This is a genomic window from Actinokineospora terrae, from assembly GCF_900111175.1.
Lineage (GTDB): Bacteria > Actinomycetota > Actinomycetes > Mycobacteriales > Pseudonocardiaceae > Actinokineospora > Actinokineospora terrae.
Genome location: NZ_FOGI01000016.1, coordinates 57,672 through 114,328, shown reverse-complemented (window position 1 = coordinate 114,328; position 56,657 = coordinate 57,672). Strand labels below are relative to the sequence as shown.

General features: G+C 70.6%; 51 protein-coding genes and 4 tRNA genes (2 of these 55 cut by a window edge). 20 read left to right on the top strand and 35 right to left on the bottom strand.

Annotated features, from left to right (window positions below):
• From BMY07_RS30230 to BMY07_RS30175, 12 genes are all read right to left on the bottom strand, one after another.
• On the bottom strand, positions 1–980 hold the 5' portion of the coding sequence (locus BMY07_RS30230) for an aminopeptidase P family protein (protein ID WP_092786241.1). 436 nt of this gene lie to the left of the window's left edge; 980 of the gene's 1,416 nt are visible here — the first part of the coding sequence; the start codon lies at positions 978–980; the stop codon falls past the left edge of the window.
• A 29-nt stretch (positions 981–1,009) separates the two neighbouring features.
• A complete protein-coding gene (locus BMY07_RS30225) occupies positions 1,010–2,296 on the bottom strand; it encodes an aldehyde dehydrogenase family protein (protein WP_092786118.1) in 1,287 nt (428 codons plus the stop codon).
• The gene (locus tag BMY07_RS30220; RefSeq protein ID WP_092786116.1) at positions 2,293–3,291 is read right to left on the bottom strand and encodes a proline racemase family protein; all 999 of its coding nucleotides are present in this window, start codon (positions 3,289–3,291) and stop codon (positions 2,293–2,295) included. The genes BMY07_RS30225 and BMY07_RS30220 overlap by 4 nt, the downstream gene beginning before the upstream one ends.
• A 1-nt stretch (position 3,292) precedes the next feature.
• Positions 3,293–4,201 carry a dihydrodipicolinate synthase family protein gene (locus tag BMY07_RS30215; RefSeq protein WP_092786114.1) on the bottom strand — a complete coding sequence of 303 codons (909 nt, stop codon included), beginning with the start codon at positions 4,199–4,201 and terminating at the stop codon, positions 3,293–3,295.
• Positions 4,198–5,478 carry an NAD(P)/FAD-dependent oxidoreductase gene (locus tag BMY07_RS30210; protein WP_092786112.1) on the bottom strand — a complete coding sequence of 427 codons (1,281 nt, stop codon included), beginning with the start codon at positions 5,476–5,478 and terminating at the stop codon, positions 4,198–4,200. The genes BMY07_RS30215 and BMY07_RS30210 overlap by 4 nt, the downstream gene beginning before the upstream one ends.
• The gene (locus tag BMY07_RS30205) at positions 5,475–5,717 is read right to left on the bottom strand and encodes a (2Fe-2S)-binding protein (protein ID WP_092786110.1); all 243 of its coding nucleotides are present in this window, start codon (positions 5,715–5,717) and stop codon (positions 5,475–5,477) included. Before BMY07_RS30205 ends, BMY07_RS30210 begins: the two co-directional genes overlap by 4 nt.
• Positions 5,708–6,838, bottom strand: a complete 1,131-nt coding sequence (locus BMY07_RS30200) for an NAD(P)/FAD-dependent oxidoreductase (protein WP_092786108.1) — start codon at positions 6,836–6,838, stop codon at positions 5,708–5,710. The genes BMY07_RS30205 and BMY07_RS30200 overlap by 10 nt, the downstream gene beginning before the upstream one ends.
• 48 nt (positions 6,839–6,886) lie before the next feature.
• On the bottom strand, positions 6,887–7,474 hold the full coding sequence (locus BMY07_RS30195; RefSeq protein WP_092786106.1) for a helix-turn-helix domain-containing protein: 588 nt from the start codon (positions 7,472–7,474) through the stop codon (positions 6,887–6,889).
• A gap of 71 nt (positions 7,475–7,545) precedes the next feature.
• A tRNA-Ser gene (locus BMY07_RS30190) sits at positions 7,546–7,635 on the bottom strand.
• 104 nt (positions 7,636–7,739) lie between these two features.
• On the bottom strand, positions 7,740–7,955 hold the full coding sequence (locus tag BMY07_RS30185; protein ID WP_092786104.1) for a CsbD family protein: 216 nt from the start codon (positions 7,953–7,955) through the stop codon (positions 7,740–7,742).
• Between the two features lie 74 nt (positions 7,956–8,029).
• The gene (locus BMY07_RS30180; RefSeq protein WP_092786102.1) at positions 8,030–8,500 is read right to left on the bottom strand and encodes a nucleoside deaminase; all 471 of its coding nucleotides are present in this window, start codon (positions 8,498–8,500) and stop codon (positions 8,030–8,032) included.
• Positions 8,497–8,982, bottom strand: a complete 486-nt coding sequence (locus tag BMY07_RS30175) for a tRNA adenosine deaminase-associated protein (protein ID WP_092786239.1) — start codon at positions 8,980–8,982, stop codon at positions 8,497–8,499. The genes BMY07_RS30180 and BMY07_RS30175 overlap by 4 nt, the downstream gene beginning before the upstream one ends.
• Positions 8,983–9,059: 77 nt before the next feature.
• On the opposite strand from BMY07_RS30175, the gene BMY07_RS30170 reads away from it, so the two are divergent.
• The 3 genes from BMY07_RS30170 to BMY07_RS30160 all read left to right on the top strand — a co-directional run bounded on the left by BMY07_RS30170 (position 9,060) and on the right by BMY07_RS30160 (position 13,344).
• On the top strand, positions 9,060–10,283 hold the full coding sequence (locus BMY07_RS30170) for a M20 metallopeptidase family protein (RefSeq protein WP_092786100.1): 1,224 nt from the start codon (positions 9,060–9,062) through the stop codon (positions 10,281–10,283).
• 30 nt (positions 10,284–10,313) lie between these two features.
• The gene (locus tag BMY07_RS30165; protein ID WP_092786098.1) at positions 10,314–11,291 is read left to right on the top strand and encodes a prephenate dehydrogenase; all 978 of its coding nucleotides are present in this window, start codon (positions 10,314–10,316) and stop codon (positions 11,289–11,291) included.
• A gap of 112 nt (positions 11,292–11,403) precedes the next feature.
• Positions 11,404–13,344, top strand: a complete 1,941-nt coding sequence (locus BMY07_RS30160) for a fibronectin type III domain-containing protein (RefSeq protein WP_143073717.1) — start codon at positions 11,404–11,406, stop codon at positions 13,342–13,344.
• Here the strand turns inward: BMY07_RS30160 and BMY07_RS30155 are convergent.
• From BMY07_RS30155 to BMY07_RS30140, 4 genes are all read right to left on the bottom strand, one after another.
• Positions 13,341–13,970 carry a putative glycolipid-binding domain-containing protein gene (locus tag BMY07_RS30155; protein ID WP_092786094.1) on the bottom strand — a complete coding sequence of 210 codons (630 nt, stop codon included), beginning with the start codon at positions 13,968–13,970 and terminating at the stop codon, positions 13,341–13,343. The two genes, BMY07_RS30160 and BMY07_RS30155, sit on opposite strands and share 4 nt — an antisense overlap.
• On the bottom strand, positions 13,967–14,167 hold the full coding sequence (locus BMY07_RS30150; protein ID WP_092786092.1) for an antitoxin: 201 nt from the start codon (positions 14,165–14,167) through the stop codon (positions 13,967–13,969). The genes BMY07_RS30155 and BMY07_RS30150 overlap by 4 nt, the downstream gene beginning before the upstream one ends.
• 72 nt (positions 14,168–14,239) lie before the next feature.
• Entirely contained in the window at positions 14,240–16,126 is a 1,887-nt protein-coding gene (locus BMY07_RS30145) for an FUSC family protein (RefSeq protein WP_092786090.1), read from the bottom strand.
• Positions 16,127–16,193: 67 nt separating this feature from the next.
• The gene (locus tag BMY07_RS30140) at positions 16,194–17,405 is read right to left on the bottom strand and encodes a thioester domain-containing protein (protein WP_177215884.1); all 1,212 of its coding nucleotides are present in this window, start codon (positions 17,403–17,405) and stop codon (positions 16,194–16,196) included.
• 284 nt (positions 17,406–17,689) lie between these two features.
• Here BMY07_RS30140 and BMY07_RS30135 point away from each other — a divergent pair, with 284 nt between their 5' ends.
• Complete coding sequence (locus BMY07_RS30135) at positions 17,690–18,490, top strand: DUF8017 domain-containing protein (RefSeq protein ID WP_143073716.1); 801 nt, start codon at positions 17,690–17,692, stop codon at positions 18,488–18,490.
• Here BMY07_RS30135 and BMY07_RS30130 read toward each other — a convergent pair.
• Positions 18,487–20,139, bottom strand: coding sequence for a DUF885 domain-containing protein (locus tag BMY07_RS30130; protein WP_092786084.1), 1,653 nt, complete (start codon positions 20,137–20,139; stop codon positions 18,487–18,489). The genes BMY07_RS30135 and BMY07_RS30130 overlap by 4 nt on opposite strands.
• 119 nt (positions 20,140–20,258) lie before the next feature.
• Here BMY07_RS30130 and BMY07_RS30125 point away from each other — a divergent pair, with 119 nt between their 5' ends.
• Complete coding sequence (locus tag BMY07_RS30125; protein WP_092786082.1) at positions 20,259–20,711, top strand: SRPBCC family protein; 453 nt, start codon at positions 20,259–20,261, stop codon at positions 20,709–20,711.
• On the opposite strand, the gene BMY07_RS30120 is transcribed toward BMY07_RS30125, so the two are convergent.
• Entirely contained in the window at positions 20,708–21,181 is a 474-nt protein-coding gene (locus tag BMY07_RS30120) for a GbsR/MarR family transcriptional regulator (RefSeq protein WP_245782740.1), read from the bottom strand. The two genes, BMY07_RS30125 and BMY07_RS30120, sit on opposite strands and share 4 nt — an antisense overlap.
• A gap of 62 nt (positions 21,182–21,243) precedes the next feature.
• Here BMY07_RS30120 and BMY07_RS30115 point away from each other — a divergent pair, with 62 nt between their 5' ends.
• Entirely contained in the window at positions 21,244–22,143 is a 900-nt protein-coding gene (locus BMY07_RS30115; RefSeq protein ID WP_092786080.1) for an ABC transporter ATP-binding protein, read from the top strand.
• The gene (locus tag BMY07_RS30110) at positions 22,140–23,732 is read left to right on the top strand and encodes an ABC transporter permease (RefSeq protein WP_092786078.1); all 1,593 of its coding nucleotides are present in this window, start codon (positions 22,140–22,142) and stop codon (positions 23,730–23,732) included. Before BMY07_RS30115 ends, BMY07_RS30110 begins: the two co-directional genes overlap by 4 nt.
• Before the next feature lie 43 nt (positions 23,733–23,775).
• On the opposite strand, the gene BMY07_RS30105 is transcribed toward BMY07_RS30110, so the two are convergent.
• Positions 23,776–23,967, bottom strand: a complete 192-nt coding sequence (locus BMY07_RS30105) for a hypothetical protein (RefSeq protein ID WP_092786076.1) — start codon at positions 23,965–23,967, stop codon at positions 23,776–23,778.
• A gap of 134 nt (positions 23,968–24,101) precedes the next feature.
• Here BMY07_RS30105 and BMY07_RS30100 point away from each other — a divergent pair, with 134 nt between their 5' ends.
• The 4 genes from BMY07_RS30100 (at position 24,102) to BMY07_RS30085 (ending at position 30,316) form a co-directional block, all read left to right on the top strand.
• Complete coding sequence (locus tag BMY07_RS30100; RefSeq protein WP_177215883.1) at positions 24,102–25,346, top strand: MFS transporter; 1,245 nt, start codon at positions 24,102–24,104, stop codon at positions 25,344–25,346.
• A 174-nt stretch (positions 25,347–25,520) separates the two neighbouring features.
• The gene (locus tag BMY07_RS30095; RefSeq protein ID WP_143073715.1) at positions 25,521–25,721 is read left to right on the top strand and encodes a hypothetical protein; all 201 of its coding nucleotides are present in this window, start codon (positions 25,521–25,523) and stop codon (positions 25,719–25,721) included.
• Between the two features lie 69 nt (positions 25,722–25,790).
• On the top strand, positions 25,791–26,267 hold the full coding sequence (locus tag BMY07_RS33945; protein ID WP_143073714.1) for a hypothetical protein: 477 nt from the start codon (positions 25,791–25,793) through the stop codon (positions 26,265–26,267).
• Positions 26,268–28,393: 2,126 nt separating this feature from the next.
• Positions 28,394–30,316 carry a family 20 glycosylhydrolase gene (locus BMY07_RS30085; protein ID WP_092786070.1) on the top strand — a complete coding sequence of 641 codons (1,923 nt, stop codon included), beginning with the start codon at positions 28,394–28,396 and terminating at the stop codon, positions 30,314–30,316.
• A 152-nt stretch (positions 30,317–30,468) separates the two neighbouring features.
• Here the strand turns inward: BMY07_RS30085 and lepB are convergent, their stop codons facing one another.
• The 4 genes from lepB to BMY07_RS30065 form a co-directional block, all read right to left on the bottom strand.
• Positions 30,469–31,182 carry a signal peptidase I gene (gene lepB, locus BMY07_RS30080; RefSeq protein WP_092786068.1) on the bottom strand — a complete coding sequence of 238 codons (714 nt, stop codon included), beginning with the start codon at positions 31,180–31,182 and terminating at the stop codon, positions 30,469–30,471.
• Positions 31,183–31,247: 65 nt separating this feature from the next.
• Positions 31,248–31,320, bottom strand: a tRNA-Arg gene (locus BMY07_RS30075).
• 35 nt (positions 31,321–31,355) lie between these two features.
• Positions 31,356–31,445, bottom strand: a tRNA-Ser gene (locus BMY07_RS30070).
• Between the two features lie 70 nt (positions 31,446–31,515).
• On the bottom strand, positions 31,516–33,234 hold the full coding sequence (locus tag BMY07_RS30065; RefSeq protein WP_092786235.1) for a phosphatidylglycerol lysyltransferase domain-containing protein: 1,719 nt from the start codon (positions 33,232–33,234) through the stop codon (positions 31,516–31,518).
• A 142-nt stretch (positions 33,235–33,376) separates the two neighbouring features.
• Here BMY07_RS30065 and BMY07_RS30060 point away from each other — a divergent pair, with 142 nt between their 5' ends.
• Positions 33,377–34,141, top strand: coding sequence for a CoA transferase subunit A (locus tag BMY07_RS30060; protein WP_092786066.1), 765 nt, complete (start codon positions 33,377–33,379; stop codon positions 34,139–34,141).
• Position 34,142: 1 nt separating this feature from the next.
• On the top strand, positions 34,143–34,796 hold the full coding sequence (locus tag BMY07_RS30055) for a CoA transferase subunit B (RefSeq protein WP_092786064.1): 654 nt from the start codon (positions 34,143–34,145) through the stop codon (positions 34,794–34,796).
• A gap of 33 nt (positions 34,797–34,829) precedes the next feature.
• Here BMY07_RS30055 and BMY07_RS30050 read toward each other — a convergent pair whose 3' ends face one another.
• A complete protein-coding gene (locus BMY07_RS30050) occupies positions 34,830–35,600 on the bottom strand; it encodes an ESX secretion-associated protein EspG (RefSeq protein ID WP_177215882.1) in 771 nt (256 codons plus the stop codon).
• Complete coding sequence (locus BMY07_RS30045; protein WP_092786060.1) at positions 35,597–36,268, bottom strand: dienelactone hydrolase family protein; 672 nt, start codon at positions 36,266–36,268, stop codon at positions 35,597–35,599. Before BMY07_RS30045 ends, BMY07_RS30050 begins: the two co-directional genes overlap by 4 nt.
• 182 nt (positions 36,269–36,450) lie before the next feature.
• On the opposite strand from BMY07_RS30045, the gene hisC reads away from it, so the two are divergent.
• Entirely contained in the window at positions 36,451–37,518 is a 1,068-nt protein-coding gene (gene hisC, locus BMY07_RS30040) for a histidinol-phosphate transaminase (protein ID WP_092786058.1), read from the top strand.
• A 3-nt stretch (positions 37,519–37,521) separates the two neighbouring features.
• On the opposite strand, the gene BMY07_RS30035 is transcribed toward hisC, so the two are convergent.
• Positions 37,522–38,277, bottom strand: a complete 756-nt coding sequence (locus BMY07_RS30035; protein WP_092786232.1) for a sulfite exporter TauE/SafE family protein — start codon at positions 38,275–38,277, stop codon at positions 37,522–37,524.
• Between the two features lie 52 nt (positions 38,278–38,329).
• Positions 38,330–39,019, bottom strand: a complete 690-nt coding sequence (locus BMY07_RS30030) for a GntR family transcriptional regulator (RefSeq protein WP_245782739.1) — start codon at positions 39,017–39,019, stop codon at positions 38,330–38,332.
• A 154-nt stretch (positions 39,020–39,173) separates the two neighbouring features.
• Between BMY07_RS30030 and BMY07_RS30025 the strand changes: the two genes are divergently transcribed.
• Together BMY07_RS30025 and BMY07_RS34665 are read left to right on the top strand one after the other, a co-directional pair.
• Positions 39,174–40,418: an MFS transporter gene (locus BMY07_RS30025; RefSeq protein WP_092786056.1), complete on the top strand. Its 1,245-nt coding sequence runs from the start codon at positions 39,174–39,176 to the stop codon at positions 40,416–40,418.
• A 75-nt stretch (positions 40,419–40,493) separates the two neighbouring features.
• Positions 40,494–40,649: a hypothetical protein gene (locus BMY07_RS34665; protein WP_177215881.1), complete on the top strand. Its 156-nt coding sequence runs from the start codon at positions 40,494–40,496 to the stop codon at positions 40,647–40,649.
• 52 nt (positions 40,650–40,701) lie between these two features.
• Here BMY07_RS34665 and BMY07_RS30020 read toward each other — a convergent pair whose 3' ends face one another.
• The 3 genes from BMY07_RS30020 to BMY07_RS30010 all read right to left on the bottom strand — a co-directional run bounded on the left by BMY07_RS30020 (position 40,702) and on the right by BMY07_RS30010 (position 46,959).
• Positions 40,702–43,605 carry an SdrD B-like domain-containing protein gene (locus tag BMY07_RS30020; protein ID WP_143073713.1) on the bottom strand — a complete coding sequence of 968 codons (2,904 nt, stop codon included), beginning with the start codon at positions 43,603–43,605 and terminating at the stop codon, positions 40,702–40,704.
• A 145-nt stretch (positions 43,606–43,750) separates the two neighbouring features.
• Positions 43,751–44,650 carry a KPN_02809 family neutral zinc metallopeptidase gene (gene ypfJ, locus BMY07_RS30015; protein ID WP_092786228.1) on the bottom strand — a complete coding sequence of 300 codons (900 nt, stop codon included), beginning with the start codon at positions 44,648–44,650 and terminating at the stop codon, positions 43,751–43,753.
• Between the two features lie 608 nt (positions 44,651–45,258).
• Complete coding sequence (locus BMY07_RS30010; protein ID WP_092786052.1) at positions 45,259–46,959, bottom strand: bifunctional metallophosphatase/5'-nucleotidase; 1,701 nt, start codon at positions 46,957–46,959, stop codon at positions 45,259–45,261.
• 109 nt (positions 46,960–47,068) lie between these two features.
• On the opposite strand from BMY07_RS30010, the gene BMY07_RS30005 reads away from it, so the two are divergent.
• Both BMY07_RS30005 and BMY07_RS30000 read left to right on the top strand, forming a co-directional pair.
• Positions 47,069–47,539: a MarR family winged helix-turn-helix transcriptional regulator gene (locus BMY07_RS30005; protein WP_092786050.1), complete on the top strand. Its 471-nt coding sequence runs from the start codon at positions 47,069–47,071 to the stop codon at positions 47,537–47,539.
• A gap of 42 nt (positions 47,540–47,581) precedes the next feature.
• Positions 47,582–47,666, top strand: a tRNA-Ser gene (locus tag BMY07_RS30000).
• 55 nt (positions 47,667–47,721) lie between these two features.
• On the opposite strand, the gene BMY07_RS29995 is transcribed toward BMY07_RS30000, so the two are convergent.
• Together BMY07_RS29995 and BMY07_RS29990 are read right to left on the bottom strand one after the other, a co-directional pair.
• Positions 47,722–48,255 (bottom strand): LPXTG cell wall anchor domain-containing protein, encoded by a 534-nt coding sequence (locus BMY07_RS29995; RefSeq protein ID WP_092786048.1) that lies wholly within the window; start codon positions 48,253–48,255, stop codon positions 47,722–47,724.
• Positions 48,150–49,175 (bottom strand): SdrD B-like domain-containing protein, encoded by a 1,026-nt coding sequence (locus BMY07_RS29990; protein ID WP_092786046.1) that lies wholly within the window; start codon positions 49,173–49,175, stop codon positions 48,150–48,152. The genes BMY07_RS29995 and BMY07_RS29990 overlap by 106 nt, the downstream gene beginning before the upstream one ends.
• Positions 49,176–49,231: 56 nt before the next feature.
• Between BMY07_RS29990 and wsfD the strand changes: the two genes are divergently transcribed.
• Positions 49,232–51,304 carry a glycan biosynthesis hexose transferase WsfD gene (gene wsfD, locus BMY07_RS29985; protein WP_342741567.1) on the top strand — a complete coding sequence of 691 codons (2,073 nt, stop codon included), beginning with the start codon at positions 49,232–49,234 and terminating at the stop codon, positions 51,302–51,304.
• A gap of 63 nt (positions 51,305–51,367) precedes the next feature.
• On the opposite strand, the gene BMY07_RS29980 is transcribed toward wsfD, so the two are convergent.
• Positions 51,368–52,942 (bottom strand): M28 family metallopeptidase, encoded by a 1,575-nt coding sequence (locus BMY07_RS29980; protein WP_092786224.1) that lies wholly within the window; start codon positions 52,940–52,942, stop codon positions 51,368–51,370.
• A 237-nt stretch (positions 52,943–53,179) separates the two neighbouring features.
• Positions 53,180–54,724 carry a M28 family metallopeptidase gene (locus BMY07_RS29975; RefSeq protein WP_092786044.1) on the bottom strand — a complete coding sequence of 515 codons (1,545 nt, stop codon included), beginning with the start codon at positions 54,722–54,724 and terminating at the stop codon, positions 53,180–53,182.
• Positions 54,725–54,882: 158 nt separating this feature from the next.
• Between BMY07_RS29975 and BMY07_RS29970 the strand changes: the two genes are divergently transcribed.
• Positions 54,883–55,851: an NAD(P)H-quinone oxidoreductase gene (locus tag BMY07_RS29970; RefSeq protein ID WP_092786042.1), complete on the top strand. Its 969-nt coding sequence runs from the start codon at positions 54,883–54,885 to the stop codon at positions 55,849–55,851.
• Positions 55,852–55,856: 5 nt separating this feature from the next.
• On the opposite strand, the gene BMY07_RS29965 is transcribed toward BMY07_RS29970, so the two are convergent.
• Positions 55,857–56,657, bottom strand: partial view of a cysteine desulfurase-like protein gene (locus BMY07_RS29965; protein ID WP_092786040.1) — the 3' portion only. It continues 402 nt past the right edge of the window; only the last 801 of its 1,203 coding nucleotides appear in the window; its start codon lies off the right edge, out of view; its stop codon occupies positions 55,857–55,859.

Here is a 56,657-nt window from a genome sequence, read left to right as displayed (position 1 = left end):
CCGGCCAGGTGGGCGTCGTACACCAGGTCGTACACGCGGCGCTCGGCGTCGGTGAACTCGCCCGCGACCGGGAAGGTGCGGGTGACGTCGGCGGTGTAGAGGGTGCTGACCTCGACACCGGCGTCGAGCAGCAGCAGGCCGTCCTCGGCGACCGGGCCGTCGCACCTGGTCCAGTGCAGGACCGGGGCGTGCGGACCGGCGGCCACGATGGAGGTGTAGCCGGGGCCGTTGCCCAGGGTGCGGGCGCGCCGGTCGAAGGTGCCCTGCAACCAGCGCTCGCCGCCGCCGCGCACCGCCGTGTCCAGCTCGCGGGCGACGTCCTCGAACCCGAGGTAGGTCGCGTCGACCGCCGCGCGCAGCTGGCCGATCTCCCAGTCGTCCTTGATCCGCTTGAGCTCGGCGAGGACGGTGCGCAGCTCGGGGCTGTGCGCGCCGACCAGGGCGTCGAGCAGCGGGTCGACCCCCTTGGCGGCGAGCACCTCCGGCAGCTGGCCGCGCAGCGCGCGGGGCAGCTCCTCCAGCGGGCGGCACTCGATGCGCAACGCGTCGGACCACTCGGCCAGACCGGGGACGGCGCCGATCCACAGCTCGCCGTCGCGGGCGCTGGCGAAGAAGTCCGGCTCGCTCGGGCCTGCGGGTTCGCGCAGGTAGAGCACCGCGTCGTGGCCCGCGCCGTTCGGGTTCATGACCAGGACGGCGGCCTCGGCGTGGCAGTTGGTGAGCCAGGCGAAGTCGCTGTCGACGCGCAGCTGGTAGTCGGTGTCGTTGGACCTGGTCGGGGCGATGCCCGCGGCGAGGGCGATGCGCTTGCCGGGGAACGCCGCGGACAGCCGCGCGCGGTGCGCCTGCGCTGCCTCGGCCGCACCGGCGACGGTGTGCACCGTGCGGTCGGCCGGGCCCCAGTCGTCGCGGACGAACTCGCGGAAGCCCTCGGCCTCCACCAACTTCGACGGATCGCGCCGGGCCGGGCGGTCGTTCATCTGGAACACCTCTTTCACCTGGTCAGGGACTATCGGGACAGCTGGACGGTGCGGCTGAGGGTGTAGAACGCGGCGGCGGCCTTGCCCTGCTCCTTGCCGCCGTAGCCGGAGCCGCGCTCACCGCCGAACGGCAGGTGGAAGTCCACACCGGCGGTCGGCATGTTGACCTTCACCAGCCCGGACTCGCACCGCTCCACATAGGACACCACGGCGGTCAGGTCGGCGGTGTAGAGCGAGGTGACCAGGCCGTAGTCGGTGGCGTTGGCCAGCGCGATCGCGGCGTCGACGTCGGCGACCTCGGTGATGGTGGCGATGGGGCCGAACACCTCCTCGCGGTCGAGCCTGCTGCCGGGGCCGACCAGCGTCGGCCGGACGAACCAGCCGTCGGCGTCGAGCACCGCGCCACCGGCCTCGACCACCCGGTCCCTGGCGGCGGCGCTGATCACCGGCCCGACGGCGGTCGTCGGGTCGGTCGGGTCTCCCACCCGCAAGGCGTCCACGGCGGAGACGAGCGCCTCGCGGGTACCCGATCCCACAACTATCACCCGTTTGGTGGCGGTGCACTTCTGACCGGCGAAGCCCATGGCGGCGTACGCGATGTCGGTGGCCGCGCGGTCGAGGTCGGCGTCGGGGAGCACGATGGCCGCCGAGAGGCCGCCCATCTCGCACTGCGCCGGGATACCCCGCTCGGCGGCGGCGAGGGCCACCTGGCGACCGACGCCGCCTGATCCGGTGAACGACACGACGTCCGCCGAGTCGACCAGGGCGGTCCCGACCTGGGGACCACCGGGGACGACGGCGAACAGGCCGTCCGGCAGGTGTCCCTCGACGAGTTCGGCGAGCCGCAGTGCGCACGCCGTGGCGTCCGGGGACGGCTTGATCACCGCGGCGTTGCCGAAGGCGAGCGCGGGGGCCGCTTTCCAGACCGGGATGGCGAGGGGGAAGTTCCAGGGCGTGATCAGCCCCGCGACCCCGCGCGGCCTGCGCACGGTGAACGCCAACCCGCCGGGGTAGGTCTCACCGATCGGGTCGTACGCCTGCTGCGCGTAGTAGCGGAAGATCGCGACAGCGCGGGCGACCTCACCCTTGGCCTCGGTGATGGGTTTGCCCACCTCCCGCACGATCAGCTGGGCCAGGTCGGACCCGGCAATCGCGTCCGCGATCGCGTCGAGAGCAGCCGCACGGACGGCGGGGCCGGTAGTCGCCCACTCCCGTTGAGCGGTACGAGCGCGTGCGACAGCGCCAACGATGTCCCCCTCCGGAACGTCGATGACGACGTCGTCGGGCGACTGCGGCGAGGTGGACACGATCCTCACAGGACGAACCCCCTAGGGAACGGGTCGGTGGGGTCGAGCATGTACTGGGCTGTACCGGTGATCCAGGCGCGCCCGGTAACGGTAGGCACAACAGCTGTCGTCTCGCCCACCTTCGTCGACCGCACCAACCGGCCGACGAAGTGGGTACCGAGGAGCGACTCGTTGACGTAGTCCTGATCGAGGTCGAGTTCGCCGCGGGCGTGGAGTTGGGCCAACCGCGCGGAGGTACCCGTACCGCAGGGAGAGCGGTCGAACCAGCCAGGGTGGATCACCATGGCGTTGCGGGAACCGCCGTCCGTGCGCGGTGCGACGAGCTGCACGTGCTTGCACCCGCCGAACGCCGGGTTCTCCGGGTGCACGGGCCGGTTGGTGGCGTTGATCGCGTCCATGATGGACAGACCGGCGGCGAGCATCCGGTCCTTCTCGGCGCGGTCGAAGGGGATGCCAAGCTCGGCGATGGGCAGGATCGCGTAGAAGTTGCCGCCGAAGGCCATGTCGTAGCGGACCCGGCCGAGTCCGGGGACCTCGACGGTCGCGTCCAGCTCGACCGCGAACGACGGCACGTTCTCGATGGTCACCGACTGCGCGCGGCCGTCGCGCACGGCGACCCTGGCCTCGACCAGGCCCGCGGGGGTGTCGAGCTTGATGATCGTCTCCGGCTCGGTGACCTCGACCATCCCGGTCTCCACCAGGACCGTGGCCACGCCGATGGTGCCGTGCCCGCACATCGGCAGGCAGCCGGACACCTCGATGTAGAGCACGCCCCAGTCGGCGTCCGGCCTGGTCGGCGGCTGGAGGATGGCGCCGCTCATCGCGGGGTGGCCGCGCGGTTCGTTGACCAGGAACTCGCGCAGGTGGTCGAGCTCGGCCATGAAGTGCTCGCGGCGCTCGGCCATGGTGTCGCCGGGGATGACGCCGACACCGCCGGTGATCACCCGGGTCGGCATGCCCTCGGTGTGCGAGTCGACCGCGTGCAGGACGCGGGTGGAGCGCATGTCAGGCCGCCTGCACGGCGTCGACCGCGCGGCGCATGTCGGCCTCTAGCGCCGACAGCTGCTCCGGGGAGAGCGGCCCGCGCGGCGGTCGGCACTGACCGCCGAACCGGCCGACCATGTCCATGCTGTGCTTGATGGCCTGCACGAACTCGGTTCGCGAGTCCCAGCGGAACGCGGCGACCATCGGCTCGTAGAGCGCCCGCGCCTCGGCCACCTTGCCCTGGAGCGCGAGCTCGTAGAGGCGGACGGACTCGACGGGGAAGACGTTCGGGAACCCGGCGAACCAGCCGGTAGCACCCATCAGCAGCGATTCGAGGACAACGTCATCCGCTCCCGCGACCACTGTCAGCTCCGGTGCCGCCTCGCGGATCTCCAGCACCCGCCGGACATCGCCGGAGAACTCCTTGATCGCGACGACGTTGTCGATCTGGGCGATCTCGGCCACAAGAGCGGGCGTGAGGTCGACCTTGGTGTCGATCGGGTTGTTGTAGACCATGACAGGTAGGCCTACCGACGCCACGGCCGCGAAGTGCTCGACAACCTCGCCGGGGTTTGCCCGGTACATGGTCGGCGGAAGGCACAAGACACCGTGAGCGCCGTCCTCGGCCGCGATCTCAGCCCAGTGCTTTGCCTGGTGCGCACCGACTCCGTGCACGCCGACGACCACGATGCCGTTGTCGCCCACGGCCTCGATCGCGGTCCGGGCCACCTCACGGCGCTCGGCGTCGGTGAGCGAGGAGTACTCGCCGAGGGAGCCGTTGGGGCCGACGCCCCGGCAGCCGCTCTCGACCAGCCACCGGCAGTGCTCGGCGTAGCGGTCCAGGTCGGGGCGCAGCCCGGCGGGCGCGGCGTCGTCGGGGGTGTAGGGCAGGGCGGTGGCCACGATGACGCCGTCGAGACGCTCGGTCACAGGTCCTCCTCTGGCAGGGATGCGAGTTCGGCCAGCCGCAGCGGCGTGGCGATGGGGCGGCGTTGCAGGTCGGCTGGGGTGAAGAAGGTCCGCCGGTCGCCCGAGAGGGCGGTGGCGATGTCCACGGCGGCACGCGCACACGTCCGGCCCTGGCACAGGCCAAGGCCGATCCGGCTGGTCAGCTTGAAGGTGCGCGTACCGGAGGCTTCGAGGTCCACGGCCGCGCGGAGGTCCTTGTACGTGACCTCTTCGCAGCGGCAGATCAGGGTGTTGTCGGTCAGCCAGGTGTGCCAACCAGGGCGGATCGGGTGGGCATCGGCTAGAGCAGCGGCGAACCTCCGACCGCTGCGCACTTTCGCCAACGCCTTCGTGGGGCAGGCACCTCTTGCGGCTGCTGCCCCGGCTACTTCACCTTCGGCAGCAGCAAGGTCGGCCCCACCGATACCGGTCACCTCACCTGCCGCGTACCAACCAGGAACCGAGGTAGCGCCGGTGTGGTCTACCTGAACGAATCCGTCGGTGAGGACGCAACCGGCGGCGACAGCCAGTTCGAGGCGCGGCGTGAATCCGTGGCCGACGCAGACAGCGTCAACCGCGACTCGCTCTTGGCTTCGGATGGTCCAATCGGGATTCAGCTTGGCCACTGTCACGGCGTTGACCCTGTCTTCACCGTGTGCGGCAACGACTGCTGTTCGGGGACGCCATGCTGCGCCTAGACGAACGGCGTAGCCGAGCAGTTCGGCGAGCTTGGCCGGGCTGGCGGCGCGCGGGCGTCCGAGCCAACCCAGACCCGTGTTCGCGTCGCAGATCCGCAGCACTTCAGCACCAACGGCTTTGAGCGACTCCGCGACCGGTAGCAGGAACGGGCCGGTGCCGGACACCACGACTCGGTGACCAATGGCGATCTTCTGCCCCTTGGCGAGCGCTTGTGCTGCTCCGGCGGTGTAGACCCCTGGAAGGTCCCAGCCCGGGAACGGCACTACGCGGTCGTGCGCTCCGGTAGCGAGTACCACGGCATCAGCGTTCAGAGTCTCGCCGGTGCGGCTAGGGCTATCCGCCGGGCCGGTGCGTACGTGCAACCGCATGCCCTCTACGGCCCAGACCGTGCTGTTGGCGAGGTGGCGAACCCTCGGATCAACCCGCTGCGGGTCACCTCGGTGGAACTGGCCTCCCAGCGTCGGTTCGCTGTCGACCAGCACCGTGTCCGCGCCAGCACCGGCCGCTGCACGCGCCGCTGCCAGGCCTGCGGGACCGCCTCCGATCACGACGACCTTCACGGCCCCTCCGTGCGGATGTCATCGCCATCGACGAGGAGTCGCTGGCAGGCGCGCACATCAGCGACGCCGTTGACCGTCACGAGGCAGTCGAAGCACACACCGATCCCGCAGAAGACGCCGCGCGGCCTGCTCTTGACGCGGGTTGTCCGCCACGACGTGCGACCGGCGGCCAGCAACGCGCCCGCCACGGTCTGGCCCGGAGTTGCCTGGCTGGGCACACCGTCGATAGTCACGCGCATTCGAGCACCCCCGGTCGGTCCACTCGGAACGGTGTCGGGTCCAGGTGCGGAGTCGCGCCGGTGAGCAGTTCGGCGAGCAGGGCACCGGTGGCGGCGGCCAAGCCGATGCCAGCGCCCTCGTGTCCGGTGGCGTGCCAGAGGCCAGGGACGCGCGGATCGGCTCCGATGACCGGTAGATGGTCCGGTGCGTAAGGGCGAAAACCGCCGTAAGCACGCATGACAGGGACATCCGCGAGCGAGGGGAACAACGCGACGGCTTTGCGCGCCAGCTCCCGTAGGACCCGGATGCGGATGGACTCGTCGAACCCGACCCGCTCCCGGCTGGACCCGATGAGGATCGTGCCCGCCGCCGTCGACTCGACGACCGTTGAGGTCTGGAGGTCAGCGTCACCGCTGGCGACAGCACCTACGTAGTCGGCGTCGTAAACCTTGTGGTGCACGGTGGGCGGCAACGGCGCCGTCACGAGAACCATCCCGCGCCGCGGGGCGATCGCTATAGGCGCACCGAGTGCGCGCGAGACCTCCCCGGACCACGGGCCACATGCGTTGACGACGTGGTCGCACGCGATGACGCCCTCGGATGTGTGCACGCCTCTTGCGTCCAGACCTACAACAGTGACACCGGGGCGCAGGACGCCACCGCGGCGACGAACGTTCGATAGAAGTGCCTGCGCCGCGAGGACTGGCTGGACTTGAGCGTCCTGCGGGTAGTGGACGGCGGCGGTCACCCGCGTCGTCAGGTGCGGTTCGCGTTCCAGCGCCTCGGCCGGGGTGATCCACCGAGCATCGACACCCGCTTCCCGCTGCACAGCGGCGAAGTGCGCCAACGGTGCCGGGTCTCCGGTGGCGACCACTAGCCCGCCCTTGGGATCCCACTCGATGTCGGTGTCCCCGACAAGTGCAGGCCAGCGGCTTAGGGAGGACAGAGCGAGGTCTAGCTCCGGGCCGGGTTCCTTGTCGGAGACCAGGATGTTGCCCTCACCCGCGGCACTGGTCCCGGAGGCGAGCGGTCCGCGGTCGAGCACGGTGACGCGAAGGCCCGCGGCCGACAGCGCGTCGGCGCACGCGGCGCCGATCACCCCGGCGCCCACCACGACCACATCCACGACCCGCACTCCCATCGTTCATTGAAGTGAACGACCTGAGCGTAAGCAGCGCGGGCGGAGCGGTCAATCCCCGTGTACCCCGATGGCGGGCCGATCCCCGGTCGCGGGGTACTCGAGCAGCAGGATCGAGGTGACCGGACCGTCGAGGGCCGAGTACACGTGCGGGCCCGCCGCCGGGAAGCACACGTAGTCGCCCGGCCCCACCTCGTAGGGCTCCGTCGGCGGCCCCACGCGCAGCACACCCTCGGTAACCAGCACGTGTTCCCGCCCGGTGTGCCCGGGCGAGTACTGGGTCTCCCCCGGTCGGATCCGCTGGTCGTAGACCTCGACCACGGTGTCGGCCAGGTCGAGCCTGCGCACCATCCTCAGATCGACGGCGGTCCCGGAGAGCACCTCGACCTCGGCGCCGCGCACCAGCACGACCTCCGACTCGGCCGGGGCGGTCAGCAGGCCGGACACCGGCACCCCGAGGGCGTTCGACAAACTGAACACCGTCTCGATGGTGGGGTTCCCGGTCCCGGACTCCAGTTGCGACAGCGTCCCCTTGGCGATCCCGGACCGCCGGGCCAATTCGGACAACGACAAGCCGCTCAGTTCACGCAGTGCGCGCAGGTTGTCCGCCAGCACCTGCCCCGCCTGCCTGCTCACCACGCGACCTCCTGGACCACCTGTGCTGAGAAACGACAAGAGGACCGGTCAGTGTTGACCGGCCCTCTTAGTCTTGGCGGTGGCGGTGGGATTTGAACCCACGGACGGAGTGAACCGTCACGCGCTTTCGAGGCGCGCTCCTTCGGCCGCTCGGACACGCCACCGCGCGTGAGAGTACTAGACCCCTCGCCCGCGGTGAGAACGGGATCCCCGAAAAAGAACAGGCCCGCCTCCCGGGGGATAGGAGGCGGGCCCGTGACCTCGGGTGTTACCGGCGATCGCCGTTCAGGCGCTCCTTGGCGTCGTGCACGGCACCGGCCACCTTGTCGCGCGCCGTGTGACCCGCTTCCTTCGCATGACCGCTGACCTGGTCGGCCTTGCCGGAGTTCTCCAGGTCGCGGTTGTCGGTGGCCTGGCCGAGCTTCTCCTTGACCTCGCCGATCACCTGTTCGGCCTTGTCCTTGGCCTTGTCGAACACGCTCATCGCCATTCCTCCGTTTCGCTCGCACCAGTGGGGTGTCCGTTCCCGGCGCGAACCCAACGACAATGTGACGCAAGTCACTGCTTGCGCTTGGCGGCGAAGAACCCGGCGACCAACTCGGCGCACTCGGCCTCGAGCACACCCCCGACGACCTCCGGCCGGTGACCGAGGCGCCGGTCCCGGACCACGTCCCACAATGAGCCAACAGCGCCGGTCTTGGGCTCCCAGGCGCCGAACACCACCCTGGCCACCCTGGCCAGCACGGCCGCCCCGGCGCACATCGTGCACGGCTCGACCGTGACCGCGAGCGTGCAGCCGGTCAGCCGCCAGCCGTCGCCGCGGACGGCGGCCGCGGCGCGCAGCGCGATCACCTCGGCGTGCGCGGTCGGGTCGCCGAGCGCCTCCCTGGCGTTGCACGCGGCCGCCAGCGCCGAGCCGTCCGGCCCGAACACGACCGCGCCGATCGGGACGTCACCGGTCGCCGGGGCCGCGCGGGCGGCGTCGATCGCGGCGCGGACGAGTCTGTCCAGGTCAGCGCCGGTGCTCACTGCAGGATGGTGTCCAGGTGCTTGGTCAGCTCCGCCGCGAACCCGCACCGCTGGGCGATCATCTGCAGCTGCTCGTCCGGGTAGAGGTCGACCTCGTCGATGATCACCTGCAGCTCGGGGGCGGGCAGCCCGAGATCGGCGAGGATGTCGAGCGAGCCCTCCGGCCACACCTCGTCCTCGTCCTCCGGCGGGTCGACCCGCAGCAGGTCGAGCGCGTCGGCGGCGATGTCGTAGTCCAGCGCGGCCGCGGCGTCCGACAGCAGCAGCGCGACCCCGCCCGGGCTGGGCCGCAGGACGACGAAGAACTCGTCGTCGACGGCCAACAATCCGAATACCGCCCCGGTGGAGCGGGTCTTGCGCAGCTCGGTGATCGCGGCATCGAGTTCGCGCAGGGCGATGTTGTCCATCTGATCGCACCGCCACTTGCCGTCCTCGCGGATGACAGCGACCCCGAAGCCCGGTACCGGCTCCTCTCCCGACATGCACACACCGTATTCCGCTAGGAGGTCACCCGGAAGAAGCAGTCCCCCATACCGGCGCGCGATGACACTATCGAGAAATGACGAACCAGTCTCCGTTGGCGGGCGACCCCCGCTTCAGCGGGTTGCTCGACGCCGCCCACGCGCTCCAGCCGAACACGGTCGCGCTGCGCAGACAGCTCCACCAGCACCCGGAGCAGGGTCTTGCGCTACCGCACACCCAGGCCGCCGTCCTGGCCGCCTTGGACGGCCTTGACCTGCGGGTGCACACCGGCAACGAGCTCGGTTCGGTCATCGGCGTGCTCGACGGCGCGCGCCCGGGTCCCACGGTGCTGCTGCGCGGGGACATGGACGCGCTGCCGCTGCAAGAGGACACGGGGCTCCCCTTCTCCTCGCAGGTCGACGGGTCCATGCACGCGTGCGGTCACGACACCCACGTGGCCATGCTGGCCTCCGCGGCCCGGTTGCTCGCCGACCGCCGCGACGAGTTGGCGGGCACGGTCGTATTCATGTTCCAGCCGGGCGAGGAAGGCCACTACGGCGCGAAGTTCATGCTCGACGAGGGCGTGCTCGACGTCGCCGACCGGCCGGTGGACCGGGCGCTGGCACTGCACATCACCTCGAAGGAGGCCTCCGGGGTGCTGCGGTGCAGGCCGGGGCCGATCATGGCGAGCGCCAACTCGTTCACCATCCGGATCACCGGCAAGGGCGGCCACGCGTCCAACCCGTCCGACGCGGTCGACCCGGTGCCCGCCGCCGCGGCCATGGTCGGCGCCCTGCAGACGGTCGTGACCAGGCGGATCAGCGTCTTCGAGCCGACCGTGCTGACCATCGCGCGGATCACCGCGGGCACCACGTCGAACATCATCCCGGAGACCGCGGAGCTGGAGGGCACGCTGCGCACGCTGTCCGAGGCGTCGCGGGCGACGATGCTGGCCGAGATCCCACGTGTGTGCGCGCAGATCGCTGCGGCGCACGGGTGCACTACGACCTTCGAGGTCGACGCGGGCTACCCGGTGACCATTAACGACGACGAGGTCGCCGCGCGCGTGCACGACATCGCGGGCGCCACTTTGGGGGCCAGGCACGTGAACCCCATGACGAACCCGCTCATGGGCGCGGAGGACTGGTCTTACGTACTGCAGCGCGTTCCTGGCGCGATGGCGTTCCTCGGCGCGTGCCCACCCGGGGTGGATCCGGGCGACGCCGCGCCGAACCACTCCAACCGTGTCCACTTCGACGAGTCAGCGCTACCGCACGGAGTCAGCACTTACGCAGCGTTCGCTCTGGACATGCTGCGCTGACAGGTGATCTATACGGCACAATCCGGCTACATGCGATCCGTGTGCGTGGTCGGGTTGGGGCTCATCGGCGGTTCCGTCCTGCGGGCGGCTGTGGCGGCTGGGCGGGACGTGTGGGGGACAGCGGGCTCGTCGGCGGACGCGCAGGGCGCGATCGCCGAGGGGTTCACCGTCCTCGACGTGGACGCGGCGCTGCGCCGGGCCGCGGAGCAGGACGCGCTGGTGGTGGTCGCCGTGCCGCTGCCCGCGGTCGACGCCGTGCTGCGCAAGGTCGGTGACCTGGCCCCGGAGAACCTGCTCACCGACGTGGTGAGCGTGAAGGGCCCGGTGGCCGACGCGGTCGCCAAGTACGCGCCGTCGACCCGGTTCGCGGGCGGGCACCCGATGGCGGGCAAGTCGGAGTCGGGGTGGCAGGCGAGCACGTCGACCCTGTTCACCGACGCGGCGTGGGTGGTGACCGCCGACGAGGAGACCGCGCTGCCCGCGTGGCGCGAGGCCGCCCAGCTCGCGCTGGACTGCGGCGCGGGTGTGGTGCCGACGACCACGCTGGAGCACGACGCAGCGGTGGCCAGGATCTCGCACCTGCCGCATGTGCTGGCGGCCGTGCTGGGCGCTGTGGGCGCCGATGGCGGGCCACTGGCCCTGGCCCTGGCCGCCGGGTCGTTCAGCGACGGGACGCGGGTGGCGGGCAGCAGGCCGGAGCTGGTGCTGGCGATGTGCGAGGGCAACCGCGCCGCGCTGCTGGACGCGGTCGACGAGGCGCTGGGCAGGCTCGGCGCCGCCCGGGGCGCGCTGGCCTCCACCGGCGCGCTCGGCGCCACCGTGCAGGCCGGGCACGCGGGCAGGGTCACCTTCGACGCTTACCGGTCAGCAGGGCGCGCTCAGGCGATGGTCGACCTGACGGGCCCGGACCCGATGGAGGAGCTGCGGCTGGTCGGGGCCCGCGGTGGGCGGGTCGTCGGGTTCGACGGTGACTTGGCGGCGGTAGCGCTACCCGTACTGGCCGACTGAGGTATCGGCTCGGCAACGAATCGGCAAGGGGCCGCTGAACGACGCCTACGTTGGGCCGGTGGATCTCCCGGGACCATTACCAACGCCGGTTCGACCGAACCGGGTGCGCCGGTTGGCGGCCATCGCAGCGGGCTTGGCCGTGCTGGTCGGGGCGGTCCTTGTCCTGCGCACGCCGCCGGAGGAGAAGGCAGCACCAACGACGGTGCAGGTCCCACCGGCGCAGACGACCGTCAAGCCGTTCGCCGCCGAGGGCGTCGTCGTGCCGCGTCCGGCGGAGAAGCCCAAGCCGCCAGCGGCCATCAAGGTCACTCCTGGCCCACAGCGCCTCCAGTTGCGGTGGGGGCCGGATGAGCCGAAGGACGCAGCGGGCTACGACGTGCGTTGGGGTCGTATGGGGACGATGGAGTTCACGCGCTTCGTTGCCTACACCGGCGCGCAGTTGGACGCCCTCGACAACAACACCGCCTACGACATCGAGGTCCGCACGGTCGACGCTTACGGTCAGCGGTCCGAACCGACCAAGACCAACGCGACGCCCCTAGAGGTAGCGGACGACCCACCCTGGTCGTTCAACGACCGGTTCACCTCTCGCGTCATCCCCGACCCGGTCAAGTGGACGTTGGCCAGCAGCAACGGCTGCGGTAAGGCCACCAGCGGGGAGGGCGAGGACGGTCGACGGCTCGTGATCAGCGCGAAGTGCGGGACCGACCCGGTCGCGCTGCAGGCCCGGCCGCCGTTCCGGCTCCGGGACACGCCGGTGAACGGCGAGTACGGGCGTCTGGTGGTCGAGACCGACCAGGTCGGGCTGGGCGGCGTGCTGCACCTCGACCTGGTCCCCGGCCCGGCGGACCTGATCGACGGTTCCCCGAACGGCCCCACCATCACCCCGCAACCGGCGGGCAGGGCCACCGACGACCCCACGCTGCCGCCGGGGACGATCAGGGTGTGGATCGCGGGTCAGAGCGCGTCGACCGACGTGGGTGTTCTCGTCGCCCCCGGGACTCCGCGCACCACGCGAGGCGGCGGGGTCACCGCGCCCAAGCCGCCGGAGATCGGGTTCACGGTCCGCTGGGAGGTGGTCTTCAGTGAGTCCGGTGTTCAGGTGCTCCAAGACGGCGTTGTCGTCGGTGGGAGCGATGTGGTCCCGACATGGCGGGAAGCAACGGCACTGGTGGGGTTCACTGGCCCGGCCAATGTCTACGCGGCGGTCAACCTTGTCGGGTTCATCGGCGCACCTACGACCGTCCCTGTGCTCGTAGTGCCGCCGCCGATCGACGCTGGTCGCGTCGTCGTGAGCCCTGACGCGCCGCTGTCGACATCTGCCTCCGGCGCTCAGGTCAAGGGAACCCGTGGAGGGCAGGTGCGCGCGGTGCTGGTCCCCCAGAACCGCCCGGGTGACGCGACTACGGACACGTTCAGCATCGAGATCGGTGGCGCCACCTTCCCTGCCAGACCTGCCGTCGCCGGGCAGCCCATGTCCAGGGGTGTGCGCTATCCGATCGTCGCCGACGTACCGGCGGAGGCACTCGTGCTGGCGGCTGACGGCAAGACACTGCCTCTGCGGGTGCGAGGGCCACTCCACCAAGGACAGGCAGCGACGAATGTCATCAACGTCGCGTTGGAGCTAACCGCGCCCGAGGGAGCTGTCTCACCTGCGGCAGGTAGCGGTACCGACCTGCCTCTGCCCCGGCCCAGGCCTGCGTTGGCCGAGCCGAGCGGGACGTTCCTGGACGCGGCGGGCAAGGCGATCCCCGAGGGCGGCGAGGTCCGGGGCGGGCGCGTGGTGCTGGAGGTGCGCACCGATGGGCTCGACGGCCAACGGGTCGCCGGGCGGCTGGCGGGCCTGGCCGGGATCGAGGTGCGGCTGGACGGCAGGCGGATCGCGGGCATCCCCACCATCGTGGACGGACCCGGTGTCGGCGGCCGGTGGACGCTCGCGCTGCCTACCGGCGGGCTGAACGCCGGTAGGCACACCGTCGAGGTGAAGGCCATCGGGGTCGACGAGAAGGCGATCCCCGGGTTGGCCTACGCGTCGTTCCAGCTGGCCGGCTAGACGCGGGTCGCGACACCCGGGTAGTCCAGGACCACGCCCTCGGGGTCCACCGTCAACTCGGTGCTGAACTCGCCCTGGGTGAACGCGATGACCGCGCCGCGCTCGTCCACCGAGACCGTGCGGAAGGTCTGGTCGACCAGCCTGACCTGCAGGTCGGGTAGCGACACGTGCACGACCGGGATCTCGAACTCGCCGGGGGTGCGGTGCAGCCCGAGCCGCCGGATCGGCAGCGTGGCGAAGGTGACCGCGCCCGCGACGTGCACGGTGACCGACCCGCCGAAGTTGTCCCTGGCCGAGGTGTGGCCGTGGTCGACGAGCCAGGTGCCGTCCTCGGCGCGGCTCAGCGAGATCTGCCGCTCCTGCTCGGCGGTGGTCGTGCGGAGCAAGAGCCTGCCCGCCTCCTCGCCGCGGTCGAGGGAGGCCTCGTAAGAGGCGCTGTACGCCTCTACACCCGCCGAACGGTCGGCGGCGACGATGAGCCTCCCGGACGCGCGGAGCCTGCCGTCCGCGAGCAGCAACCGCACCGACTCGAGTGAGGTCGGCTCGGTGCCCTGCCAGGTGACCACCGCGGGGTTGCGCAGCCGGGCCGCGGTCTCCGCCCGCTCGGTCGAGGTGGGTGAGCTCACGCCTGGTCGCCCTGGGTCTGCGGCTTGTCCGGGATCAGGTCCTGGACCTTGTCGACGACGGCGTCGACCTGCGCCTCGTGGCCGAACTTGCCCTTGACGAACTCGCCCGCCTTCTCGACGCCCTGCTCGATCTTGTCCCCGTGCTGCTCGACCAGGTTCTCCGCCTGCTGCTTCAGCTGGTTGAAGTCGATGCCCATGTTGCTCCTCACGCCAAGCTGGAAGGTTACCCAACCGATCCAGCAGTGCCCACTGCCAAACAATCAAGATACCTACTCCGGCACCCGCGTTCGACGCCCTCTGGCAAGTACCGGTCCGCGCAGGGTGGCGTTCACCGAGGTCAGCTCGCCGACCACCCGGTCGAGCCGGTCGTCGTCGGGCAGCGCCGCCCGCTTGGGCGCCCGCTCGCCGCGCACGGCCTTCCCGGCTTCCCTGACCGCCGCGGCGACGGCCTTGGTGTCGGCGTCGGCGACCGGGTCGGCGCCCCGGTCGATCGCGACGGCGACGCCGGTGACCGCGTCGGTGAGGCGCTCGAGGCCGATGATCACCGGCCACCACGCGGCGGCTTGGCGGCCCGCGGCGGAGGGCTCGACGATCGACTGCTGGAAGGCGGTCCTAAGGTCGGAGAGCGCTCGGTAGGCCTGCCTGCGCAAGGTGGACTTCTCATCTGTCCTGCCTGAGAGGGCGTGTTCGAGGTAGTCGGCGATGGTGTCAAGGGTCGCCGCCAGGTCCTCACCGACTCGGGGGCGTCTAGCGCCTGGCCACAGCAAGTAGCCCACTACGAGCACGATGGCGCAACCGATGGCGGTGTCCAGCAGGCGCGCACCGACCAGACTCCACTGGCCTGCCTGGGCGATGTCCAACTGGACCAGCACCAAGGGGGTCACGAACGTGCTGAACATCCCGTAGTTGCGAACCTGCCCGATGGGCAGTGCCGCCGCCGCGACCGCCATCAACCCCACTAGGACCCAGCTGGGTGGGGCTAGGGCGAGCACGCCCGCGCCGAGCAGCACGCCGATCGCGGTGCCGATGCCGCGCAGGACGGCCCTACCGAACACCGACCCGAAGTCGGGCTTCAGCACGATCGCCACGGTCAACGTCACCCAGTACGCGTGCTCTAGCTCCAAGAGCCGTCCAACGGCGACCGCAAGCCCCACGCACAGCATCAGGCGCAGCACGACCAGCCAGGTACGCCTACCGAGGAGAACCCGCAGGTCCAGCCGCTCGCCCTCTTGGCGCCGGTCGGTGTCGTGGTCGCCACGGCGGAACTCGGCGACCGCACGCAGCCCGGCGTGGAGTTGGGCGACGGCGCGGCCCTCGTCGGGCGGGCTCGGTGGCTCGGCCAGGGGCTCTCGGACGCGGATCCGGTAGGCGGCATCGAGCAGGTAGGTGGCGTACTCCGGCGGCGCCTGCTTCTTGGCGTTGACCAGCGCTACAGCTGCCTCGATGACCGGGGTGGTCTCGGTGAGCAGAACAAACAGGCGTCGGTAGGACCGATCGCGACCGGCCAGGTGAGAGCGGACGTTGAACAGGGCGTCGTAGGCGGTGTTGAGCGTGTCCGTCAGGTCCCTACGGGCTTGTCGTGCGGCAGAGGTACCGGAGGCGGCCAGCATCACCGCGATCTGGTCGTAGACCGCGGCCACTGCGGCTCGCTCGTGCGCCGCACCCCGGACAGGCCAAGCGGCCAGCGACAGCACCAACGCGAACGCTGCGCCCAAGCCGAAGCACCGGACCGCCAGCCACGGCTCGGCGATCTGCCCGGTCCCCAGGACGGCGAACACCAACAGCTGGAGCCCAGCCATAGATGCCGTGCTGCCTATAGCGCTGACGAGAGCCGACACGCCTGCGACCAGGACGAGCACCCACACCGCTGAGCTGGCCAGATGCGCGCCTACGAGGTACCCGACGACGCCAGCGAAGGCAGCCCAACCCGTGCGCTGGAACCTATAGGGATAAGGGCCGTCTATGTCCGCGAACACGACGCACAGCGCGCCGAGTGACACGAGGACCCCCAGGTCGATCCGACCCGCGGCCAAACCGACCGCGACCGGGCCCGCGATCGAAGCGGCGGCCCGCAGGCCGCGCTTCCAGGGCACCGGCGCGGGCTTCTGGCTCAACAGGCCCCGCAGCCAGTGCGGTGCCGCCACGTCGTCGCTCACCCCGTGACGGTAAGACGCCGATGCCCTCCCCGGCGGACCAGGGAGGGCATCGGTTCAGATCAGCTGGTTACGCGGCGCGGCGGCGGTGCCGCACGTAGAGCAGCGCGCCCGCGCCGCCACCGAGCAGGCCGAGGCCCACCAGGACGGGCAGCAGGATGGAGGCACCGGTGTCCGGCAGGCCCGGGCTGGGCTGCGGGATCGGGGCGACCGTGGTGGTCGTGGTCGGCGGGACCGTGGTCGACGACGGCGGCGTGGTGGCCGTGGTCGAGGAGGACGGCGGCGTGGTCGGCTTGACCTTCCAGTCGACCTTGGCCTGGACGTTCAGGTCCTTGGTCTCCGAGTCCGCGACGATCAGCGGCTGGGCCTGCCTGCCGTCGGGGTGCGTGCCGGTGAAGAGGCGGCCGAGCTCGATGACCGGGGACTTGCCGGAGAGCTTCACCGTGCCGTTGCCCGCGGCGGCGCCTGCCGGGACCTCGATGTAGAACTCGGTGTCGTTCTTGATGTCGGCGGCGGTGAGGACCTTGCCCTTGTCGTCGGTGATCTTCACACCGGCGGGGAGCTGGCTCTCGAGCGCGGTGACGGTGCCGTTGGTGGTCACCTTGAACGGGCCGACGCGGTCACCGGCGGTGCCGGAGAGGGAGCCCGGGTTGACCTTGAGCTCACCGGCGGTCCACGGGCCGATGCCGACGTTGGCGTCGCCGATCAGGTAGTCGTACAGCGCGCGGATGTCCTTCTCGGCGTCATCGGCCGAGTTGCCCTCATCCGAGACCGGGTTGTTCGTGTCGAGGTCGTATCCGTCGCTGAGGTGCCAGAGCGCGGCCTGCGTGGCCGAGACCGCCTCCTCGAGCTCGATGCCGTCGGCGTTGGTGTTGAGGCCGAGCTTGTTGAGGTCCGCGAGCGAGGCGTTCGGGTAGCCGTGGTGCAGCACCCAGTTGATCTTGTCGGCGTTGGCCTTGAACGAGGCGTTCTCGTCGGGGTAGTCGCCCCACGGCACCTCGGTCATCGCGTTGGTCGCGAAGGACCACTCGATGTCGATGCCCACGCAGTAGACGCCGAGCTTCTCGCCGCCTGCGAGCTTGAAGGCGAGCAGGTACGGCTTCACGTCCTTGGTGTGCTGGCCCTTGACCATGTTCACCGAGTAGCCCTGCGCGACCGCGTCTTCCAGCGGCAGGAGCGTGCCCTTGGCGGACTCAGCCGCCGCTGCGGGGATGGCGGCGAGCGACACCGATACCGCGGCGAACGACAAGGCGGCCGTGGCCACCTTCCAACGACTCCGCATTGACTCTCCTCTGCGCACGTGAACGTCGATCCGTGAACCTGGCGCGGCACCGGCCCGACACAGCCCGCCGCCACTGACCTGCATAAAGATCGACTCACTCGATTGAGGTCGAACTGACACGTCAGCGTGGGCGGACTCTACTAAGCGCTCATTTAAACCCCACGATGGGGGTGGATCTGAGTCCAAAGTGTTGTCATACGTTCACTTGAGACGGTGACATCTACGCGGAGAGTAACCATCTGAAATGGCAATTCCCGGCTCGCCGTCCGGCTATCGTTCGCCGCGTGACCGGCTGGCAGGACGACAACAGACCCCGGCGGGCGTCCCGGGTCCCCATGGCGCTCAGCGTCGTCGCGATCGTCGGCGTGGTCGTGACGGTCGTCGTGTTGGCGCTGGTCAACCGCTCATCGGGGGACGCACCGGATGAAGCGGCGGTGACGTCGACCACAGGGGTCCGGCCGTCCACACCCACGTCGCGGCCACCGACCACGACCTCGCGGCCACGCCGCACGTCGACCACCGCACCACCGCCACTACCCGGTCGCGTGATCGACAATCCCGCAGCGCACCTGTCCTATCGCGTTCCCACCAACTGGCAGGTGGACGCGACAGCAAAGCCGAACGTGGCCGGGGTGGACTTCAGCGGTACGGCTGCCTATGGCCCCTATACCTGTGGCGGCACGGGCTACAGCCGAGCGTTCGCCACTAGTGCGACCGCGCAAAACCCAGCGGACAAGGACGTCACGGCCGAGAAAACCGCCACAACCTTCACGTCCGCGTTTGGCCGGGTCTACTTCCCCGGCGCGACAGTTGCGTCACCCAACATCCGACCGCTCCAGGTCGACGGCAAGAAGGCCGTTGTCGCTACCGCCGCGGTCACGTCGACACCGGCAGACCCGAAGTGCGCGTCGACCAAGGGCGAGGTGGCTGTCTTGGCCATCGACCTGGACAACGCCACCGACACCCGTGCCCGCGGCATCGCGCTGCTGGTCGTGGCGGCAGACCTGGCAGGTGGGCCTGACAAGCCCGCGCCGCTGACCGAGGCCACCGTCGAGGCGATCCTGTCCGGGGCGAGCCTGCGCTAGACCCCCGGCCAGGCGGTCACGACCTCGTCGAGCACCTTCAACGGCAGCGGACCACCGCACAGCACCAGGTCGTGGAAGGCGCGGATGTCGAACCGGTCGCCCAGCCGCTTCTCCGCCTCGGCCCGCACGCGCTGGATCTCCAGCCGACCGACCATGTACGACAGCGCCTGCCCCGGGTAGGCGATGTAGCGGTCGACCTCGTTGCCGATCTCCAGGGCGGACAGCGGCGTGTTGGCCCGCAGGTAGTCCACGGCCTGCGCGCGGCTCCAGCCCTTGGCGTGCAGCCCGGTGTCGACGACGAGCCTGCCCGCGCGCATCGAGTCCATCGCGAGCATGCCGAAGCGGGCCACGTCGTCGGAGTACAGGCCCATCTCCTCCGCGAGGCGCTCGGTGTAGAGGCCCCAGCCCTCGGCGTAGGCGTTGACGTCGGCGAGCCTGCGCAGCAGCGGCAGCTCGGTCAGCTCCATCGCGATGGTCAGCTGGAAGTGGTGGCCGGGGACGGCTTCGTGGAACGCGGTGACCTCGGCGAGGAACTTGTCGCGCTCGTGCGCGCGGTCGGTGTTGGCGTAGTAGACGCCGGGGCGTAGGCCGTCGAGAGAGGGCGGCATGTAGTACGCGGCAGGGCCACCGGGCGCCTCAGCCGCGGGAACCGGCTCGACCTGGCAGCGCTGTCCGGGCAGCCTGCCGAACCAGCGCGGCGCGGCCTCCTCGGCCCGTTCGATCGCGGCCCTGGCGTGGCCGAGCAGCTCGTCGGCGTCGCGCCAGCGCAGCTCGGGGTCGGTGATCAGCCGGTGGAAGATCTCGGCCTGGTCGGAGGTGCCGAAGACGCGGGACCCGAGCTCGGCGTACTCCGCGCGCAGGCTCGCGATCACGTCCAGGCCGGTCTGGTGCAACTCGTCCGGGGTGAGATCGGTGGTGGTGTGCACACGCGAGAGAGCCGCGTAGGCCTCGTCGCCACCAGGCAGGGCACACAGGCCGGGCTTCTCGTCGGGCCTGCCGTGCTGGGCGATCTCGTCGGCCAAGAGCGCGCGGTACGCGGCGAACGCCGGTCGGACCACTTCGGCTACTAGGCGCTCCCGCTCAGCCGCGAAGCCGTTGTCGTCACCCGCCAGCGTTTGGGCCAGCAGCGGATCGGCCTGGAGGTCGACGCCCAGGTACCGGTCGAGGTGCGCGATGGCGGAGTCGACCAGCTTGCGCACCGGAACCCGTCCGGCCGCCACACCAGCGCGGTGTCGCTCACCGACCTGCGCGAGGTGCTTGGGGACATCGCGCAACCGGCTCAGGTAGGCCTGTCCGCGCTCGGCGTCCGGTAGGACGACCATCGGCAGGAAGGTCAGCAGCGAGGCGGCGGGGCCGACGAAGATGTCGGAGATCGTGTACTCGACCATCCGCGCGTCGACCCGGTCGACGATGGCCTCGGCCTGCTGCTTGACGACCTTGGCGGTGAGGTCGTCCGGGTACTCGCTCGCGCGGGCCGCGATGTCCACGGCGGCGGCCCGCTGGCGCAGCCCGGCCTCCTCGGAGGCGTCGGCCAGCCGGTCGTCGTAGCCGGGGACCCCGAGCAGCGTGGCGCCCAGCGGCTCGGCGGCCAGCTGCAGCTCCAGCAGTTCGTCGGCGAGCGCGAGCACCCGGTCGTCGGCAGTCGTCATGCCTGGCCCCTCATCCGGTCCGAGTCGGCGAGCGCGGCTATTCGCCCGGTGGGCAGGCTACGCCGGATCCGGGGTGGAACGATTGCGGTGTCCACAGCCCCGGCACCGGGAGACCGCCCATGGTCGAGCGCCAACGCACCTTCGCCTTCGAGATCAACACGAGCAGCAGCGCCGACGCGGCCGCGCTGTTCACCCTGGTCTCAGACGGCAGGCGGTGGTCCGAGTGGGCGCGGCCAGTGGTGGCTGAGTCGTACCTGGAACGCGAGGGCGATCCTTCACCTGGTGGTGTTGGCGCTATCCGCGTGTTGGGCCGCAAGCCGGTCCTAGTGCGCGAGGAGACGGTCGAGTACGAACAGGACCGTCGGCACGTCTATGTGCTCCGCTCCTCGGCGCCCGTCAAGGACTACCGGGGCGAGGTCACGTTCATCCCGCGCGACGGCGGTGGGACTGACCTGGTGTGGCGGATCAGCTTCGTGGAGCGCATCCCGGGGACCGGGTCCGTCGTGCGCGCGGGCTTGCGCACGTTCATCCAGGACCTGGCCAAGCGGCTCGTGCAGGCGGCCGAGCGCTAGCGCTGGGCGCGCCACCGCTCGGTCAGCTCGTCCATCTCCCGGCGCAGGAAGTCGAAGAACCGCTGGCTGGTGGCCATCCGCTTGCCCGCGGGCGAGTCGGCGCCGAGCAATTCGGCGCCATCGGCCATCGCGGCGGCCCAGGCGGCGAGCACCTTGTCCCGGTTCATGATCGCCTCGAACCAGGCGTCGTCGGGGACGGCGTAGTGGTCGCGGCGCTGACCGGGGTCACGACCGCGCTTGATCATGCCGACGTGTTCGAGGTAGCGCACTGCGCCCGAGATCGCCGCCGGGCTTACCTGCAGCGCTTGGGCCAACTCGGTCGCGGTGGCCTTACCGGAGTCCGTGACCAGCAGCCGCGTGAACACCCGCGAAGGCATCCTGGGCATGCCCGCGTCCGACAGGAGCAACGCGAACCGCTCCACGTAGTGCGCCAACGGGTCTTCCGCCACTGCCTCACCCTTCCGGTCCACTTCACAACGTTAGCCTGTTTCGAACATTCACAAAGTTGTGAACGAAGAGTACGTTCTGAACCATGACAACCGCAATCTCGGTGTCCGGCCTGGTCAAGACCTTCGGCCGGACCCGCGCGCTGGACGGTCTCGACCTGACGGTGCGGACCGGGGAGGTCCACGGCTTCCTCGGCCCGAACGGGGCGGGCAAGTCCACCACCATCCGCGTGCTGCTCGGCCTGCTGCGGGCCGACTCGGGCAGCGCCACCCTGCTCGGCGGCGACCCGTGGCACGACGCCACCGAGCTGCACCGCCGGCTCGCCTACGTGCCCGGCGACGTGTCCCTGTGGCCCAACCTGTCCGGCGGCGAGGTCATCGACCTGCTGGGCAGGCTGCGCGGCGGCCTCGACCAGCGCCGCCGCGCCGAGCTGCTGGAGCGGTTCGACCTGGACCCGCGCAAGAAGGGCCGCACGTACTCCAAGGGCAACCGGCAGAAGGTGGCTCTAGTGGCCGCTCTTGCCTCCGACGTCGAGCTGCTCGTCTTGGACGAGCCCACGTCCGGTCTTGACCCGCTGATGGAGTCGGTCTTCCAGGACTGCGTGCGCGAGGAGCGCGACCGGGGGCGCACGGTTCTCCTATCGAGCCACATCCTGGCCGAGGTGGAGACCCTGTGCGATCGCGTGAGCATCATCCGCGCCGGTAAGACGGTCGAGACAGGCACTCTTACCGACCTGCGGCACCTGACCCGCACGAGCATCAGCGCGGAACTGGCAGCCCCACCCAACGGCATCGCCACGCTGCCCGGAGTGCACGACCTGGTCGTCGAGGGCAATCGGGTCAAGTTCGACGTCGACACCCGCGAGCTCGACGGGGCGCTGCGGGCGCTCGTCGAATCCGGTGTGCGCTCGCTGACCAGCCAGCCGCCCACGCTCGAAGAGCTGTTCTTGCGCCACTACCAGGACGAACAGGCGGGCGTCCGATGACGGGCACGTGGTCGCTCATCCGGCTGGCCCTGCGCCGCGACCGGGTCATCCTCCCGATCTGGATCGTGGTCCTGAGCGTGATCCCCGGGTCGACCGTGTCGGCCTACGAGAAGCTCTACCCGACCGTCGCCGCCAGGGCCTCCCTCAACGCGGGCACCGGCAGCAACCCCTCAGTCGCAGTGCTCTACGGACCCGCGTTCGACCTGTCCACCCCCGGCGGCTGGAGCGCGTGGCGGTACGGCTCGTTCCTCGCGCTGTTCATCGCCCTATTCGCGATCTTCACCGTCACCCGGCACACGCGCGCGGAAGAGGACTCGGGGCGGCTAGAGCTGCTGGGTTCCGCCGTAGTGGGTCGGTATGCCGCTCTTACCGCCAGCGTGATTGTCGCCGGCGCCTCCAGCTTGCTGATCGGCGTGCTCATCGCCGCCGGTATGGCCAGTGCTGGTCTCCCCGTGGCGGGCGCTCTCACCCTCGGGTTGACGCTCGCGGGCACTGGCCTGGTGTTCACCGCGATCGCCGCTGTCACCGCGCAGCTCACCGAGTACTCCCGTTCGGCCAACGGCCTGGCGACGACGGTCCTGGGCGCGGCGTTCCTGCTACGCGCGCTGGGTGACTCGACCCCGTCGGCGAGCTGGGTGTCGTGGCTGTCGCCGTTGGCGTGGCCGCAGTGGTCGAAGCCGTTCGTGAACAACGACTGGTGGGTGTTCCTGCTGGCAATCGGCGTTGCCGCTGTCGTCGCCTCTATCGCGTATCAACTGGTTCCGCGTAGAGACATCGGCGCCGGTCTGTTCCCCTCTAGGCCTGGTCCGGCCACGGCCGCGAAGTCACTGTCCAGCCCGCTGGGGCTCGCGTGGCGGTTGCAGCGCGGGTCGCTGTTCGGGTGGACGGCCGCCGTTGTGGTCATGGGGGTGATCTTCGGTGCAATCGCTGATGGCATCGGTGGCCTCGTGGGCGACAGCGAGCAGGTCAAACAGATCATGGAGCGCATGGGCGGGACGCAGGGTCTGGTCGACGCCTACCTGTCCGCGATCGTCGGGCTGTTCGGGATGCTCAGCGCCGTCTACGCAGTACAAGCCGGGTTGCGGACCCGGTCCGAGGAGACCGCTACCCACGCGGAGTCGGTGCTCGCGACCGGGGTCAGCCGTATCCGGTGGGCAGGCAGCCACCTCGTGTTCGCGATCGTGGGCCCGGCCGTGCTGCTCGCCGCCTCGGGTCTTGCAGCAGGTCTCGCGCACGGGCTGCGCTCGGGAGACCTAGGGCACCAGCTCTCGCACACGCTCGGGGCCGCTATGGCTCAACTCCCCGCGGTATGGGTCGTCGCAGGTATCGCCGCCCTGCTCTACGGCGCGTGGCCCGCGCTGGCCGTCTCCGGGTCATGGGCCGTGGTTGCCGTGTCCGTGCTGCTCGCGCTGTACGGGCCGGTGATCGGTCTGGCCCAAGCGGTGTTGGACGTGTCGCCGTTTGTGCACGTGCCCAAGCTGCAACCGGGCACCACGTTCACCGCGACCCCTCTGATCTGGCTGACCGGTGTTGCTCTAGTCGCGGTCGTGGCTGGTCTGGCTACCTTCCGGCGCCGCGATATCGGGTAAGGGCGACCGGGGCCGGGTACTCACCCGGCCCCGTTCTGCCACATCACACCCGATCGGAGTCGGCCTCCACCGGCAGGTTTGCCTGCTCGCGGACGATGCGTTGGGCGAGGGCGAGCCCGGCGGCCTGGCCATCGCGGTAGGACTCGTCGGCGGTCAGCTCGCGCGCGTCCCGTTCGGCCTCGGCGAGCTTGGCGAGCAGGGCGACGACCTCGACGGTGTCGAACGGTTCGGACATCGGCGTTCCTTAGCTAGTGCGGGTGACCACACCCACGTACCCCGTCCAGACCCATCCCGGACAGGGAGTACCCCGATTGGTTCGACCCGCCTATAGTTCGCAGGGCTAAGCAATGCGCGAGAGGAGTGCCGACGGTGGCAGCGACAGGACAGCGGCCATCGGCGCTCCCCCGCGAGGTGTGGGTCATCGTGGTGGCGAACTTCATCATCGCGGTCGGGTTCGGCCTGGTGGCACCGGCGTTGCCCAGCTTCGCCCGCAGCTTCGACGTGAGCGTGACCGCCGCGTCCATCGTGGTCAGCGCGTTCGCGTTCACCCGCTTGGCGTTCGCACCGGTCAGCGGCAGGTTGGTGACACGGCTCGGTGAGCGCAAGGTGTACCTGACAGGGCTGACCATCGTCGCTGTCACCACCGGCTCCTGCGCGTTCGCGACGCACTACTGGCAGTTGGTCGCCCTGCGCGGGATCGGCGGCATCGGGTCGACCATGTTCACCGTCTCGGGCATCGCGTTGCTGATCCACCTGACGCCCCCGGACGTGCGCGGCAAGGCTTCCGGGCTCTGGGGAACCAGTTTCCTGCTCGGCAACGTGGCCGGTCCACTTGTCGGAGGTGGACTGATCGGGATCTCGCTGCGCGCGCCATTCCTCGTTTACGCCACCGCGCTCATGGTGGCCGTGGGCACGGTGTGGCTGTTCTTAAGGAAGTCGACGCTGATCACGCCCGCGGGTCAGCACACCGGAGATGTCATGCCGCTACGCAAGGCACTGCGCGACAGCGGCTACATCGCTTCACTTACCTCTAGCTTTGCCGGCGGCTGGGCGGTTTTCGGAGTTCGGGTCTCACTGGTTCCTTTGTTCATCACCGAGGTCTTGCACCGTGACGGCGCGTTCGCGGGAACGGCGCTCTCGGTGTTCGCCGCCAGCAACGTGGTGATGCTGATGGTGTCCGGTCGGTTGTCGGACCGGTGGGGCCGCAAGCCGCTGATCCTGTTCGGGCTGGTCGTTTCCGCGGGTGGGACCATCTGGTTCGGTTTCACCGAGACGGTCACCGAGTTCCTCATCGCCACCGTGGTCGCGGGTCTCGGCACCGGCACGTTGACCCCGCCGCAGCAGGCAGCCGTGGCCGACGTGATCGGCAAATCCCGCGGCGGGCAAGTGCTCGCCACCTATCAGATGGCAGCGGATGTCGGCGCGATCCTCGGTCCGATCATCGCCGGGATGCTCGCCGACCGGCTCTCGTTCGGCTGGGCTTTCCTGGTCACAGGCGGTTTGACCGTCGTCGCGGCGCTGGTGTGGCTGCCCGCGCGCGAGACGCTGGACCGGTCGGCGAACGCGGTCGCGGAAGTCGTCGACGCCGAGCGACCGCGGGAGTCCGCGCAGTAGCCGTTCGGGCGAGCGATTCGTCGGTTTGCGGCCGATCACTGCTCCGTTGGGGCGGATTCCGTGCTACCTGGTGGGTAATGTGGGGTGCCCCGCTGCGCTCTGATGCGTGAGGTGGGAGCCTTTGGGGTACCCCATCCAGCGGGTTGGCAACGGCTGATGCGGAAGTGGTGACCGATGGCTACCGCACTGTGGATAGTGGCGGCGGTGGTCGCCGTGGCGATCATCGTCTGGCGACTGCGAAAGGCCGACACCACACTTGAGACGATCCTGCGCGAGGAACGCGCGCGCGTCGAACCGGTGGACGACGATCCGGACGAGATCGAGGAACCCATCGACGAGCCGCACTCGGTCGGCAGGAGTCGTCGGCGCCGCTAGGCAAGTCCCCCGATCGGGGCTGTGGATAACTTTCTCCGCCTCCGCCGCGGAATCCCTACTGTTGCGGACATGGCATTCAACCTGGAATACACCAGCAAACGACAGGACCTCAGCTACGCGTTGACCGTGGCCGCCGATGACGACGGCGAGCTCGGCATCGACGTCATCGCCAAGGACGACCGCGGCGAGGTGGTCGCCGAGGGCGCGGTGCGGCTGCCCCCCGGCGGCGCGGCGGAAACGGCGAAGCTCCTGCGGGAGGCGCTCGTCGCGATCACCGCGCTGGAGGGCAAACGGCGCACGGTCGGCAACGCGAACCAACCCTGGTCGGCCGAACAGGACTCCACCCTGCGCGAGTCCTGGCTCAGCCACCCCCCGACCCGCTCGGCGACCGAGGTGATCCGCGAACTGGCCACCCTGCGCCAACGCTCCCCCGCCGCGATCCGCGCCCGGCTCCCCCGAGTCGGCTGCGACCCCGATGTCAGCGGCCGCCTCCTCACCGAAACCACAGCCGCCATCGTCGGCCGAGACGCGGTGATCGCCTCCTGACCCCAGCCCCTCCCCCGGGCGCCTTTCCGTCCCCCGGTCCCCCCGGTTCCACACGGACCACCCCGACCCACGCCACCACAGGAGAAGACACCCACGACCGCACCGCCGCTCCCGCGTTGCCTGCACCGCCGCTCCGGAGTTGGCTGCACGGCCGAACTCGCGTCAAGTGCCCGGCCAACGCCGCAACACCGGACAACACCTGACGCCACGGCTGGCCACCGGCGGACCCGCACTGGTTCCACCCAGACCCTGCCAACCTGTGGCTGGTGCAGGAGAAGCCAGCCATGACCGCAACGCTGTCCTCGCGGCGGTTGCACAGCCACACCGAACCTCATGGCAGTCACGACCACACCGCAGTACCGGGCAACACCTGACGCCACGGCCCGAGTGGGCACCAACAGCAGGGCCCGCACCGGTTCCACACGAACCACGTTGACCTACGGCCGGTTCAGGAGAAACGAACCATGACCGCCCCGCCGCCCTCGCCGTGGTTGCACAACCACACCGAACCTCGCGGCAGCCCCGACCTACGCCGCGATACCAGCCAACACCTGACGATGCAGCCAACCAACACCCACACGGCAGACCTGAGCCAGCTCCACACGCGCTACCCCAACCTGCGCCGGGACCACGAGCAACCGACCACGACCACACCACCAGTCCCGCGGCGGCCGCGCGATTGGGTCGAACTGCGATGCCCGATCAATGCCGCAACACCAAGCGATGACCGGCACCGCGGCCAACCAGCACCACCGGCACGCCTAAGCCCGCTCCACACGCACCACCCCGACCTGCATCGGGAGCACGAGCAACCGACCACAGCCACACCACCAGTCCCGCGGCAGCCGCACGGTTGGATCGACCTCGCGGCCATGCCCGATCAACGCCGCAACACCAGGCGACGACCGGCACTGCGACCATTCAGCACCACCGGCGGGCCTAAGTCGGTTCTATACGCACCACCCCGACCTGCGGCGGGGCACGAGGACCCGACCACGGCCAGGCCGCCAGTCACGCAGCAGCCGCGCGATTGGATCGACCTCGCGGCGATGCCCGATCGACGCCGCAACACCAGGCGATGACTGGCACTGCGGCCAACCAGCACCACCGGCAGGCCTAAGTCGGTTCCACACCCCCGACCTGCGGCGGGACCACGAGCAACCCTACGGCCACGCCACCAGTGTCACGGCGGCCGCGCGGTTGGGTCGAACTTGCGATGCCCGACCAACGCCGCAACACCAGCCGATGACCGGCACCGCGACCAACCAGCACCACCGACACGCCTAAGCCCGCTCCACACGCACCACCCGACCTGCGGCGGGAGCACGAGCAACCAACCACGACCACACCACCAGTTCCGCAGCGGCCACGCGATTGAATCGACCTCGCGGCCACGCCCGAGCAACGCCGCAACACCAGGCGATGGCTGGCACAGCACCACCGGCGGGCCTGAATCGGTCCCACACGCGCCGCCCCGACCTGCGGCGTGGCACGAGGACCCGACCACGGCCAGGCCGGCTTCGCAGCCGCCGCCGTGGGCGCCGGGCGGGCTCGCGGCGGGGGAGCCGGTCACCGCCGACCTGGACCGGGTCGTGTTGTGGTGGGTGGTGTCCAACCTGGTCGCGAAAGCGGTCCGTGCGGGTGGCGAGGTGGCCGTGGCGGTCGTCGGGAGCAAGTCCTGGCCTATGTCACAGCGTGCCGTTCTTGGCGAGTGCGAGGCCGAACTTGCAGCCATCTCGACCAAACTCCAACAGCGGCCTGCGCGGGCTCAACACGCGCTGGGCGGGTAGGTGTTGGCGATCCCGTAGCTAGAGGCTTGGGGCGCTCGGCCCAGACTGTCTGCTGACCCTGCGGTGGTTGCCCCTGGTCGACTTCCTGGTGGGCAACAAGAAGTCGCCTGTGCCATTCCACTCGGTATTGGTTGTCCGGGTATTTGGGTTTGGTGCCAGCGCATCGCGAGGTCGGCGTGGCGGGGTGGGTGCTGGTGGGGTGTCGATTGTCCAATCAGGACAAGGGGATTGGCGGCCGGTCGGGGTGGGTGGCTAGGCCGACCGAGTGATTGACGGGCGCGCAGGGGAGTTTCTATGGTCTAGACCATATGTCCGACTTGGCCCTGGGAGGGTTCGATGCGGAGGACTTGGCGCACGGTTGTGGTTGCCGCGGTGGCGTTGGTGGCGATGCCTGCCGCGGCGGCGCCTGCGATGCCGGTCGCGAGCGTCGAGCCCGGGGTGCAGCGGCTGTTGCCCCGGCCGGTCGAGGCGGTGGCTACTGGTCGGGCTCCGTTCGCCCTCGGGGAGGGCAGCCACATCGTTGCCAGGGGTGCGGCCAGGCAGGTCGGTGACTACCTCGGTGACCTGCTGCGACCGGCCACCGGGTACCGGCTGCCGGTGACCGCGCGCAGCCCGCGCCGGGGTGACATCGTGCTCGACCTCGGGCCGGGCAAGGCGCCGGAGGGGCATGCGGCCGAGGGCTACCGGCTGGTGACCGACGAGCGGTCGGCGACCATCTCCGCCGACACCCCCGCCGGTCTGTTCCTCGGCGTGCAGACCTTCCGGCAGCTGCTGCCCGCGTGGGCGGAGAGCCGGACCAGGGTCAGCGCGGTGTGGCAGGCGCAGGCGGCGCGGATCAGCGACTACCCGCGGTTCGCGTACCGGGGGGTCATGCTCGACGTCGCGCGCAGCTACCTCACCGTGGCGGAGATCAAGCGCTACATCGACACCGCGGTGCTGTTCAAGGTCAACACGCTGCACCTGCACCTGACCGACGACCAGGCCTGGCGGATCGCGGTCACGACGCCAGGGGACAACCCCTCCGGGCTCGACTACGACGCGCTCACCCGGGTCGGGTCGCTGGGCGGCGCCGACGTCTACGGCAACGGGAACCCGCTCGGCACCGGTCCGGCCATCCGCGGGTACTACACGCAGCGCGACTACGCGGAGGTCGTCGCACACGCCAAGGCCAGGTTCGTCACCGTCGTGCCCGAGATCGACGGGCCGGGGCACACCAACGCCGCGCTGGCGTCGATCCCGAGGCTCAACCCCGACGGCGTCGCCAAGCCGATGAACACCACCGCGGACGTCGGCTACTCAACGCTGGACGCCAACTCGCCGGTCACCTACGAGTTCCTGCGGACCGTGTTCAGCCAGCTCGCCGCGCTCACCCCCGGCCCGTACCTGCACATCGGCGGCGACGAGGCGCTGGTGACCGGGCACGACAACTACCTCACCTACCTGCGCCAACTCCTGCCGGAGGTGGCCAGGCTCGGCAAGCTGCCGATGGGCTGGAACGAGTACGCCGCGGTCGACCTGCCGCCCGGCGCGGTGATCCAGTTCTGGCGCGGCTCGACGCTGGCCGATGTCCTCAAGCAGGTCTCGCGCGGCGCGAAGGTCGTCATGTCCCCGGCGGGCACCACGTACATCGACCAGAAGTACGACCCGAGCAGCCCCATCGGGCTGAGTTGGGCCTGCCGCAACGCTTGCGACTTCGACCGCTACTACGACTGGCAGCCGGTCCGCGACGGGCTCACCGAGTCCGACGTGATCGGGGTGACCGCGCCGCTGTGGTCGGAGACGGTGCGCGGGTTGGCGCAGGCCCAGTGGTTGAGCTACCCGCGCCTGGTCTCCATCGCCGAGGTCGGCTGGACCCCGCAGGCCGGCCGGAACCTCCCCGACTTCACCGCCCGCCTGTCCTCCCTCGGCAGCAGGCTCACCATCGCGGGCGTCAACTTCCGCCCCAGCCCCGCGGTCCCCTGGACCACCGACATCACCGCCCCCACCCAACACACCCGAACCCTGCGCGGCGAGGTGGCCCGCTTCACCGCCCCCTCGGCGACAACCCCCCTAGCCACCCTCACCTACGGCGACGGCACCACCGCCGACGTCCCCGTTACCCCCACCACCCCCGCGGGCCCGCTAGCCGCCCCCGGCCTGTGGAAGGTGACCACCCCGGACCACCGCTACCCCCACCTAGGCACCTACAAGGCCACCCTCACCATCACCACCCCCACCGGCGTGGCCACCACCCACTTCACCATCCACGCCCACCACTGACCACGCGTCGGGGAGCCGCCCGCACCCGGCTCCCCGACGCCTTCCCTTGACCAAGAAGGAAAACCAACGAGTCTGACCCCACGCAGCGGCACCCCACCCGGGCGAGCAGCGATGCCCATGGGAGAACCCGGCCCAGCTTCCGACCGCGACGCTCAGGCCACTGTGGACTGCGCGGTCGAGTGCCGATTCCGGCGCTTGTCCCTGACCAAGGCGAAGGTGAGCCAGGCTGAGCCTGCGAGGAAGACAAGACCAGCACCGATCAGAATCGAGCCGGACCAGTCCGGCTCATCGCTGTTCGGGGAGCCTTCCAGGCCTGCTGAGGTGAATGCCGCGGTGGGGATCAGGGGTTTGTCGTCCACTCTGACCACGACCGCGGTGATGGCGCTGAGGGGAACGCCGCCGTGGTGCGGGGTTGTGGCATAGACGCGGGAGTCGCGGGAGTTGGCGCGGTTGTCCCCGGCGACGAAGACTTCGTCATGGCCGAGCTGGACGGTGAATGGGCTGAACATCGGGTCGGGTTTGGCGTACTCCTCGACCACCCGCTTGCCGTTCACCGAGATGACCCCGGTGGCGTCCGCGGACACCGTGTCGCCGCCGACGGCGATGACCCGCTTGATCATCGAGCGGTCGGCGTCGCCCGGCCGGGCGTCCGGCCACACCCCGAGCGAGAACACCGCGATGTCCCCGCGTCGGACCTGGTCACCGGCGATCTCCCTGGCCACCGGCCAACTGCCCACCGGCAGCGTCGGCACCATCGACTCGGTCGGCATCGGGTGCCGCTGCAAGCTCGGCGCGACGTACACCGCCACCGCCCCGGCGACCAGCCCGAGCCCCATCACCACGGCGGGCAGCAACCACCTGCGCATCCATCCCCCAGCCCCCTGACGACGAAGAAACCGCGGCGAAGTCTCTCGCCGCGGTTTCCCGGAAGTGCACCCGAAGGGATTCGAACCCCTAACCTTCTGATCCGTAGTCAGATGCTCTATCCGTTGAGCTACGGGTGCTTGTTCAGTTGTCACCCAGCGAGCTGGGTGTACAGCGGAGGCTCCGGGATTTGAACCCGGGAGGGGCGTTGAACCCCAACCGCATTAGCAGTGCGGCGCCATAGACCAGACTAGGCGAAGCCTCCCGGGGCCCCAGTGGCCGCTCGGGAGGTAAGACTACACAGGTGCCTGACCGGAGGGCAAAACGCCCCCCGGTCAGCGCCGGAGGGCGCGCAAAAGTGCTGGTGGGCGGCCTCCGAAGCCCTCTGCCTCGATGGCGGCGATGGCGACTCTCGGCAGGTCGCGGACGGCGGGGAAGACCAGGAATCGGGGGGTCCAGGTGGGGGCGAACTTGGCGTTGAAGCGGTAGAGGGTCTCGATCTGCCACCAGCGGCTGCCCAGGCGCAGGGCCCTGGCCCAGAGGCGGGCGACGGGGCCGGCGCCGATGCGGCCGCCGCGTTCGAGGGCGGCGCGGAAGACGGCGAAGTTGAGCGAGACGCGGGTGACGCCCAGGTCGGGGCAGGCGGCGAGCATGTCGGCGATCATCAGCTCGTTGAGGCCGTTGTCGCCGACCGCGCGGTCGCGGCGCATCAGGTCCAGGGAGAGGCCGTCGCTGCCCCAGGGGACGAACTGGAGCAGGCCGGTGACCTCGCCCTTGCGGGAGGCGGTGACCAGGACGCAGTCCGGGTCGTCCGGGCCTGCCAGGCGGGACAGGGCCATGGAGAAGCCGCGTTCGGTCTCGGTGCCGCGCCAGCGTTCGGCCAAGGTGGACAGTTCGGCGCGCTCGCCCTCCGCCAGCGCGGCCGAGCGGCGGACCTCGACGGTGTACCCGGCGCGGCGGAGCTTGGCGACCGCTTGGCGGACGCCGCGCATGGAGCGGCCGTCGAGGGTGAAGGTGGCGGCGTCGACGATGGCCTCGTCGCCCAGTTCGATCGCGTCGAGGCCGTAGCGGACCCACACCGTGGCGCCGCGCTCGGAGCAGCCGATGACCGCGGGCACCCAGCCGTTGTCGCGGCACCCGGCGAGGAACACCTCGATCGCGCCCGGCCACGCCTCGAGGTCGCCGAGCGGGTCGCCCGAGGCGAGCGCCACCCCGGCGAGCACCCGGAACGGCACCGCGGCCTTGCCGGACGGGGAGAACACGACGGACTTGTCCCGGCGCAGCGCGAAGTACCCCAGCGAGTCCTCGGCCCCGCGCGCGGCGAGCAGTTCCCGCAGCCGGAACTCCTCGGCAGGCGCCAGGCCCGGCTTGGGTTCGGCTGAGCGGAGCAGGAAGTAGCCGCCGATCAGCAGCGCGCCGACGCCGAAGGACAGGCCGACGGCGGCGGAGAGGTCGTCGAGCCACGGCACCGGCTGGACCGGGCCGGACACGCCGATCAGCGCGAGCAGGGCGTGCAGCGCGCGGTCGGTGAGCGGGGCGTTGTCGGTGTAGCGCGACGGCGTGGAGCTCAGCAGCACCAGGTTGGCCAGGAACCCGGCCAGCAGGATCTGCGCGGTGACCCGCAGCGCGCGCCACTTGCCGTGCACCGGGTCGGCCTTGGCGGTGAAGTGGCTCCTGGTGGCGACCAGCGCGACGCACAGCACGAGCGCGGTGACCCCGGAGCCGATGCCGTGCCGCCAGCCGAGGTGGGCCAGCGCGATGAGGCCGGTGACCCCGACCGCCACCTGCCAGGCCCTGCGCTTGCGCCTGCGCAGCGCCGTGGCGAGCATCATCAGCATGACGCCGCTGGCCAGGACCGCCACGCCGGAGGCGACGGTGGCCTCGGTCGGCAGGTCGAGCCAGCCGCCCACGGTGTCGCGCAGCCTGCGCCGCCCGACCGGGAACACCACCGAGACGACCGCGAGCAGACCGACCAGTCGCGCCGACCAGGTCAGCAGCCGCAACGTCAGTTCGTCACTCGGCCGCCACCGGCGACCGTCAGCACTGGGCCGCACCGGGCGGCCCTCTTCCTCGACACCCACCAGCACAGTGTCCTCGTCCACCGGGCCACGGCGATTTATGGCGATTTCGAACACATCGGCAACGGCGTCGGCCCCGCTAGAGTCGCCGGTGCCACACCCAGAAGGAGGGGCACACATGGACAAAGTCGTCCCCAGCGCCGCCGCGGCGGTGGCCGACATCCCGGACGGCGCGAGCCTCGCCGTCGGCGGGTTCGGCCTCTGCGGCATCCCGAGCGCCCTCATCCAGGCGCTGCTCGAGAAGGGCGTCTCCGGGCTCCAGGTCACGTCGAACAACTGCGGCGTCGACGACTGGGGCCTCGGCCTGCTGCTGCGCGAGAAGCGGATCAGCAGGATGACCAGTTCCTACGTCGGTGAGAACAAGGAGTTCGCCCGGCAGTACCTCTCCGGTGAGCTGGAGGTGGAGCTGACCCCTCAGGGCACGCTGGCCGAGCGGTTGCGCGCGGGTGGGTCCGGCATCCCCGCCTTCTTCACCCGTACGGGGGTCGGTACGCAGGTCGCCGACGGGGGCGTGCCGTGGCGCTACGACGACGCAGGCAACGTCTCGGTGTCCTCCCCGGCCAAGGAGGTGCGCGACTTCGACGGGCACGACTACGTGCTGGAGCGGGCGATCACGACCGACTTCGGCTTGGTGCGCGCCTGGAAGGGCGACCGGCACGGCAACCTGGTGTTCCGCGACTCCGCGCAGAACTTCAACCCGCTGTGCGCGATGGCCGGTCGGGTCAGCATCGCCGAGGTGGAGGAGCTGGTCGAGCCGGGTGAGCTGGCCCCGGGTGAGGTGCACCTGCCGGGCATCTTCGTGCAGCGGGTCGTGCTGCTGTCCCCGGACGAGGCCGCCGAGAAGCGCATCGAGCGCCGGACCGTGCGCACCAAGGAGGCGTGAGATGGGACTGACCCGAGAGCAGATGGCCGCCCGTGCGGCGGCGGAGCTGTCCGACGGCTCTTACGTGAACCTGGGCATCGGCCTGCCGACGCTGGTGCCGAACTACGTGCCGGACGACGTCGAGATCGTGCTCCAGTCGGAGAACGGGATCCTCGGCGTCGGCCCCTACCCGTGGGCGGGGGAAGAGGACGCCGACCTGATCAACGCGGGCAAGGAGACGGTGACCGTCCGCAGGGGCGCGTCCTACTTCGACTCGGCGCTGTCGTTCGGGATGATCCGCGGCGGCAAGGTGGACGCGGCGATCCTCGGCGCCATGCAGGTGTCCAAGGTCGGTGACATCGCGAACTGGATGATCCCCGGCAAGATGGTCAAGGGCATGGGCGGGGCGATGGACCTGGTGCACGGCGCCAAGAAGGTCATCGTGCTGATGGAGCACGTCGCCAAGGACGGGTCGTACAAGATCGTCGACGAGTGCTCGCTGCCCTACACCGGCCTGCGGGTGGCCCAGCGGATCATCACCGACCTGGCGGTCATCGACATCACCGACGACGGCCTGGTGCTGCGCGAGGTGGCGCCCGGGGTCAGCGTGGACGAGGTGCGCGAGAAGACCGAGCCGGAGCTGATCGCCACCGACGTGGTGGAAGCCGCCGTCTGACGCGGACGGGGGGCGGGGTCTCGCCCGCCCCCTTCAGCGCGGTGCGACCGAGGCGACCAGCTCGCGCAGCCGCTGGGTCAGCCGCGGTGCGTCGGCCGGGGCGAGGGTCAGCCAGTCGACGCCGTCGCGGGTGGTCGGCAGCGCGAGGTAGCGGCCCGCGGTCGTGTCGAACCAGTTGACGACGTCGGTGCGCGTGCGCCTGCCCATCCGGTCGAGGCTGTTGGCCGCGACCTGGCCGCCGCCGTGCCGCGAGTTCTCCACCAGGGTCGCGATGGTGCGCATGTCGCGGCCGGTGACCCCACCCTGGTTGAGCATGGTCTCCAGCCCGGCGAACCCGGACTCGACGTAGGCGTCTATCGCGTTGTGGAACACCGACTTGGGCAGTGTCACCGCGGTGCCCGGGCCCGGTTCGGCGTCCGGCAGCAGCGCCATGATCTCGCCGACGACGCCGCCGCCGCGCAGCTGCCCTATCCTGATGCGTTCGCCCATCTGCACGGCCAGCACGGTTCTGCTGCCGCGACCGGCGCCGAGCACGCGCACGTGCCGACCGAGTGAGAGCAGCCCGTCGACGCTGTAGTCGTGCTGCGCCAACAGGGTCAGCGAGTCCTCCAGGTCCCGGTCGACGTCGGTGCCGTCGTGCAGGCCGCGCGCCACGAGTCCCTCGATGACCTCTTTGCGCAGCTGGTCGCGCTCGTCGGCGGTCTCGCCGAAGGACGGCACGTCGAGCGGGTACGGGCGGTCGGTGCGGCCGAGCGACTCCCAGAGCAGGTCGAACTCGACCAGCGTGAGCGATGCGACCTTCACCGCAGGTGCGCGTCGAACCAGTTGAGGGCGCGCTGCCACGCCTCGGGGGCACCGGGCTCCGGGCGGTAGCGGACCACGTCGGTGGCGATCTTGGCGGTGCTCGCCGCCTCGCGCAGCTTCTCCACCTGCTGCAGGAGCGCCTGGTCGCTGTCGTCGCGGTAGAGGCCCAGCCACGGCACCCGCAGCTCGCCAGCGACCTCGACCAGCGCGGGCAGGCCGCTGGAGAGCGGCTCCAGGATCCCGCCGCCGGAGACGGTGACGGCGGCCCCGATGTCGCGGCTGGCGGCGACCACCAGCGCGACCGAGCCGCCCAGTTCGAACCCGATCACGCCGATCCGGTCCGCGGCCAGGCCGTGCTCGGCCAGCCAGGCGAACCCGATGTCGGTCGCGGCCAGCACCGAGTCGCCGGAGAGCTCGCTGACCTTGTCCCTGGCCTCGTCGTGGCCGACCTCCGCCGAGCCCGCCTCGCCCGGGTACAGGTGCGGGACGACGACCAGCCAGCCCTCGCCCGCGAGCCGGGCGACCATCGCGGTCGTGGTGTCGGTGATGCCCCTGGCCTCGTGGAGCACGACGAGACCGCCTCTGGTCACCCCGTCGGGTTCGGCGTAGGTGAGGCGCAGCGCACGGCCGTCAGCGAGCCGGAAGTCCTCAGTGCGGGTCTGGGCCATGACATACCCAACCATGCCGGGGTTAATAGCAGTCAACGTGATCACACGCTCACCCGTCCGCAGGAAAACGGCCATTTTCACCCGGTCGCCCGCGCACGGAGAACGGACAGTCGTGTCCGCTCGGTAGCATGCGGGGCAGGTGCCGACGAGGTGTCGCCACTGTGGACTCACGAGGAGCCCCGATGACCGTGCGTACCCGCCCTGACCTGGACTCGCTGCCCGGCTACATCCCGGGCAAGAGCGTCGCCGGGGCGGTGAAGCTGGCCAGCAACGAGGTCTCGCTCGGCCCGCTGCCCAGCGTGGTGACCGCCATCGCCGAGGCGGCGGCCAACGTCAACCGCTACCCCGACAGCGGCGCGACCGAGCTGGTGGCGACCCTCGCGGCGAAGCTGGGCGTCGAGACCGGCCAGGTCACCGTGGGCTGCGGGTCGGTGACGCTGTGCCAGCAGCTCATCCAGGCCACCTGCACCGGCGGCGACGAGGTGCTGTTCCCGTGGCGCTCGTTCGAGGCGTACCCGATCCTCACCCACGTGGTGGGCGCGAGCCAGGTCCGCGTCCCGCTCACCGAGGGGCACGCGCTCGACATCGACGCCATGATCGCCGCGGTCACGCCTGCCACCCGGTTGGTCTACGTCTGCACCCCGAACAACCCGACCGGCACCGCGCTGCGCAAGGCCGACCTGGAGCGGTTCGTCGACGCCGTGCCCAGCGACGTGCTCGTGGTCATCGATGAGGCCTACCGCGAGTTCGTCGCCGACGACGAGGTCCCGGACGGCGTGGTGTTCGCCAAGGAGCAGTGGGCGCGCGGCCGCGACAACGTGGCGGTGCTGCGGACCTTCTCCAAGGCGTACGGGCTGGCGGGCCTGCGGGTCGGCTACCTGGTCGCGCCCGAGGCGGTCACCGACGCCGTGCGCAAGGTGTTCGTGCCCTTCGGCGTGAACGCGATCGCGCAGGTGGCGGCGCTGGCCTCGCTGGCGGCCGAGGACGAGCTGCTGGCCCGCTGCCGCGACATCGTGGCCGAGCGCGGCCGGGTGCGCGCCGAGCTGCTCGACCTGGGCTACGAGGTGCCGGAGACGGAGGCGAACTTCGTGTGGCTGCCGCTGGGCGAGCGCACCGCCGAGTTCAACGAGCACTGCCTCAACCACAAGGTCGTGGTGCGCGCGTTCGCCGGGGACGGCGCCCGGGTCACCATCGGCACGCCGGAGGAGAACGACCTGTTCCTCTCGGCGGCCAAGGCGTTCGACCGCTGAACGCTACTTCAGCAGCAGCTGCACGATCGCCGCGGTCCCGACCACGACGATGACGCCGCGCAGGACGGTGGGCGAGAGCTTCTTGCCCACCTTCGCGCCGATCACCCCGCCGATGGTCGACCCGACGGCGATCAGCGCGACCGCCCACCACGCGACGTCGGCGACGAACACGAACACCACGCCCGAGGCCAGGTTCACCACGGCGGCCAGCACGTTCTTGATCGCGTTGACCCGCTGCAGCGACTCGCTGAGCAGGATCCCCATGACCCCCATCAGCAGGATCCCCTGCGCGGCGCCGAAGTAGCCGCCGTAGACGCCGACCACGAAGGTCGCGACCAGCAGGCCGATCCCGCCGTGCGGGTGCCGTTCGCCCTGCCGCTCGGCGAGTTTCCTGGCCAGCCACGGCTGGAGCACGACCAGCACCAGCGCCACGGCGATCAGCGCGGGGACGATCGCCTCGAACGCGCCCGGTGGCAGGACGAGCAGCAGCACCGCGCCGCAGGCGCCGCCGACGGTGGCGATGGCGCCGAGCCGCAGCAGGATGGGGCGCTGGCCGACGAGGTGGTCGCGGTAGCCGATCGCGCCGGACACCGAGCCGAACACCAGGCCCATGCCGTTGGAGACGTTGGCGACCACCGGGGGGTAGCCGACGGCGAGCAGCACCGGGAAGGTGATCAGGGTGCCGGAGCCGACCACGGAGTTGATGCCCCCGGCGAGCACCCCGGCCACGAAGACCAGGACGCCCTCCCAGACGGTCAGCGTCACTGGACAGGTCCGATCATCCGCACCCGGTCGACCCTAGCGGCCGGGCCTAGCGGTCGCTGCTGAACGCGGCGAGCATCTCCGCCTCGGCGTCGTCGAGGTACTCGTGCAGCAGGCCGACCGCGCCCTCCACGTCCCCGCCCGCCACCGCGTCGACGATGCCCGCGTTGCGGGTGAGGTACTTCTCGTGGAACGCGCGCGGGTCGCCCATCTCGTGGAAGCCCAGGCGCAGTTCGGCGGTCAGCTGGTCCATCAGCTCGTCGAGCCGCGCGCTGCCGACCGAGGCGACGATCGCCTTGTGGAAGCGCATGTTCGCGGTGCCGACGCCGAGCCAGTCGTGGGCCCGCGCACACGCCTTGCCCTTGGCGACGGCCTGGCTCATGGCGGTCCAGTCGGCCTCGCGGGAGCGGCGCAGCGCGGTCAGCTCGATCAGCACCCGGACGGTGAACAGGTCGCGCACGTCGGCGGCGGTGAGGGTGCGGACGAACACGCCCCGGTTGACCTTGTGCTCGACCAGCTTCTCGTGCGCCAGCAGCCGGAACGCCTCGCGCAGCGTGTTGCGGGACACCTCGAGCGGCCCGAGCAGCGACTCCTCGATCACCCGGTCGCCCGGCCGCAGCCCGCCTTCCATGATCAGCTCGCGCAGCGCGTCGGCGGCGACCTCGGCCGCCGTCCCGTGCACCCGCCGCCGCAGTCCCGCCAGGTCCCGCAGCCTGCCCACCGCGTCCTCGACGCTCACCGCACCCTCCCACACCCACGCTCCCCCGGTTAGAGGATCGTTCAACAATCCTACGGTTCACTCGAAGGATCGTCCAATTGAAGTATTGTCATATTGTTGAACAATCGCCACACTGGGGACGGCACAGCGGGTGAGCGACCGAGTGGGGTGAGTGATGGCACACACGACGGAGCAAGCGGCCACCAGGCGGGGGCGCTGGTGGCGGGACCTGCCCGGGCGCGGCAAGAAGGCCGTGGTCGGGGCGTTCCTGGGGTACGGGCTCGACTCCTACGACTTCTGGGTGCTCCCCCTCGGGCTCACCGCCATCGCGGCGACCTTCGGGCTGGACACCGGCCAGACCGGCCTGCTCTCGACCACCACCCTGGTGTTCTCCGCGGTCGGCGGGGTCGCCGCCGGGGTGCTGGCCGACCGCCTGGGCCGGGTCAGGACGCTGATGATCACGGTCGTCACCTACGCCGTGTTCACCGCGCTGTGCGGCCTCGCGCCGAACTACGAGGCGCTGCTGGCCCTGCGCGCCATGCAGGGCCTTGGCTTCGGCGGCGAGTGGGCGACCGGCGCGATCCTGGTCGCCGAGTACGTCGGCGCCGCGCACCGGGGCCGGGCGGCGGCGCTGGTGCAGAGTTCGTGGGCGGTCGGCTGGGGCCTGGCCGCGCTGGTGTCGACGCTGGTGTTCAGCCTGGCCGACCCGCAGACCGGTTGGCGGGTCCTGTTCTTCACCGGCGCCCTGCCCGCGCTGCTGGTCGTCTACCTGCGCCGCGGCATCGAGGACGCGCCGGTCTTCGCCAAGGAGAAGGCCCGCGGCTCGCTCAGGGCCATCTTCCGGCGGGACCTGCTGCGGCGCACGGTGTTCGCCTCGGTGCTGGCCACCGGCTGCCAGGGCGGCTACTACACGCTGGCGACCTGGCTGCCCGCGTTCCTGAGCAAGGAGCGCGGCCTCACCGTGATCGGCACCGGCGGCTACCTGGCGTTCCTGATCACCGGCGCGTTCCTCGGCTACCTCACCGGCGGCCAGTTCGCCGACCGGCTGGGCCGCAAGGCGACCTTCCGCCTGTTCGCGGTGCTGGCCGCGGCGCTGCTGCTCGCCTACACCCAACTGCCCAGCTCGGTCGGCGGGTACGTGATGTACCTGGGCTTCCCGCTCGGCTTCTGCTCCTCGGCCATCTTCTCCGGCTTCGGCGCCTACCTGGCCGAGCTCTACCCGAGCCGCGCCCGCGGCGCCGGACCCGGCTTCACCTACAACTTCGGCCGCGCGGTCGGCGCGTTCTTCCCGGCCGCGATCGGTTTCCTCGCCCTGCGCTACGGGATCGGCGGCGCGATGGCGTTCGGCGCCCTCGCCTACGGTCTCGCCTTCGTCTCCCTGTTCTGGCTACCGGAAACCAAGGACCAGGAACTGTCCTGAGAGGAGTGTCCGTGCGGGATCCACGAAGAGGAGCCGCCGTCGAGTAGCGCATGACCCACACCAGGGGGTAAGACCATGTCCGACCTAGGGATGATCGCGTTCGGGGCGTTGGTGGTGTGCCTCGGCGCGCTGTGGTTGCTCGGCAAGACCGAGCTGTTCGGCAGGTTGGCGGTGACCGGGTTCGTGCTCGGTTCCCTTGCCACGCTGTCGTTGTTCGTGATGCTGGGCTGAGAAAGCGGTGGGGGGCGGTGCCAGTCCGGCACCGCCCCCCACTGGCTCATTCTCAGGCGGTCTTGCGGCGGCGAGCGCCCATCAGCGCGCCCGCGCCCAGGATCAGCGCGACGAAGCCGAACCAGCCGAGGCCGACGACGCCGGCACCGGTGTGGGCGAGACCACCGCTGGTGCTCGAACCGCTGGTACCGCGCGGGATCAGGCCGCCCTGCGCGACCGGCTGCTTGGTGCCGGTCGGGCCGGTGTTCTCCGCGGTGATCGGCTGCCCGGGGACCGGGACCACCTCGGCGGTGTCGGTGATGAAGACGCTACCGTGGCTCGGCGACGAGCCGTCGGCCACCACGGCGACGCCGATCATGGCCCGGACCTTGGCGCCCGAGGGGATCTGGCCGGTCACGGTCACCGTCTTGCTCTGACCGGGCTCCAGGGTGAGGCCGGGCCTGCCGGGACCGATCGGGTCCCAGGACGGCTGGGCCTGGAAGTCGCCCTCGGCGTGCATGCCGCGCACGCCGACACCGGTGAGCCGCTTGGTGCCCTTGTTGCTGAAGGTGAACGCGAAGGTGGCGGTGTCGCCGGGGTGGTAGCGGTCGCGGTCGAAGGACACCGACGCGTCGAGCAGCCGGTCGAGCGCCAGGTGCGCCCGGACCGAGGAGGTGTGCCCGGCGCTGGTCACCGAGATGAGGTCGCGGCCCTCGCCCGACTCACCGGGGATGAGGTAGTCCGCGTCGTCGAAGCCGTAGTGCACGGAGTAGACGGTTCCGGGGACGCCGAGGAAGGCGAAGCGCCCGTCCGCGTCGGTCTGCCGGTCCATGACCCAGCCGCCGCCGAAGGACGACGCGGTCAGCATCACCCCGGGCATGCCCTCGCCCTCGTCGAACACGCCGTCACCGTCGCGGTCGACGAACACGACGCCGGTGTAGTCGCCGGTGACGGCGACGGAGGTGGCGCCGATCTGGAAGGAGTTGTTGCCGGCGTCCAGTTCCAGGCCGTCCACGCCCACGGTGCCGCCGAACAGCACCGTGCCGCCACCGGACGAGGTCACCCCAGACAGCACGAACTCCTTGGTCTCACCGGGAGCGATGGTGAGCTGCTGCAGAGGGGACTTCGTCAACGGCAGGCCGCCGTTGTCGAACACGCGCAGCTGCATGCCGCCGAACTCGACCTGCTTGAGGTTGACCCCGGTCGCGGGGCCGTCGCCGATGTTGCTAATGGTGACGGTGGCCTTGACCACGTCGCTCGTCACGTACTCCGCCTTGTCCAGGTGCGCGGAGACCCGCAGGTCCGGGTAGACCCCGTAGTCGATGATGACCGGGATGAACACCCGACCGGCCGGGGTCGCGGTGATCGGGAAGCCGAACGGCGCCGTCAGCGGTCCCGCCACCCGGTAGGGGCCGTCGAGCAGCAGCGCGTAGGTGCCGACCGGCAGCCCGCTGAAGTCGATCTTGCCGTCGATGTCGGAGGTCGTGGTCGCCACGATCGCGCCGGTGACCCGGTCGCGCAGCTTGACGACCCCGAACTGCACCGGCTGCGGGCCGTACTTGCCGTTGATCTGGAGCCTGCCCGCCCCGGTGCCCAGCACGCCGTCCACCCGCGCCTCGGCGGTGAGCTCGGCGAGGCCGGAGAGCTGCGCGGAGTTGAGCGTGCAGTCGGCGACGACGTAGCCGAGGTCGGCCGCGTCGGCCGGGACGACATCGGTGATCGTGTACGTGACCGAGCGCAGGCCGGGCAGCGTCACCCCCGGTCCGCCGTCGACGAGGTCGCCCCACGCCGGGCCGGTGCCCAGACCCTGCGGGTGGCACTTGAGCGTCACGCCGGTCAGGTCGTTGGGGTAGCGGTTGTAGAGCACCACCGTCGCCTTGACCTGGTCACCGGGGCGGTAGCTCGGCTTGTCGAAGCGCAGCGAGGCGTGCACGGTGGCGAACATGTCCAGCCAGGTCCGCACCGCGATGTCGGCGAAGTCGGTGCCGGACAGGTACAGGACCTCGGTGGCCGCGCCGGTCACGCCCTGGACCCGGAACTGCTCGTGGTTGGGCGTGTAGGTGACGGAGTAGCTGCCCGAGGGCAGGTCGCCGAAGTCGAACCGGCCGTCCGCGCCAGCCGTGCGCTCCACAGTGGACCCACCGGCGCGCTTGGCGGTGATCTTCACGCCGGGGGCCTGCTCGCCCGCGTCCGGCCTGCCGTTGAGGTTGCGGTCCTCGAAGGCCGTCCCGCCGAACTTGGCGGTCGGGGTCACCGGGACGGCCGCGGTGGCCTCGGCGGTGTTGTCCGTGGTGTCGGTGTCGCCCTCGGGGGCGATCGCGGTGACCTTGAGGTCGACCTTGCCGTTCTCCACGTCGCGGATCCGCCCGGTCAGCCGGAGCGTGCGGGTCGCGCCCGCCGGGATGTTCTGCCCCCAGGCGGTCTGGAACCCGGCCCAGCCGTTGATCACCGCCACCTTGCCGCTGTGGTCGACGCGGACGCCGTTGGCGGCGATCAGGCTCTTGTTGGTCAGCGTGATGGTGATGCCGACCGTCTCCGAGGGCGTGTAGCTCGCCTTGTCGAAGGAGACCGTGACCGCGACGTTCGACGGCAGCGCGCCGATCGCGCTCGTGGCGGGCTGCCGGGTGGTCGGGGACGGCTGCGTGGTGGGGACCGGCGTGCCCGAGGTGGTCCCGGTGGTCGGTGTGGTGGTCGGCGTTGCCCCGGTCGGCTCGGACGGCGCAGTGGTCTGGACCGGCTGTTCCGGAGTGGTCTGGACCGGTTCAGCAGGCGGGGTCGACGCGGGCGTCTGCGCCGGTGTCGGTTCGGTCGGCGGCGGTTCGGCCGGTGGTTCTGACGGCTGTTCGGTCGCCGCTGGGGTGGGCTCGACGGGCTCCTGCGCGAGGGCGGGGGGCACGGCGAGCGACCCGGTCATGGCGAACGCGGCAACGACCACGCCGACGCGGAAACCCGCTCGGCGCACGGATGTGCGGCGCACTGTGGTTCGACTCTCCCCAGAATCGTGTGCCGCACGACGCCCCGACGGGTCCCCAGCACCCACGCCGCGCGGAAAGAATGTCAGCCCGCGCAGTGTAGTGGTATGTCCGGTTGCTACCGCGATCGCCCGGGTGGTGCTGCCGGTCTCAGCCCAGGTTCCTGGCGCCGAAGGTGTCGCACTCGGCCGGGTTGCCGCCGTTGATGCCGGTCAGGAACCACTGCTCGCGCTGCGCGGAGGACCCGTGCGAGAACTGGCTCTCGTCGACCTTGCCGCCGCCGAGGTTCTTCTGGATGAAGTCGTCGCCGATGCGGGAGGCGACGTCGAGGGCGCGGTTCACGTCGTCCTGGGAGATGGAGCGGATCAGCGGCTTGCCGCTGGAGCTGGGCGTGGTGGTGGCGTGGTTGGCCCACACCCCGGCGTAGCAGTCGGCCTGCAGCTCCAGCCGGACCCCGTCCGAGGTCGGGCCGGTGCCCTCGCGGACCTTGCCGGAGGTGCCGAGCAGGTTCTGCACGTGGTGGCCGTACTCGTGGGCGAGCACGTAGGCCTCGGCGAAGGTGCCGCCCTGGGCGCCGAAGCGGGTCTGCAACTCGCGGAAGAAGGTCAGGTCGACGTAGACCTTGCCGTCCGCCGGGCAGTAGAACGGGCCGACGTCGCTGGTGGCGCTGCCGCAGCCGGTGTTGACGCCGCCGCTGAAGAACGTGGTGGTCGCCTGCTTGTAGGTGCGACCGGAGCGGGCGAACTGGTCGGACCAGTAGCCCTGGATCGAGTTGATCAGCGCGACCCTGGCGCAGTCGGGCTTGGTGTTGGCGTCCTTGCCGGTGCGGCACTCGTTGGCCAGGTCACCGCTGCTGACGCTCTGCCCGCCGCCGACCCCGTCGGTGCTCAGCGGGACGCTCGCGGGCACGCCGCCGAGCTGGGAGAGCACGAAGTACACGATGAAGCCGACGATCCCGAGCCCACCGCCGCCCAGCGCCACCCGGCCGCCGATCCCCCTGGCGTCGGAAACCTGGGACGAGTCCAGCCCAACGCTGTCGTCGAACTCCACGACCACTCCCCGTGTCCCGCGCCGCCGTGCTCCGTGGGCATGAGGATAGTGGGCGGGCGCCGCGCCGACCGTATCAACCGCGCGCGCCGACCCGGGCCAGGCAGACGCCTGGGTGCGACCGCCTGTCGTCGGCGGTCGCACCCAGGGTCGTCACATCGCAATGGCCCACCGCTTCGGCGGTTGGCGTGGAGCCCAGCCGAGCGGATCAGGAGACGCGCCCGATGCGGGGATCAACATCGTCGAGGTGCGTGATCGACGCGCGTCGCGTGCCGTGCACTCGAAGTGATCCGTCGAGCTTGCCGCCCTCATCCGCGGCCAAGTCGGTTCTGTCGGCTCAGCCGCGGGGTTGCGGCAGGCGGCAGACCATTACGGGAGTTGTCTGCTTCGCCACGGCACCACCTACCCTTTCCCGGCGGGCGCGGTGACCGAATGGGTATCGGCGTTTCGCGCGGTCTTGCCGAGCCGGCCGTCTCCTCCATGGTGCGCCTGCTGTCCCAGTAGGACAACCCCACCGCCGACCCCGAACCGGGTGAACTTGGGTAACGCCGCGTCCGGAGAGGACAGACCGGGGCGGCTGACCACAGAGGACAGCCGCCCCGGTTCCCCGGCTACGGGACGACGGTGACCCGGGTCGGCGCGGGCGGCGCCAGGTTCGGGTGCGCGGTCAGGTACGCGGTGAACGCGTCCAGGTCGACCGGACCGCCGGAGAGGTTGGTGCCCTTGGCCAGCTCGGTGAACCCGTCGCCACCGGCGGCGAGGAAGTTGTTCACCGACACCCGGTAGGACGCGGCCGGGTCGACCGGCTGCCCGTTGACGGTGATCGCCGAGACCCGGTTGCCCTGGCTGCCCGACTGCGCCCAGGTGTAGTTCAGCGACGCCGACACCTGCAGGAAGCGGGTGATGGTGGTGCCGTTGGGCTGCGGCTGCCACTGCTGCTCGAGCACGGTCTTGAGCTGCGCGCCGGTCAGCGTGATGGTCTGCATGATGTTGCCGAACGGCTGGACCGCGAAGGCCTCGCCGTAGGTGACCACGCCGTTGCCCTCACCGGCTGGCGAGGTGTTGTAGGTGAGGTCGGTGCGGATGCCGCCCGGGTTGGTCACCGCGATCTGCGCCTGGTTGCCCTGGGTGGCGGCGAGCTGCGCGTCGGCGATGACGTCACCGAGCGGGCTCTCGCCGGACGGGGCCGCGGCGCGGACCAGGTCGGCGGTGATGGTGCCGACCTGGCGGTTGGCGATCGGACCCGACTTGGCGACCGCCTCGTCGACCAGCGCCTGCACGCCCGCGTCCGGGGCGATGGTGCGGGTGACGACCTCGTTGTGCGCGACGGTCGCGGTGCGCACCACGTCGCGGGTCTTGCGGTCGATCTTGAGGTCGATGACCGAGAGCAGCCTGCCGAACGAGGCGCCCTGGATCAGCGGCCGCGGCTTGCCAGCGGGGTCGGTGACCACGCAGTTGTACTGCTGGTGGCTGTGGCCGGTGAAGAACGCGTCGATCGAGGGCGAGGCGGCCGTGGCGATCTGGCGGGCCGGGCCGGGCAGGGTGCGGCAGTCGTCCGGGCCGCCGCCCTCGGTGCTGTCGCCCTGGTGCACGAGCGCGACCTGGGTGCGGATGCCCGCGAGGTCGAGCAGCCGGGAGGTGCGGTTGAGCGCCTCGACCTCGTCGCCGAACTTGAAGCCCTTGACGACCTCGGGGGTGACCACCGAGGGCAGGTCCTCGAGCGTGACGCCGATGATGCCGACCGGGATGCCGTCGACGAACTTGACGGTCACCGGGAGCACGGCGGGCAGGCCGTTGTCGAAGGTGATGTTCGCGGCCAGGAACGGGAACCGGGCGCCGCGGTAGGGCTTGTGGAACTGGCAGCCGTCGGTCGGGTGGCAGCCGCCGAACTGGACCCGCAGCAGCTCCGCGTAGCCCTCGTCCCACTCGTGGTTGCCGATCACGCTGGCGTCGGTGCCGATCTTGTTCATGAACTCGACGGTCGGCTCGTCGTGGAACAGCGCCGAGGTCAGCGGCGAGGCACCGATGTTGTCGCCCGCGGCGAGCACCAGCGAGTTCGGCGCCTGCCCGCGCAGCCGGGTCACGTGCGCGGCCAGGTACGCGGCGCCTCCGGCGTCCACCGTGGTCCCGTTCGGCAACGTCACCCGACCGGACGAACCGGCGGGCGGCTGCAGGTTGCCGTGGAAGTCGTTGAAGGCGATCAGGCGCAGGTCGGTGGTGGCGGCCGGGGCAGCCGAGGCGGTACCGGCAAACCCGGAGAGCGCCAGCCCGACCACGGCCGCGACGGCCGCGATCCGCTTCGTGACGATCATCAGTCCTCCGTCCAGGCACCGGGCACCCACCCGGCGCGAAGGAGGTGGAGTCTGCCGGGGACAGATGGCTAGGACCAGGGCCATCAGGTGAACGCCGTAACCTGGACGCGTGACATCAGTGCGAGCCGACTTCCGGTGGCTGGACCCGGACGAGATGCGCGCGTGGCGGGCATACGTCATCGGCAGCGAACTGCTGCGCCAGCAGCTCAACCGCGAGCTGCAGGAGAACCACGGACTGGCCCTGCCGGACTACGAGGTGCTGGTCCGGTTGTCCGAACGCGAGGGCGGCCAGATGCGGATGAGCCAGCTGGCAGGCCAGCTCGCCTCGTCCAAGAGCAGGCTCTCCCACCAGATCTCCCGCCTGGAGAAAGCAGGCCTCGTCCGCCGAGTCGGCTGCGCCGAGGACGCCAGAGGTGTCGTCGCCGAACTCACCCCCAAGGGCAGCGAGACCCTCCGCACCGCCGCCCCCGTCCACGTCGACGGCGTACGCGCCCACCTGGTCGACCTCATGACCCCCGAGGAACAGCGCGTCATGGCCGGCCTGTTCGAGCGCGTCATCGAGCACCTCGACCTCACCTAGCCGCCAGCGAGGCCTATCAACCCACTAGGCTTGAACCGCACTGGAGGTGTGGCAGAGCGGCCGAATGCATCCGCCTTGAAAGCGGAAGAAGGGCAACCTTCCGGGGGTTCAAATCCCTCCACCTCCGCGGAAGCAGAAGCGGGCGGTCCCTCACCGGGGACCGCCCGCTTCGCTGTTCTCCGCTAGGCCTTGCGGCGCCTGCGGGTGGTGAGGGTGGTGGCGAAACCGGCCAGGACGGCGAGGGCGCCGATGGCGGTGAGGCCGAGGACGTTCGCGCCGGTGTCGGCCAGGGTGGGGCTGGTGTTGTTGCTGGTGGTGACGGCGGCCCGAGCCTGGGGCACGGGGTTGGTCACCGGGACGGGGTTGACGACCGGGGTGGTGGTCGAGCCGTCGGTGGTCGGGGGGATGGGGGTGCCCGCTTCGGGCACCACCGGGCCCGGCACGAGGCGGAGGATGGCGCCGCCGCAGCGTTCGCAGGAGCCCGCGAAGAGGACGAGGCCGCCCCAGTAGTCCTCGGCGAAGCGCCAGGGGCCGTAGACCTCGACCTTGTAGGGGCCCGCGGGCAGGGCCTTGAACGCCACGTGGCCCTTGGCGTCGGTGCGCAGCTTGGTCACGAGGGTGCCGGAGACCGCGTCGCGGAGGCCGACGACGATGCCCGCGACCGCCTCGCCGTCGCCGATCTCCCAGTTCTCGTCGCGGTCCTCGTAGAAGTCCACGGCCAGGTCGGCGGGGGGAGCGGGCACCCGGGCCACGGCGTACCCGCGGAGTAGCCCTCGGGGTTGTCACCGGGGCCGAAGTCGCAGGCGTAGCCGACGCCGCCCCACTCGGCGGTCTCGTCGGAGATCGTGCCGGTGATGCTGAAGGTGCGGGACTGGCCCGCGGGCACGGTCACGCCGCGGTCGTACTCGAGGTCGCCCAGGTCGACGTCGCGCAACTCCGGCCCCTCGCCACCGCTGCGGTCACAGCCCGCGCGGACGCCGACGAGGCCGGCGGAACCGTTGTTGGTCAGCGTCACCAGGATCTCCGCGTGGTCACCGACCTGGTAGACGTCCTTGGTGAACCGCATGGTCGCGGTGAAGGTGCCGGTCAGCGGCCGCGTCGCGCGCAGCAGCATGGCCGAGTACGAGCCGGAGCCGTCGACGAAGAGCTGCTGGTACGCCGCTTCGACGACCCAGCCGTCCGGCACACCGCTGACGTAGACGTAGTAGGTCTGCAGCGGGATACCGGCGAACCGGTACCGACCGGTGGCGTCGGTGGTCGTGTCCAGGTACTGCCCCTGGCCGGACAGGCCGACCTTGACGCCCGCGAGCCCCTCGCCCGCGCTCGGCGAGCCGTCGCCGTCGCGGTCCGCGTAGACCAGCCCGGCAACGGTGTCGGTGGCCGAGTTCGGTGCCGTGAACGGCACGGTCACCGAGGCGGAGGCGAGGGTGTTCCCACCCTGGTTGACGAAGACGCCCGCCACCGGCGCGGTCCCGTTCCAGTTGGTCACCTCGCCGTTGACGGTGACGGTGGTGCTCTGCCCGGCCGCGACCGTGGTCCCGGGGCCGGGTTCGGCACCGTTCCACGGCGACAGGTCGCCCCACTCGAGGGAGGGCACCCAGAAGGACCCGGCCGCGCCGTAGGCACTCGCCGTCACACCGGTCGCGTCGGTGCCACCGGTTAGAGATGGTCACGACCAGGGGGATCTTCTGGTTGAGCAGGTACGGGCCGCCGCTGATGGTGGCGGAGACGGTGATCTTCGCCGGGTCCGCGGCCGGAGCCGGGGTGGCCGCGGGCTCGCTCGCCGCGGGGTCGGCGGGCTCGGGGTCGTTCTGCGCCTGCTCCGCTGCCGCGGCGGGCTGCGCGGTCACGCCAGCGGGCTCGGCCACCTTGGCGGGCTCCGCTACCTCGGCGGTGGTGGGCTCGGGCTTGGTGACCGCGACGGGCTCCGGCTCGGCGACCGCGACCGGCGCGGGGTCGGCGGGCTCGGGATCCGCGGACGGGGTGTCGACGGTCGCCGACGTGGATTCGGTGGTGGTGCCGGGCGCCGCGATTTCCTCGGCGTGTGCGGTACCGGCCAGGGTCGCGGTCAGCGTGAGTGCCGACACCAAAGCGACCGTTCTTCGCGCAAGACGGCGCGCGGAATTGCTCATCAAAGCCCTCATGTGGAAGAAGTGCGGCCACAAAATAACCGACGCCCCCGCGAAAACCCACTGTGATACCGGCAACTGCCGACTGGATCACGAAGTCCGGCCCCGCGGTAACGCGGCGGCATTCACGGGCGAATACCCGGGGCCGCGCCGGGCGCCGGTTCAGGCACGGGGCGCGTTGGTGTTCGCACCGTGGGTGGTTACCCTGCTTCGAGTGTGGAAGCGCGTGAGCTTTGTCGGGACCTTCGCCCTCTGGCTCGTCGTCGTCGGGGTGCGGTGGTTGGTGCCCCGGCCGGTCGGCATCGCCGACAACGGCGACGGGTGGCGGATGCTGTGCAAGCTCGGCCTCAACGACCGCGCGCGGGTGTCGGAGATGGGCGTGCAGCTGTTCTACGCCCCGGCCCCGCCCTGCGGCAGCACCTACGTGTCGTCGCAGTTCTGGATCGACCGGGTCGCCGTCTCGATCGGACAGTGGCTCGGCGGGCCGCCCGGGTTGAACCTGAAGCTGGTGGGGGCCATCGGCTGCGTGCTGGTGGCGCTCGGGCTGACCGTCGTGGTGCACGCGCTGCCGGTGCGGCCGTGGTACCGGGTGGCGGCAGGCGCGATCGTCGCCCTGGTGATGCTGGACTCCGCGTTCTTCGGCTACTTCACCTCGATCATCAGTGAGGGCGCTGCCTTCGCCGGGCTGCTGCTGGCCTGCGGCGGCCTGCTCCTGCTGCGCCGCGACGGCCTCACCAGGTGGTTCGGCGGCGGTGTCGTGGTCGCGGGCGGGGTCCTCGCGGTCAACGCGAAGTCGCAGACGTTGATGGTGTTGCCGCTGCTGCTGGTGGCGCTGCTGGTGCTGGCGTTGCTCGACAAGCGCCGCGCGCGGTGGGTGGTGCCCGGGGTGGTCGCCGTGGGCCTGGTCGCGGGGACCTACGCGCTGCAGAGCACCGGTGACTTCGCCAACGAGGAATACCGGGAGATCAACGCCTACCACGCGATCTTCAACAGCATTGTCGACGGCAAGCACGACACCCAGCGCGATCTCGCCGACCTCGGCCTGCCGCCGCATTTCGCGCAATACATCGGCACCACGTGGTGGAGCCAGAAGCCCGCGCACACCGACCCGGACTACCCGAGGTACCAGAGCAGGATCAGCAACGAGAACATCATCGACTACTACCTCTCGCACCCGGTCCGCACCGCGCAGATCCTCGACCAGGCCGCCTCCGACATGCTGACCGGGCGACCGGAGAACATGGGCAACTTCGCCCTCGGCGCGGGCCAGCCGGACAAGGCCAAGGAGTACCGGGTGCCGGTGCTGTCCGGGATCACCGGGCTGCTCGCCCCGGCCGGGCTGTTCGCCGCGGTGCCGCTGTGGCTGCTGGTCGGCTGGATGGGCGTCCGGGCGCTGCGCCGCGACCGCCGCGACCTCGGTGTCGTCGTGCTGTTCCTGCTGCTGGTCGGGATCGGCCAGGTGCCGCTTGCCGGGCTGGCCGAGGGCATCGAGGGCGTCAAGCACCAGGTGATCGCGTTGTTCGCGACCCTGCTGGCCGCCGCGTTCGCCGCGATCAGCCTGCTGCCGACGCGGCGCGGCGAACCGGAGGAACCGGAACGGGAACCGGCGACCGAGCAGTTCGCGATCCCCGCCTGAGACTGCCGGGAACACAAGAAGGGCCCCGCCGGGTGGCGGGGCCCTTCATCGTCAGTGCGTGGATCAGATGGCGAGCTCGTTCACGTGGATGCAGCCCGCCCCGTGGGCCTCGGCCACCTCGTCCTCGTGCACGAGCTGGGCGCGCGCCTTGGACTTGGCGGCGACGCGGGCCTGCGCACGGGCAGCGCGCGGCGGGACGCCGTTGATGTCCTCGGTGCTGATCGCGTAGGACGCGGTCACCCAGGCGATGGCGTCGGAGTTGCGGTCGAGCGCGACGCGGTCGATGTTGCCGAGGTTGTCGCCCTTGCCGTGGTAGTTCTTGTCGTAGGCGACACCGGCGACGCCGCCCCACTTGTCGGCCTGCGCCTGGGTCTTGAGCTGCTCGGCGCCGGTGAACAGGCCACCGGCCGGGATGCCGTTGGCGATGAACTCGCCGTAGTCCGAGCGACCGGTGAAGTCGGTGCCCTCGGTCGGGGTACCGGTGGTGTTGAGGAACGAGTGGAACGCCGCCTCGATCTGGGCCGAGCCGTACGGGCCCTCACCGGCGCCGACACCGTCGGAGTTGTCGCCGTCGTAGACGAAGTAGCCGGTGTTCGGCGAGGCGATCATGTCGAAGTTGAGGTACAGCGCGATGTCGAGCTGCTGCTCGAAGGTCAGCGACTGCACGTACTTCTTCGAGCCGACCAGGCCGAGCTCCTCGGCGCTCCACCAGGCGAAGCGGACCGCGTTGTTGACCTTCGGCGAGCCGCCGAGCTGGATGGCGGTCTCCAGCAGACCCGCGCTGCCGGAACCGTTGTCGTTGATGCCGGGGCCCGCGACGACGCTGTCGAGGTGCGCGCCCGCGAACACGACGTTGTTCTTGCGACCGGTCTTGGTCTGCGCGATCACGTTGTACGTGGTGCGGTCCTCGCGCAGCGCGCGCAGCTCCAGGGTCACCGAGGCACCGTTGGAGGAGGCGGCCAGCCGCTCACCGTCGGCCTTGCTGACGCCACCGGTGGGCAGCTTCGCGTTGGCCGGGTCGCTCAGCGTGCCCGCGAGCCCACCGTCGACGTTGTTGTAGATGATCGCGCCGACCGCGCCTGCGGCGAACGCGTTGGCCTGCTTGTCGGCGAACGGGCAGGCGCCGCGCTGGATCAGCGCGATCTTGCCGGTGACCCCGACGAAGTCGCTGACCTCGCAGCCGGGGGTCGCGTCGACCGGGACGACGGCCAGCGGCGCGGTGATGCCACCGGTCGGCGTCGACAGGCTGTAGGTCATGATCGAGATCGGCACCGCGGCACCGGCCACGGTCAGCTTCTCGGCCAGGGTCTGGGTGAAGGTGAACGGGAACTCGTGCCGGGTGACGTCGAAGCCCGCGGCGACGAGCTGCGACTCCACGTACTCGGCGGACTGCCGGTGACCGGGAGTGCCCGCCGCGCGGTTGCCACCGTTCTTGTCGGCGATGCGCTGCAGGGCGATCAGGTGCCGGTTGACCCCCGCCCCGGTCACCTTCTTCGCGAGGTTCCGCGCGAGCGCGGGTCCGTCGGGGAGTTCGGCGGCCGCGGACGGCGCCGCCGAGGACGGGATGGTGGTGAACGCCAACGCGCCGGTGGCCGCGAGGATGGCGGCTCCGACCCGTAGCGTCTGACTCTTGCGCATGCAGGTCCCCTCGTTCACGGGTAGGTGCGGCCGCGAACCGTGACCGCCCCGACGCGGTCCGTGTTCCGGCGTGGGCTCACCCTCGCCCGGAGGAGCACCCTGGTCAAGGGGTGTTCATTGCCAAGTTGGCCTGCCTTCGGGTACCGATCGTCCCACTACTGCGGAAAGGCCCCGTGGCGTAGTCGCCACGGGGCCTCCCGTTACTCCTAATGCAGCAGTCCCGGCAGATAACGATTTCTACCGAACAGCGGCGTGTGACGCCTTTGCTGCCTTGCCCTTCTTGGCCTGACCCGCGATGAGGGACTTGCGGGCGGCGGCCTTGGCGGCCTTCGCGACGTTGTTCTTCGGCGGGACGCCGTTGATGTCCTCGGTGCTGATCGCGTACGTCGCGGTCACCCAGGCGATCGCGTCGGCGTTGCGGTCGAGGGCGACGCGGTCGATGTTGCCGAGGTTGTCGCACTTCGAGTGGTAGCACTTGTCGTAGGCGACGCCAGCCTGGCCGCCCCACTTCTCGGCCTGCGCTGCGGTCTTGACGCCCTCGGCGCCGGTGAAGATGCCACCGGCCGGGATGCCGTTGGCGATGAACTCACCGTAGTCGGAACGACCGTCGAAGTCGGTGCCCTCGGTGGGGGTGCCGGTCTCGTTCAGGAAGCCCGCGAGAGCGGCCTCGATCTGGGTGGAGCCGTACGGGCCCTCGCCTGCGCCGACGCCGTCGGAGTTGTCACCGTCGTAGACGAAGTAGCCCGAGTTCGGCGACGCGATCATGTCGAAGTTCAGGTACAGCGCGATGTCGAGCTGCTGGTCGAAGCTCAGCGACTGGACGTACTTGGTCGAACCGACCAGGCCCAGCTCCTCGGCGCCCCACCACGCGAAGCGCACGGCGTTGCTGACCTTGGGCGAGGCACCCAGCTGCAGCGCGGTCTCCAGCAGCGCGGCGCTACCGGAGCCGTTGTCGTTGATGCCGGGGCCCTCGTCGACGCTGTCGAGGTGGGAGCCGACCATGACCACGTTGTTCTTGCGGCCGGTCTTGGTCTCGGCGATCAGGTTCCGGGACGGCTTGTCCTCGGTGTGGAAGCGCAGGTCGACGGTGGTCGACACACCGTTCTTGCCGAACAGGGTGTCGCCGTCGGCCTTGCTGATGCCACCGGTCGGGATGGTCGCGCCCTCACCCACGGTCACGCCCTGCAGCGGGCCGTCGGCGTTGTTGGCGACCAGGATCGCGATCGCGCCCGCGGCGGCCGCGTTGGCCTGCTTCTGGTTGAAGGTGCAGGCGCCGCGGCGGACCAGCGCGACCTTGCCCTTGACGTCGAGGCCCGTGTAGTCGGTCGCCTCGCAGCCGGGAGTGGCGTCCTGCGGGACGGCCACCAGCGCGCCGGTGACCCCGCCGACCGGGGTCTGCGGCGAGAGCTGCATGGCGAACGCGTCGACCTTGGTGCCGCCCGCGTTGGCGAACGCGGCGTCGGTGATCTGCACCGGGTAGGTGAACGCGGGCGTGCTGACCTCGAAGCCCGCGGTGCGCAGCAGCCCGGCGACGTAGTCGAGGCTCTGGTCGTAGCCCTTCGTGCCCGCGGCGCGGTTGCCGCCGTTCTTGTCGGCGATGCGCTGCAGGGCGATCAGGTGCCGGTTGATGCCGCTCGCGGTGACCTTCTTGGCCAGGTTCTTCGCCAGCGCGGGACCGTCCGGCAGCTGCTGGGCAGATGCGGGCACCGCCGCGAACGCGAGCCCGGCGCACGCGGCGAGCAGGAGCGCACCCGCGCGGACCGTTGTCCTGGGGGACGACATGGGCAAACTTCCCTTCGTGGGGGTGGAAAGTGCCGGCTCATGACGGAACCCCGACCGACCCTCGTAATCCGGCGAGCGTGACTCTTACTCGCAAATCGCCGCCGGTCAAGTGTTCCGGTTGGACTGTGACCGTCGGACGGCCGGGATACCGTTGTCGTATGCGCGCGATCACGATCAGCGAACCGGGTGGCCCCGAGGTGTTGCGGTGGACCGAGGTACCGGATCCGGCACCGGGCCCGGGTGAGGTGCTGGTGCGGGTGGCGGCCACCGCGGTCAACCGGGCGGACCTGTTGCAGCGCAAGGGATTGTACGCGCCGCCGCCGGGGACGACCGAGGTGCCCGGACTGGAGTGCTCCGGTGTGGTCGCCGCGCTCGGCGCCGGTGCCAGCGGGTGGCAGGTGGGTGACCGGGTGTGCGCGCTGCTCGCGGGCGGCGGTTATGCCGAGCAGGTCGTGGTTCCCGCCGGGCAACTGCTCCCCGTACCGTCCGGAGTGGACCTTGTGGACGCGGCCGGTCTGCCCGAGGTCGCGTGCACGGTGTGGTCGAACGTGGTCCAGACCGGCAGGCTCACCGCTGGCGAAACCCTGCTGGTGCACGGCGGCGCAGGCGGCATCGGCACGCACGCCATCCAGGTGGCCAAGGCCCTCGGCGCGACCGTCGCGGTCACCGCCGGTTCGGCCGAACGGCTCAACCGCTGCGCCGAACTGGGCGCCGACACCACGCTGAACTACCGCGAGAGCACGTTCGAGGACGAAGTGCGCGCGGACGTCATCCTGGACAACATGGGCGCGAAGTACCTGCGCCGCAACGTCGCCGCACTGAACCGCGGCGGGCGGCTGGTGGTGATTGGTATGCAGGGCGGCACCACCGGCGAGGTCGACCTGAGCGTCCTGCTGCGCAAGAACGCCACGGTGTCGGCGACGAGCCTGCGGTACCGCCCGGTCGCGGAGAAGGCGGCCATCGTGTCCGAGGTGGTGGCGAACGTGTGGCCGATGATCGCCGCGGGCAGTGTTCGCCCGGTGACGCACGCGGTCCTGCCGATCACCGAGGCGGGCGAGGCCCATCGGCTGCTGGACGAGGGCGGCGTCTTCGGCAAGCTGGTGCTCGCGGTGAGCGAACGGGAATAGTTCCGTCAGGGCCTGAGTTCGGCGAGGGCCTCGACGAGTTGGTCCACTTCGACGGTGTTGGTGTAGTGGGCGAGGCCGACCCTGATGGCGCCGCCCACCTCGCCCACGCCGAGGGTGGCGAATACGCCGGTGGGGGTGTCGTCGGCGAAGGCGCAGATGCCGCGTTCGGCGAGGTGGACGACGGCGTCCTGGGCTTTGACGTCGGCGACGGTGAAGGCGAGGGTGGGGACGCGGCGCATGGCGTCGCCGATGACCATGATGTGGCGCAGCCCGCGCAGGTCGCCGATGAGCCGGGAGAGCAGCCCGGCCTGGTAGGACTTGGCCGAGCTCAACGAGGTGACCAGGCGTTCGCGGCGGGTGCCTGCGGCGGCGTCGTCGAGTTCGGCGAGGTAGTCCACCGAGGCCACCAGACCAGCGAGCAGCGGGTACGCGTGCTGCCCGAGTTCGAGGCGCTCCGGACCGGACGCGCGCGGGTCGAGTGAACTGGCCGGGAGCCGGTCGAGCATCGCGGGATCGGCGAAGGCGAGCGCGGCGACGGCGGGTCCACCCCACGCGCTCGCCGACACGGCCACCACGTCCACCCCGGCGGCCTGCATGTCGATCGGCACGAACGGCGCCGACGCGGAGGCGTCCACCACGACCACCGCGTCCTGCGCGCGGGCGAGGTCGGCGATCTTGCCGAGGTCCGGCCGGGTGCCGACCGCGCCGGAGGCCGAGGTCACCGCGACGACCTTCGTGCGGTGCGACACCAGGTTCTCGTACTGCCACGCGGGCAGCTCGCACGTCTCGATGTCGATCTCCGCCCA

What these genes read in the sequence shown, in the direction of transcription:
- hisC (WP_092786058.1), top strand. Translation starts at nt 36,451, where the DNA reads ATGACCGTGCGTACCCGCCCTGACCTGGACTCGCTGCCCGGCTACATC.
- BMY07_RS30060 (WP_092786066.1), top strand. Translation starts at nt 33,377, where the DNA reads ATGGACAAAGTCGTCCCCAGCGCCGCCGCGGCGGTGGCCGACATCCCG.
- BMY07_RS30165 (WP_092786098.1), top strand. Translation starts at nt 10,314, where the DNA reads ATGCGATCCGTGTGCGTGGTCGGGTTGGGGCTCATCGGCGGTTCCGTC.
- BMY07_RS30205 (WP_092786110.1), bottom strand. Translation starts at nt 5,717, where the DNA reads ATGCGCGTGACTATCGACGGTGTGCCCAGCCAGGCAACTCCGGGCCAG.
- BMY07_RS30010 (WP_092786052.1), bottom strand. Translation starts at nt 46,959, where the DNA reads ATGATCGTCACGAAGCGGATCGCGGCCGTCGCGGCCGTGGTCGGGCTG.
- BMY07_RS30055 (WP_092786064.1), top strand. Translation starts at nt 34,143, where the DNA reads ATGGGACTGACCCGAGAGCAGATGGCCGCCCGTGCGGCGGCGGAGCTG.
- BMY07_RS30130 (WP_092786084.1), bottom strand. Translation starts at nt 20,139, where the DNA reads ATGACGACTGCCGACGACCGGGTGCTCGCGCTCGCCGACGAACTGCTG.
- BMY07_RS33945 (WP_143073714.1), top strand. Translation starts at nt 25,791, where the DNA reads ATGGCATTCAACCTGGAATACACCAGCAAACGACAGGACCTCAGCTAC.
- BMY07_RS30220 (WP_092786116.1), bottom strand. Translation starts at nt 3,291, where the DNA reads ATGCGCTCCACCCGCGTCCTGCACGCGGTCGACTCGCACACCGAGGGC.
- BMY07_RS30185 (WP_092786104.1), bottom strand. Translation starts at nt 7,955, where the DNA reads ATGAGCGTGTTCGACAAGGCCAAGGACAAGGCCGAACAGGTGATCGGC.
- BMY07_RS30110 (WP_092786078.1), top strand. Translation starts at nt 22,140, where the DNA reads ATGACGGGCACGTGGTCGCTCATCCGGCTGGCCCTGCGCCGCGACCGG.
- BMY07_RS30105 (WP_092786076.1), bottom strand. Translation starts at nt 23,967, where the DNA reads ATGTCCGAACCGTTCGACACCGTCGAGGTCGTCGCCCTGCTCGCCAAG.
- BMY07_RS30045 (WP_092786060.1), bottom strand. Translation starts at nt 36,268, where the DNA reads ATGGCCCAGACCCGCACTGAGGACTTCCGGCTCGCTGACGGCCGTGCG.
- BMY07_RS30025 (WP_092786056.1), top strand. Translation starts at nt 39,174, where the DNA reads ATGGCACACACGACGGAGCAAGCGGCCACCAGGCGGGGGCGCTGGTGG.
- BMY07_RS30140 (WP_177215884.1), bottom strand. Translation starts at nt 17,405, where the DNA reads ATGCGGAGTCGTTGGAAGGTGGCCACGGCCGCCTTGTCGTTCGCCGCG.
- BMY07_RS30125 (WP_092786082.1), top strand. Translation starts at nt 20,259, where the DNA reads ATGGTCGAGCGCCAACGCACCTTCGCCTTCGAGATCAACACGAGCAGC.
- BMY07_RS29975 (WP_092786044.1), bottom strand. Translation starts at nt 54,724, where the DNA reads ATGTCGTCCCCCAGGACAACGGTCCGCGCGGGTGCGCTCCTGCTCGCC.
- BMY07_RS30115 (WP_092786080.1), top strand. Translation starts at nt 21,244, where the DNA reads ATGACAACCGCAATCTCGGTGTCCGGCCTGGTCAAGACCTTCGGCCGG.
- BMY07_RS30085 (WP_092786070.1), top strand. Translation starts at nt 28,394, where the DNA reads ATGCGGAGGACTTGGCGCACGGTTGTGGTTGCCGCGGTGGCGTTGGTG.
- BMY07_RS30150 (WP_092786092.1), bottom strand. Translation starts at nt 14,167, where the DNA reads ATGGGCATCGACTTCAACCAGCTGAAGCAGCAGGCGGAGAACCTGGTC.
- lepB (WP_092786068.1), bottom strand. Translation starts at nt 31,182, where the DNA reads ATGCGCAGGTGGTTGCTGCCCGCCGTGGTGATGGGGCTCGGGCTGGTC.
- BMY07_RS30095 (WP_143073715.1), top strand. Translation starts at nt 25,521, where the DNA reads ATGGCTACCGCACTGTGGATAGTGGCGGCGGTGGTCGCCGTGGCGATC.
- BMY07_RS34665 (WP_177215881.1), top strand. Translation starts at nt 40,494, where the DNA reads ATGTCCGACCTAGGGATGATCGCGTTCGGGGCGTTGGTGGTGTGCCTC.
- BMY07_RS29980 (WP_092786224.1), bottom strand. Translation starts at nt 52,942, where the DNA reads ATGCGCAAGAGTCAGACGCTACGGGTCGGAGCCGCCATCCTCGCGGCC.
- BMY07_RS29970 (WP_092786042.1), top strand. Translation starts at nt 54,883, where the DNA reads ATGCGCGCGATCACGATCAGCGAACCGGGTGGCCCCGAGGTGTTGCGG.
- BMY07_RS30175 (WP_092786239.1), bottom strand. Translation starts at nt 8,982, where the DNA reads ATGTCGGGAGAGGAGCCGGTACCGGGCTTCGGGGTCGCTGTCATCCGC.
- BMY07_RS30200 (WP_092786108.1), bottom strand. Translation starts at nt 6,838, where the DNA reads ATGGGAGTGCGGGTCGTGGATGTGGTCGTGGTGGGCGCCGGGGTGATC.
- BMY07_RS30170 (WP_092786100.1), top strand. Translation starts at nt 9,060, where the DNA reads ATGACGAACCAGTCTCCGTTGGCGGGCGACCCCCGCTTCAGCGGGTTG.